This is a genomic window from Chryseobacterium gwangjuense (assembly GCF_021311115.1).
Classification (GTDB): Bacteria; Bacteroidota; Bacteroidia; order Flavobacteriales; family Weeksellaceae; genus Chryseobacterium; species Chryseobacterium gwangjuense.
Map to the genome: position 1 here is coordinate 403700 of NZ_JAJTNP010000001.1, position 57671 is coordinate 461370.

At 33.9% G+C, this 57671-nt stretch carries 53 protein-coding genes and 1 other RNA gene (2 of these 54 running past the window's edge); 10 read left to right on the forward strand and 44 right to left on the reverse strand.

Translation table 11 applies throughout. The features are described from left to right. From LV842_RS01815 to LV842_RS01830, 4 genes are all read left to right on the forward strand, one after another. Positions 1-18, forward strand: partial view of a PLP-dependent cysteine synthase family protein gene (locus LV842_RS01815; RefSeq protein ID WP_233109752.1) — the end only. Its footprint begins 1020 nt before the window's first position; only the last 18 of its 1038 coding nucleotides appear in the window; the start codon falls outside the window, past its left edge; the stop codon is at positions 16-18. Between the two features lie 82 nt (positions 19-100). Then, positions 101-1372 carry an aminotransferase class I/II-fold pyridoxal phosphate-dependent enzyme gene (locus LV842_RS01820; RefSeq protein WP_233110056.1) on the forward strand — a complete coding sequence of 424 codons (1272 nt, stop codon included), beginning with the start codon at positions 101-103 and terminating at the stop codon, positions 1370-1372. An 87-nt stretch (positions 1373-1459) separates the two neighbouring features. Next, a complete protein-coding gene (locus LV842_RS01825; protein WP_233109753.1) occupies positions 1460-2344 on the forward strand; it encodes a DMT family transporter in 885 nt (294 codons plus the stop codon). Positions 2345-2414: 70 nt separating this feature from the next. Then, positions 2415-4610 carry a B12-binding domain-containing radical SAM protein gene (locus tag LV842_RS01830; protein WP_233109754.1) on the forward strand — a complete coding sequence of 732 codons (2196 nt, stop codon included), beginning with the start codon at positions 2415-2417 and terminating at the stop codon, positions 4608-4610. Positions 4611-4699: 89 nt separating this feature from the next. On the opposite strand, the gene LV842_RS01835 is transcribed toward LV842_RS01830, so the two are convergent. The 3 genes from LV842_RS01835 to atpD form a co-directional block, all read right to left on the reverse strand. Then, positions 4700-5521 (reverse strand): hypothetical protein, encoded by an 822-nt coding sequence (locus LV842_RS01835; RefSeq protein ID WP_233109755.1) that lies wholly within the window; start codon positions 5519-5521, stop codon positions 4700-4702. A gap of 80 nt (positions 5522-5601) precedes the next feature. After that, positions 5602-5883, reverse strand: coding sequence for a FoF1 ATP synthase subunit delta/epsilon (locus LV842_RS01840; protein WP_233109756.1), 282 nt, complete (start codon positions 5881-5883; stop codon positions 5602-5604). A gap of 89 nt (positions 5884-5972) precedes the next feature. Continuing rightward, entirely contained in the window at positions 5973-7481 is a 1509-nt protein-coding gene (gene atpD / locus LV842_RS01845) for a F0F1 ATP synthase subunit beta (RefSeq protein ID WP_233109757.1), read from the reverse strand. 289 nt (positions 7482-7770) lie between these two features. On the opposite strand from atpD, the gene LV842_RS01850 reads away from it, so the two are divergent. After that, the gene (locus LV842_RS01850) at positions 7771-8691 is read left to right on the forward strand and encodes a bifunctional riboflavin kinase/FAD synthetase (RefSeq protein ID WP_233109758.1); all 921 of its coding nucleotides are present in this window, start codon (positions 7771-7773) and stop codon (positions 8689-8691) included. Here the strand turns inward: LV842_RS01850 and LV842_RS01855 are convergent. Beyond that, complete coding sequence (locus LV842_RS01855; RefSeq protein WP_233109759.1) at positions 8688-9041, reverse strand: MmcQ/YjbR family DNA-binding protein; 354 nt, start codon at positions 9039-9041, stop codon at positions 8688-8690. The two genes, LV842_RS01850 and LV842_RS01855, sit on opposite strands and share 4 nt — an antisense overlap. 217 nt (positions 9042-9258) lie before the next feature. Here LV842_RS01855 and LV842_RS01860 point away from each other — a divergent pair, with 217 nt between their 5' ends. Then, a complete protein-coding gene (locus tag LV842_RS01860) occupies positions 9259-9915 on the forward strand; it encodes an NAD(P)H-binding protein (protein WP_233109760.1) in 657 nt (218 codons plus the stop codon). A gap of 86 nt (positions 9916-10001) precedes the next feature. Here LV842_RS01860 and LV842_RS01865 read toward each other — a convergent pair whose 3' ends face one another. The 18 genes from LV842_RS01865 to LV842_RS01950 all read right to left on the reverse strand — a co-directional run bounded on the left by LV842_RS01865 (position 10002) and on the right by LV842_RS01950 (position 30586). Next, entirely contained in the window at positions 10002-10580 is a 579-nt protein-coding gene (locus LV842_RS01865) for a glutathione peroxidase (RefSeq protein ID WP_233109761.1), read from the reverse strand. 13 nt (positions 10581-10593) lie between these two features. Continuing rightward, positions 10594-11256, reverse strand: a complete 663-nt coding sequence (locus tag LV842_RS01870; RefSeq protein ID WP_233109762.1) for a histidine kinase — start codon at positions 11254-11256, stop codon at positions 10594-10596. 109 nt (positions 11257-11365) lie between these two features. After that, a complete protein-coding gene (kdsB, locus tag LV842_RS01875; RefSeq protein ID WP_233109763.1) occupies positions 11366-12091 on the reverse strand; it encodes a 3-deoxy-manno-octulosonate cytidylyltransferase in 726 nt (241 codons plus the stop codon). A 105-nt stretch (positions 12092-12196) separates the two neighbouring features. Continuing rightward, positions 12197-15049, reverse strand: coding sequence for a VIT domain-containing protein (locus tag LV842_RS01880; protein WP_233109764.1), 2853 nt, complete (start codon positions 15047-15049; stop codon positions 12197-12199). A 40-nt stretch (positions 15050-15089) separates the two neighbouring features. Beyond that, complete coding sequence (locus tag LV842_RS01885) at positions 15090-16385, reverse strand: S1 family peptidase (protein WP_233109765.1); 1296 nt, start codon at positions 16383-16385, stop codon at positions 15090-15092. Positions 16386-16456: 71 nt separating this feature from the next. Continuing rightward, positions 16457-17710, reverse strand: coding sequence for a pyridoxal phosphate-dependent aminotransferase (locus tag LV842_RS01890; protein ID WP_233109766.1), 1254 nt, complete (start codon positions 17708-17710; stop codon positions 16457-16459). 30 nt (positions 17711-17740) lie between these two features. Beyond that, positions 17741-18643 carry a tetratricopeptide repeat protein gene (locus LV842_RS01895; protein ID WP_233109767.1) on the reverse strand — a complete coding sequence of 301 codons (903 nt, stop codon included), beginning with the start codon at positions 18641-18643 and terminating at the stop codon, positions 17741-17743. A gap of 14 nt (positions 18644-18657) precedes the next feature. Next, positions 18658-20373 (reverse strand): phospho-sugar mutase, encoded by a 1716-nt coding sequence (locus LV842_RS01900; RefSeq protein WP_233109768.1) that lies wholly within the window; start codon positions 20371-20373, stop codon positions 18658-18660. Positions 20374-20451: 78 nt separating this feature from the next. Further along, on the reverse strand, positions 20452-20808 hold the full coding sequence (locus LV842_RS01905; RefSeq protein WP_233109769.1) for a four helix bundle protein: 357 nt from the start codon (positions 20806-20808) through the stop codon (positions 20452-20454). 60 nt (positions 20809-20868) lie between these two features. Then, complete coding sequence (locus tag LV842_RS01910) at positions 20869-21570, reverse strand: GIN domain-containing protein (RefSeq protein WP_233109770.1); 702 nt, start codon at positions 21568-21570, stop codon at positions 20869-20871. A 6-nt stretch (positions 21571-21576) separates the two neighbouring features. Next, positions 21577-22290 carry a DUF3667 domain-containing protein gene (locus tag LV842_RS01915; RefSeq protein ID WP_233109771.1) on the reverse strand — a complete coding sequence of 238 codons (714 nt, stop codon included), beginning with the start codon at positions 22288-22290 and terminating at the stop codon, positions 21577-21579. Between the two features lie 123 nt (positions 22291-22413). After that, a complete protein-coding gene (locus tag LV842_RS01920) occupies positions 22414-23466 on the reverse strand; it encodes a DUF2931 family protein (protein WP_233109772.1) in 1053 nt (350 codons plus the stop codon). Beyond that, entirely contained in the window at positions 23466-25778 is a 2313-nt protein-coding gene (locus tag LV842_RS01925; RefSeq protein ID WP_233109773.1) for a T6SS phospholipase effector Tle1-like catalytic domain-containing protein, read from the reverse strand. The genes LV842_RS01920 and LV842_RS01925 overlap by 1 nt, the downstream gene beginning before the upstream one ends. A 71-nt stretch (positions 25779-25849) precedes the next feature. After that, positions 25850-26539 (reverse strand): hypothetical protein, encoded by a 690-nt coding sequence (locus LV842_RS01930; RefSeq protein ID WP_233109774.1) that lies wholly within the window; start codon positions 26537-26539, stop codon positions 25850-25852. Further along, positions 26523-27713: a DUF4280 domain-containing protein gene (locus LV842_RS01935; protein WP_233109775.1), complete on the reverse strand. Its 1191-nt coding sequence runs from the start codon at positions 27711-27713 to the stop codon at positions 26523-26525. The genes LV842_RS01930 and LV842_RS01935 overlap by 17 nt, the downstream gene beginning before the upstream one ends. 228 nt (positions 27714-27941) lie before the next feature. Then, complete coding sequence (locus tag LV842_RS01940) at positions 27942-28913, reverse strand: hypothetical protein (protein ID WP_233109776.1); 972 nt, start codon at positions 28911-28913, stop codon at positions 27942-27944. Between the two features lie 106 nt (positions 28914-29019). Further along, positions 29020-29970 (reverse strand): glycosyltransferase family 2 protein, encoded by a 951-nt coding sequence (locus tag LV842_RS01945; protein WP_233109777.1) that lies wholly within the window; start codon positions 29968-29970, stop codon positions 29020-29022. 19 nt (positions 29971-29989) lie between these two features. After that, entirely contained in the window at positions 29990-30586 is a 597-nt protein-coding gene (locus LV842_RS01950) for a DUF4199 domain-containing protein (protein ID WP_233109778.1), read from the reverse strand. 131 nt (positions 30587-30717) lie between these two features. Here LV842_RS01950 and ffs point away from each other — a divergent pair. Beyond that, positions 30718-30815, forward strand: an RNA gene (gene ffs, locus LV842_RS01955) — signal recognition particle sRNA small type. A gap of 105 nt (positions 30816-30920) precedes the next feature. Here the strand turns inward: ffs and LV842_RS01960 are convergent. The 6 genes from LV842_RS01960 to gyrA form a co-directional block, all read right to left on the reverse strand. Next, the gene (locus LV842_RS01960) at positions 30921-31607 is read right to left on the reverse strand and encodes a metal-dependent hydrolase (protein WP_233109779.1); all 687 of its coding nucleotides are present in this window, start codon (positions 31605-31607) and stop codon (positions 30921-30923) included. A 330-nt stretch (positions 31608-31937) separates the two neighbouring features. After that, positions 31938-32384, reverse strand: coding sequence for an SRPBCC family protein (locus tag LV842_RS01965; protein WP_233109780.1), 447 nt, complete (start codon positions 32382-32384; stop codon positions 31938-31940). Between the two features lie 11 nt (positions 32385-32395). After that, positions 32396-33325: a 1,4-dihydroxy-2-naphthoate octaprenyltransferase gene (gene menA, locus LV842_RS01970; protein ID WP_233109781.1), complete on the reverse strand. Its 930-nt coding sequence runs from the start codon at positions 33323-33325 to the stop codon at positions 32396-32398. Positions 33326-33397: 72 nt separating this feature from the next. Beyond that, positions 33398-34234: a 1,4-dihydroxy-2-naphthoyl-CoA synthase gene (locus tag LV842_RS01975; RefSeq protein ID WP_039372493.1), complete on the reverse strand. Its 837-nt coding sequence runs from the start codon at positions 34232-34234 to the stop codon at positions 33398-33400. A 291-nt stretch (positions 34235-34525) separates the two neighbouring features. Further along, a complete protein-coding gene (locus tag LV842_RS01980; protein WP_233109782.1) occupies positions 34526-35572 on the reverse strand; it encodes a tetratricopeptide repeat protein in 1047 nt (348 codons plus the stop codon). Between the two features lie 29 nt (positions 35573-35601). Continuing rightward, positions 35602-38190 carry a DNA gyrase subunit A gene (gene gyrA, locus LV842_RS01985; protein WP_233109783.1) on the reverse strand — a complete coding sequence of 863 codons (2589 nt, stop codon included), beginning with the start codon at positions 38188-38190 and terminating at the stop codon, positions 35602-35604. A 148-nt stretch (positions 38191-38338) separates the two neighbouring features. Between gyrA and LV842_RS01990 the strand changes: the two genes are divergently transcribed. Further along, complete coding sequence (locus tag LV842_RS01990) at positions 38339-38653, forward strand: DUF4286 family protein (RefSeq protein ID WP_233109784.1); 315 nt, start codon at positions 38339-38341, stop codon at positions 38651-38653. A 52-nt stretch (positions 38654-38705) separates the two neighbouring features. On the opposite strand, the gene LV842_RS01995 is transcribed toward LV842_RS01990, so the two are convergent. From LV842_RS01995 to LV842_RS02040, 10 genes are all read right to left on the reverse strand, one after another. After that, on the reverse strand, positions 38706-38891 hold the full coding sequence (locus LV842_RS01995) for a hypothetical protein (RefSeq protein WP_233109785.1): 186 nt from the start codon (positions 38889-38891) through the stop codon (positions 38706-38708). A gap of 172 nt (positions 38892-39063) precedes the next feature. After that, positions 39064-39342 (reverse strand): hypothetical protein, encoded by a 279-nt coding sequence (locus LV842_RS02000; RefSeq protein ID WP_233109786.1) that lies wholly within the window; start codon positions 39340-39342, stop codon positions 39064-39066. A gap of 106 nt (positions 39343-39448) precedes the next feature. After that, a complete protein-coding gene (locus LV842_RS02005; protein WP_233109787.1) occupies positions 39449-39943 on the reverse strand; it encodes a GNAT family N-acetyltransferase in 495 nt (164 codons plus the stop codon). Beyond that, a complete protein-coding gene (locus tag LV842_RS02010) occupies positions 39944-40459 on the reverse strand; it encodes a DUF421 domain-containing protein (protein WP_233109788.1) in 516 nt (171 codons plus the stop codon). 138 nt (positions 40460-40597) lie between these two features. After that, on the reverse strand, positions 40598-40732 hold the full coding sequence (locus LV842_RS02015; RefSeq protein WP_233109789.1) for a bacteriocin-like protein: 135 nt from the start codon (positions 40730-40732) through the stop codon (positions 40598-40600). A gap of 142 nt (positions 40733-40874) precedes the next feature. Beyond that, positions 40875-41279: a hypothetical protein gene (locus tag LV842_RS02020; protein ID WP_233109790.1), complete on the reverse strand. Its 405-nt coding sequence runs from the start codon at positions 41277-41279 to the stop codon at positions 40875-40877. A 258-nt stretch (positions 41280-41537) separates the two neighbouring features. Further along, positions 41538-44369 (reverse strand): excinuclease ABC subunit UvrA, encoded by a 2832-nt coding sequence (gene uvrA / locus LV842_RS02025; protein WP_233109791.1) that lies wholly within the window; start codon positions 44367-44369, stop codon positions 41538-41540. Positions 44370-44546: 177 nt separating this feature from the next. Continuing rightward, the gene (locus tag LV842_RS02030; protein ID WP_233109792.1) at positions 44547-46430 is read right to left on the reverse strand and encodes a type VI secretion system baseplate subunit TssF; all 1884 of its coding nucleotides are present in this window, start codon (positions 46428-46430) and stop codon (positions 44547-44549) included. Positions 46431-46452: 22 nt separating this feature from the next. Further along, complete coding sequence (locus LV842_RS02035; protein ID WP_233109793.1) at positions 46453-46893, reverse strand: GPW/gp25 family protein; 441 nt, start codon at positions 46891-46893, stop codon at positions 46453-46455. A gap of 145 nt (positions 46894-47038) precedes the next feature. Next, the gene (locus LV842_RS02040) at positions 47039-48454 is read right to left on the reverse strand and encodes an APC family permease (protein ID WP_233109794.1); all 1416 of its coding nucleotides are present in this window, start codon (positions 48452-48454) and stop codon (positions 47039-47041) included. Positions 48455-48597: 143 nt separating this feature from the next. Here LV842_RS02040 and LV842_RS02045 point away from each other — a divergent pair, with 143 nt between their 5' ends. Further along, positions 48598-49104: a DUF4920 domain-containing protein gene (locus LV842_RS02045; RefSeq protein ID WP_233109795.1), complete on the forward strand. Its 507-nt coding sequence runs from the start codon at positions 48598-48600 to the stop codon at positions 49102-49104. A gap of 105 nt (positions 49105-49209) precedes the next feature. Here the strand turns inward: LV842_RS02045 and LV842_RS02050 are convergent, their stop codons facing one another. Further along, a complete protein-coding gene (locus LV842_RS02050) occupies positions 49210-50319 on the reverse strand; it encodes a M14 family zinc carboxypeptidase (RefSeq protein WP_233109796.1) in 1110 nt (369 codons plus the stop codon). An 844-nt stretch (positions 50320-51163) separates the two neighbouring features. Here LV842_RS02050 and LV842_RS02055 point away from each other — a divergent pair. Then, positions 51164-51703, forward strand: coding sequence for a helix-turn-helix transcriptional regulator (locus LV842_RS02055; RefSeq protein ID WP_233109797.1), 540 nt, complete (start codon positions 51164-51166; stop codon positions 51701-51703). 56 nt (positions 51704-51759) lie between these two features. Here the strand turns inward: LV842_RS02055 and LV842_RS02060 are convergent, their stop codons facing one another. The 5 genes from LV842_RS02060 to LV842_RS02080 all read right to left on the reverse strand — a co-directional run. Then, positions 51760-52929, reverse strand: a complete 1170-nt coding sequence (locus tag LV842_RS02060; RefSeq protein ID WP_233109798.1) for a proline dehydrogenase family protein — start codon at positions 52927-52929, stop codon at positions 51760-51762. Between the two features lie 65 nt (positions 52930-52994). Next, positions 52995-53924, reverse strand: a complete 930-nt coding sequence (locus tag LV842_RS02065) for a UbiA family prenyltransferase (RefSeq protein WP_233109799.1) — start codon at positions 53922-53924, stop codon at positions 52995-52997. Between the two features lie 10 nt (positions 53925-53934). Continuing rightward, the gene (locus tag LV842_RS02070) at positions 53935-54861 is read right to left on the reverse strand and encodes a mevalonate kinase family protein (RefSeq protein WP_233109800.1); all 927 of its coding nucleotides are present in this window, start codon (positions 54859-54861) and stop codon (positions 53935-53937) included. A gap of 82 nt (positions 54862-54943) precedes the next feature. Further along, complete coding sequence (locus LV842_RS02075; protein ID WP_233109801.1) at positions 54944-56422, reverse strand: MFS transporter; 1479 nt, start codon at positions 56420-56422, stop codon at positions 54944-54946. A gap of 195 nt (positions 56423-56617) precedes the next feature. Next, positions 56618-57671: the 3' portion of an acetyl-CoA C-acyltransferase gene (locus LV842_RS02080; protein WP_233109802.1), read on the reverse strand. Its footprint extends 125 nt past the window's final position; only the last 1054 of its 1179 coding nucleotides appear in the window; its start codon lies beyond the right edge, outside the window; its stop codon occupies positions 56618-56620.

Consider the following 57671-nt stretch of genomic DNA (forward strand, 5'->3'; position numbering starts at 1 on the left):
ACGGAATTCATTAAATAAGAAGAAATAAATTTATTATACAAATCAAGCCTTTTTTGTAGATCATAAAAGGCTTTTTTACTTAAAAATTACTAATAAAATGTTGGATATTTTTGAAAGAATAAAAGAAAATCCAGGACCTCTTGGACAATTTGCAGACTACGGAGAAGGTTATTTTATTTTCCCTAGATTAGAAGGTCCTATTGGTCCTAGAATGCAGTTCCAAGGAAGAGAAGTAATTTTCTGGAGTGCAAATGATTACCTGGGAATGTGTAATCATCCGGAAGTTTTAGAAGCAGATGCAAAAGCTGCTGCAGAATTCGGAATGTTCTATCCTATGGGAGCAAGAGCAATGTCCGGAGAAACTGAACAACACTTACAATTGGAAAGAGAATTGGCCGATTTCGTTCAAAAGGAATCTGCTTATCTGTTAAATTTCGGTTACCAAGGAATGGTTTCTACTATCGATGCATTGGTAGGAAGAAATGATGTCATTGTTTATGATGTTGATTCTCACGCTTGTATCGTAGACGGTGTAAGGCTTCACGCTGGTAAGAGATTTACTTACAAGCACAATAATATTGAAAGTTTAGAAAAAAACCTTCAGAGAGCAACCAAAGTAGCTCAAGAAACAGGAGGTGGAATTCTTGTGATCACGGAAGGAGTTTTCGGGATGAGAGGACAACAAGGTAAACTGAAAGAAATCTGTGAGCTAAAATCTAAATATCAATTCAGACTTTTAGTGGATGATGCTCATGGTTTCGGAACGCTTGGTAAAACAGGAGCCGGAGCTGGAGAAGAACAAGAATGCCAAGATCAGATTGATGTTTATTTCTCAACTTTTGCTAAATCTATGGCTGGTTTTGGAGCTTTCCTTGCAGGAGACAAAGAAATCATCAGATACCTAAAATTTAATTTGAGATCTCAAATTTTTGCTAAATCTTTAACAATGCCAATGGTAATCGGAGGATTGAAAAGATTGGAGCTATTGAGAACAAGACCTGAAATTAAAGCTAAGCTTTGGGAAAATGTAAATAAACTACAAAGCGGTCTTAAAGAAAGAGGCTTCAACATTGGAGATACCAATACTTGCGTAACTCCGGTTATGATGCAGGGAAGTCCAGTAGAAGCTACTCTGTTGGTAAAAGACTTGAGAGAGAAGTACGGAATCTTCACATCTGTAGTGGTTTACCCTGTAATACCTAAAGGAATGATTTTACTAAGATTAATTCCTACAGCATCCCATACCGATGCAGAAATCAACGAAACTCTTGCAGCATTTGAAGCAATTCACGATAAATTAGTAAGTGGTTACTATAAAGAGCAGGAACAAAAATTATTAGAAGAACAAGGTTTAAGTTTCAAACCGATTTAATAATAAAATTAAAAAACCACTGAAATTCACTCAGTGGTTTTTTATAAATAATATTCTATAAAAACGAATTTATACAATAAATAATTAATGAAGCTGAGAGGTTATGTTTTGGGTATTATTTCTGCAATTTCTTACGGGTTGCTCCCTATTTTTATTTTACCCATCAAACATGGTCACTTTTCTTTAGACATTACTTTATTCTATAGATTTCTGTTTTCAGCTTTAATGATTGGAGGCTATTTACTCTATTCCAAAGAAAGCTTTTTACTCAGCAAAAAGGAACTGCTGATATTTACAATCCTCGGAATCTGTTATGCACTTTCCTCAGAATTTTTATTCTTAGGATATGATTATCTTACTGCAGGAATAGCATCAACCGTTTTATTTATCTATCCGGTTATTGTAGCGCTCATTATGTTTTTCTTTTATAAAGAGAAATTGACAAACCTTTCCGTAGGATCGTTGTTTTTAGCATTTGCCGGAGTTATTGTGCTTTGCTTAAAAGGAAATAGTCTGGAAATCAATTATGCCGGTTTAGGAATTGTGATGCTTAGTTCAATATTCTACGCCTTGTATATTGTTATAGTAAACAAATCCAACATACAGGCTTCAGGATTTAAACTTTCATTTTATTCCATGTTGTTTACTTCCGGATTTTTTATGGTAAAAGCAATGATGGGTAATGAATCTTTTATGATTCCGTCACTCAATACTTTTTTCAATTTTTTAATTTTTGCTTTCCTGACGACAGTTATCTCAAGTCTATGTTTAGTCTATGCTATTAAAGACATTGGCTCCACTCCCGCTGCAATTTTAGGAGCTTTGGAACCAGTAGTTGCTGTCCTGATTAGTGTTTCAATGTTTCATGAAAAATTTACTTTCAATCTTTTTTTAGGAATCATTTTAATTTTAATCGGGGTTATTTTAAACGTTATTTCAGACAGTAAAAAATCAATTGAAATTGAAAAATAAAAGAATATTATTCAAAATAAACCATTCATAAAAATTCAATTATTTAAAATAAATTTGTAAAAATTTTCTCTTGAAAGATCTGCTTCTCATTACTCCGCCTTTTACCCAACTCAATACTCCTTATCCGGCAACGGCTTATATCAAAGGATTTTTGAACACCAAAAATATTTCCAGCTATCAGGTAGATTTGGGAATAGAAGTTATTATAGAATTATTTTCAAAAGACGGAATTCAGAAAATTTTCAATAAAGAAATTGATTTACAACATGTTTCAGAAAACTCTCAGCGAATTTTCGCATTAAGAGAAGAATATATAAAAACGATTGAGCAAGTAATTTCTTTTTTACAAGGTAAGACTCCAACATTGGCGAGACAAATCTGCTCTATGAATTTTCTTCCTGAAGCTTCCAGATTTAATCAGCTTGATGATATGGAATTTGCTTTCGGAAATATGGGTCTTCAGGATAAAGCCAAACATTTGGCTACCTTATACTTAGAAGATCTATCCGATTATATTGTGGAAAATATCGATCCTGATTTCGGGTTCAGTAGATATGCGGAAAGATTAGGAAAAAGTGCCAATTCTTTTGATGAATTGTATTCAAAACTATCAGATAATCAAACGTTTATTGATGGGTTTACCTTAAAAATTCTTCAGGAAAAACTGGAATTGACTCAACCTAAATTAATTTGTTTTTCCATTCCTTTCCCTGGAAATTTATATTCAGCTTTTCGATGTGCACAATTTATTAAAGCCAATTATCCCAACATAAAAATTGCAATGGGGGGAGGTTTTCCAAATACGGAACTAAGAGAAGTAAAAGATAAGCGGGTATTTGAATTTTTTGATTTCATTACTTTAGATGATGGTGAAGTTCCTCTTGAATTACTCTACGAAAATATTTGTCATTCTGAGCAAAACGAAGAATCTCAATTTAAAAGAACTTTTTTAATTGAAAATCAAGAAGTTACATATAAAAACAATTCTAAAAGACACGATTATAAACAATCTGAAATCGGAACTCCCGATTATACTGATTTACAATTAGATAAATACATTTCCGTTATAGAAATTGCCAATCCGATGCACAGTTTATGGAGCGACGGAAGATGGAATAAATTAACGATGGCTCATGGTTGTTATTGGGGAAAATGTACTTTCTGTGATATTTCTTTAGATTATATAAAAATTTACGAACCCATTTCTGCAAAAATTCTAGTTGACAGAATGGAAGAATTGATTCGAACCACTGGTGAAACAGGATTCCATTTTGTAGATGAAGCAGCTCCACCCGCTTTGATGAGAGAAGTTGCTTTAGAAATTTTGAGAAGAAATCTTGTGGTAACCTGGTGGACCAATATTCGTTTCGAAAAAAGTTTTACCCGAGACTTATGTTTTCTATTAAAACTTTCCGGATGCGTTGCAGTTTCAGGAGGACTTGAAGTTGCGAGCGACAGATTGTTAAAATTAATTGACAAAGGAATCTCCGTAGAACAAGTTGCCCAAGTCACACGAAATTTTACAGAAGCAGGAATTATGATTCATGCTTATCTGATGTATGGCTACCCGACTCAGACCATTCAGGAAACTGTTGACTCTTTGGAAATGGTTCGCCAATTATTTGAAATGGGAATTCTGCAAAGTGGATTTTGGCATCAGTTTGCCATGACTGCTCACTCACCTGTCGGATTGAATCCTGAAGAATTTGGAGTGACTCCGATCAAGCAGGAAATTTTGTTTGCTAACAACGATATTGATTTTACAGATAAAACCGGAATCGATCATGGGAAATTTAGTTTTGGTTTAAAAAAATCTTTGTTCAATTATATGCATGGAATTAATTTCGAACTTTCTCTTCAGGAATGGTTTGATTTTAAAATTCCCAAAACAACTGTTCATCCGGATCATATTCATGATTGCTTGCTTGAAAATAATGATTTTAAATTTAAAGGAAATTCAAAAGTTATATTTTTGACAAAAAACGTAATCGCTGAGAATCGCGTAAAAACAAAAAAAAAATATACTTACCCGTATACACAACTTACATTCCATTTAAAAACGAACATTGCAACTATTGATTTGGATCAAGAACAGGCGGAATGGTTGGTAAAAATTATTGAAGAAAACTTTATAGGAAATTCTAAAACCATTACCCTTCAGCAACTTAAGGCAAATTTTGAAGAAAATCTTGATGATTTTGAATTATTTTGGTTCTCAAAGCCAATGCAACACTTGAAAGAAAACGGAGTGATTTTGAGTTTATAGTTTAAAAATTTTTCTCTTATTACACTTTCTGAAAATAAAAAAATCCCGAAAAATTTTCAGGATTTTTTATTATTTATAGCAATAACATGTTATTTCTCAACACCATCTTTTTTTACTTCACCTACAATTATCTTATCCTGGATTTTAATAAAATTCGGATCCAAAATTGCCATTCGTTCAGCAATTGCTTTATACGTCGGAAATTTTAAAATTGAAGCACGACCAGACATTTCTCTATACAAAGTAAAAATTTTCCCACCTGCCGTTTTGATCTGTTTGGTTGTCGTAATATATCTTCCAATATACTTACTATTAGCATCATAGATTTCAATATCTACAAAAGTTTTTTCAGAAATTGTATCTTCAGAACCAAAACTAACTGGCAAATTTGTAAAGTAACCTACTGGTTTACCGTTACTTAAAATTTCTCCCACACTGTTTACCGTAATATTCAGTCTGTCAATTTTACTTCTTGTTGTATAGGCATCCTTAGTTTTTGTATCAAGTTTTCTTTTAGGAGAGTTTTTAAAAAGTTCATCAATATTTTTAACATTAATTCCCTTATTATCAATAAGTTTCAATCCTTTGATGGATGTATACACTGCTGATTTTTCTTCCCCAGAAAATGCTGATGGAGAAATATAATCGAGTTCTAACGTTTTATCCCGGTTATAAACTCTGTTTAATTTTATGTAACTATCTCTTACAGAATCTACTACACTTTTATCTATAAATTCTATGGTGTAAATTGGGGTCTCTTTTAAATCCAAAAAAGTATATTCATTGGATTTATTGGAAACCTTAGCAACATGAACTCCATCAATACTTACGATTCCTCTTTTTGTCCTAATTTCCTGAGCTTTAAAAAATAATCCCAGAATTGTAAATAAAATGATTAAACTTTTCTTCATAAAATCACATTTTTACATGAAATAAAAAAAGTGTAACCAAAGTTACACTTTCTTGAAAATATATTTAGCTTTTCATTTAATTATTCACAAAGGATGATTCCTTTATCATGATTAAATTCTACAACACCGCTTTTGATTGGGTAAGAAAAAACAGAATCTTTATCATTTTCTTTAGTAAAGTTTTTGGCATATGCTTCATCAACAGAATTAGCATATAATTTTACTTTACCACCAACTAAAGAAGAAACAATTCCTGCGTGGTTTTTCATGATGTGGAATTCACCATTTTTTCCAGGCAATAATACTGAGTCTACTTCTCCTTCAAAAACTACGTATTCTGGTGTTAAAATTTTTATATTCATTTTAATTTAGATTTGAAGATTTCAGATTTCAGATTTCAGACAACTTAAAAGTCTCATGTCTAGTATCTGCTATCTTTATGTCTAATTTATTAAGCGTTTTCAGCTAACATTTTTTGTCCAGCTTCAATAGCTTCTTCAATAGTTCCTTTCAAGTTGAAAGCTGCTTCTGGTAAGTGATCCAATTCACCATCCATAATCATGTTGAACCCTTTGATTGTATCTTTGATATCTACCAATGATCCTGGAATACCTGTAAACTGTTCAGCTACGTGGAAAGGCTGAGATAAGAATCTCTGAACTTTTCTCGCACGGTAAACTACTGATTTATCTTCTTCAGAAAGTTCTTCCATACCAAGGATAGCGATGATATCTTGAAGAGCTTTGTATCTTTGAAGAATTTCTTTTACTCTTTGAGCACAGTTATAGTGATCATCTCCTAAAATTTCAGGGTTTAGGATTCTAGAAGTAGAAGAAAGTGGATCTACTGCTGGATAAATACCTAATGAAGCAATTTTTCTATCTAGTACCGTAGTTGCATCCAAGTGAGCAAACGTAGTTGCAGGAGCCGGGTCAGTTAAGTCATCCGCAGGTACGTAAACCGCCTGTACTGAAGTAATTGAACCATTTTTAGTTGAAGTAATTCTTTCCTGCATTGCACCCATTTCAGAAGCAAGTGTCGGTTGGTAACCTACCGCAGATGGCATACGACCAAGAAGTGCAGATACCTCAGAACCAGCCTGTGTAAAACGGAAGATGTTGTCTACGAAGAAAAGTACATCTCTACCTTGTCCGCTTTCTCCACCGTCTCTGTAGTACTCAGCTAATGTAAGACCAGAAAGTGCTACTCTAGCTCTTGCACCAGGTGGCTCGTTCATCTGTCCGAAAACGAATGCAGCTTTTGAATCTTTCATCGCTTCTAAATCTACTTTAGAAAGATCCCAACCTCCGTTTTCCATAGAGTGCATGAAATCTTCACCATACTTGATGATTCCAGATTCTAGCATCTCTCTCAAAAGGTCATTTCCTTCTCTCGTTCTTTCACCTACTCCGGCAAAAACTGAAAGACCTCCGTGTCCTTTTGCAATATTGTTAATCAACTCCTGGATCAATACTGTTTTACCTACACCAGCACCTCCGAACAAACCAATTTTACCTCCTTTTGCGTAAGGCTCAACTAAGTCGATTACTTTAATACCTGTAAATAAAACTTCTGCAGAAGTTGAAAGTTGATCAAATTTTGGAGCTGGTCTGTGAATTGGCAGACCACCTTCATTAGAAATATTTTGAAGTCCGTCGATAGCATCACCAACAACGTTGAATAGTCTTCCGTTTACAGCCTCTCCGATTGGCATCATAATAGGATTTCCGTATCCAATTACGTCTTGCCCTCTTTTAAGACCGTCAGTAGCGTCCATTGCGATACATCTTACTGTATCTTCGCCAATATGTTGTTCTACCTCTAAAACTACTTTTTCACCGTTTTCTTTTGTAATTTCTAACGCGTCATAGATTGCTGGAACAGCTTCCACATCACTGAAGACAACGTCGATTACCGGACCAATAATTTGAGAAATTTTACCTTTAATTTGGTTTGCCATTGCTAAATTTTTTCTTGGTGCAAATATAATGATTCTTCATAAACCCACAATTGGTAAAAACGAGATTTTTATCATGCTTTTGGGAGAATCTAAAATTTGGATTTTAATATTTAAATATTTTTGCTAATCATGCAATTTACCTAGATTTTATGAAACAGGAAAATTTATAGCCGAATTATAAGCAGGATAAAAATAGATAGTATCAAAATCATAACTTGAAAATAACTCTTACGATATAATAATAGATAATTTTAAAGGCTTTATATTTGCAGTCAAATTTTTTTCCGTTTTGAAAGTTTTCAAGAATTTCACAGATTATACTTCTCAGACCCCTCTAGCATTGTCTTTAGGGATGTTTGACGGGGTACATCTTGGGCACAAAAGTATTATTGATGAATTATTAAAAATAGGCTCAGAAAACAATCTTGAGACTGCTGTTCTTACTTTTTGGCCACATCCGAGGTTTGTTTTTAATCCTAATGAAGATTTAAAACTTCTGAATACATTGGAAGAAAAGAAATCACTGATGGAAAAATACGGCATTGATCATCTTTTTTTAAAAGAATTCGATGACGAATTTAGAAATTTAACCGGGGAAGAATTTGTTCGTCAAATTTTAATTGATAAGTTAAATGTAAAATATTTAATTATTGGTTATGATCATTCCTTCGGAAAAAACAAAAGCGGAAATTTTGAATTGCTTCAAAAACTGTCAAAAGAACTTGATTTTGAGGTTGAACAAATGGAAGCCATTAATATTCATGAAAATAATATCAGCTCTACCAAGGTTCGAAATGCTCTTCTAGCAGGAAACATCAAGGATGCCAATGAAATGTTGGGCTACTCCTACTCTGTTTCCGGAACGGTTGTTCATGGGAAAAAGATTGGAAGAACGATCGGCTATCCGACTGCCAATATCGACACAGATTCCATTAAACTTTTACCTAAGAAAGGTGCTTATATTGTTGAAGTCTTTGTAAAAGGTCAGCAATATAAAGGAATGTTGAGTGTCGGAACCAATCCTACCGTCAATGGAGAAAAATTAACTGTTGAAGTTTATATCCTTAATTTTGAAGGAGATATCTATGATGAAAAAATTACTGTAAAATTCAGAGATTTTCTTCATGACGAAATCAAATTCGAAGGACTTGAAAAATTAATTGAAAGACTGGACGAAGACAAAATATTAACGGAAGTATTTGAATTCTAAGTATTTAAAATTTCTTCTTTTGCTTTTTTTGTTAAAGATTTAAATACCAGATCATACGATTGGTCAATCATTTTCAAAATTAAGTCTCTTTTCAAACCATCTACCATCACCGAATTCCAATGCGTTTTATTCATATGAAATGCTCCGGTTATTTGTGGATGTTGCTCACGAAGTTCTGCACTCCATTCCGGATCGGTTTTTACATTAATGCCTAAAGGTTGTTTTTCTAAGGCTATCAGTAAAAACATTTTCGTTCCTACCTTCATCACAAGGGTTTCATTATCAAAAGGAAAACTTTCTGTAACTCCTTTTTTCGCAAGACAATAGTCTAAAATTTCGTTTGCATCCATGTTTTTATATGAGTAATAAGTAATTGGTAATGAGTAATTTTATTATTTAATACGTTTTGACAAACTTAGTAGATATTTTCTAATTCACTGTTTTTTAGTGAAATATTTATAATGTTTTCATACTCAACATCTCATTTTTCATATTTAAATATAAAACTTTACTTCAAATTTAGTAAATTTAAGAAGGAAAACATCATTACTAACAAACCACATTATTATGAAAGCTCTCGTAATCGGTGCTACAGGTGCCACAGGAAAAGATTTGGTCAATCAGTTACTCAATGATAAAGATTTTGAAGAGGTCGATGTTTTTGTTAGAAAACCAATTGATATTCAAAACAATAAGCTCAACGTTCATATTGTTAATTTTGAAAAACCCGAGGAATGGAAAAGTATGGTAAAAGGAGATGTTGTTTTTTCCTGTCTCGGAACCACTTTAAAAACTGCCGGAAGTAAAGATGCACAGCGAAAAGTAGATTATGATTATCAATATGAATTTGCAAAGGCAGCCAAAGAGAATAATGTAGAAGATTATATTTTAGTTTCTGCTTATGGAGCCAATCCCAATTCAAAAATTTTTTATTCTAAAATGAAAGGAGAGCTTGAAGAAGCTGTAAAACAACTCCATTTTACTAAAATCACTATTTTCAACCCCGGAATGCTTGAAAGAAAAGATTCTGACAGAGCCGGAGAAGTTTTAGGAAGCAGAATTATAAAATTTGCCAATAAATTGGGCCTTTTGGAAAGTCAGAAACCCTTACCTACCGATATTTTAGCTAAAGCAATGATCAAATCTTCAAAAATAAAAAGCAATGGTTATTCAAGTATCAAACTTGGGAATATCTCTTGTTTTGCGGAGAAAAGTAATGAGTAAACACTGTAACAATCTAATAATATAGCAGTGTAACAATCACCAAATTCAATATTGGTCCATTTATTACACTGCTATATTTCAAATTATTATTTCAAATATTTTATAATCGCTTCATCCGTAGGTTTTGTAGAACTTACAAACGAGTCAATTAATTTTCCGTTTTCGTCAATTAAGAATTTTGTGAAATTCCAGGCAATCGTTGAATTCTTTACTCCGTTTAATTCTTTTTCCGTTAAATATTTAAAGATCGGTGCCGTATCATCACCTTTCACAGAAACTTTAGCAGCCATAGGGAAAGTTACCCCGTAATTTTTTTGGCAAAACGCTCCGATTTCATGATTGGTTCCGGGTTCTTGTCCACCGAAATTATTGGCAGGGAAACCTACAACCACTACTTTATCCTTATATTCTTCATATACTTTTTCCAGATCAGCATATTGTGGAGTAAATCCACATTCTGAAGCTGTATTTACGATAAGGATTTTTTTACCTTTAAAATCTGCAAAATTGATCTGTTTTCCTTCTTCCAAGGCATCAACTTTAAAATCGTATATTGATTTTCCCATAAGTTCTTTGGTTTTAGCTTTAGACACTTCACTCTTTTTCTGAGCACAACTATTGAAAAATGCTACAAAGGAAAGTAGCAGTATTAAGATCTTTCTCATTTTTACTATGTATTTAGAATTTAAAAATATTTGCCGGAAACACTTTATTGATCTCTATTTTATTCAATAACATGACATAATCTCCGTCCTTTTTCGTACTCGAAGATTCTATTCTGAAAGGCATTGAAAGATTTCCAACTCTTTTATAATCAGAATAATCTAAGGTTTCCTCTTTTTTTATTTCTCTCAACAACATGTAAGTTCTTGTATCAAAATAATAGATGTTTTTATTTACATTTTTAGTTAGTTCAACTTTATGGCAATAGATATTTCCTATTTTTTCCTTTCCTAGATATTTTGCTTCAAAACCTTTATTTTCCCAATCAATAAAATCATTGTCAAAACTTTCGGGTTTATAATCTGCATATTCCTGAAGCTTATTGGTTGCGTAGTTCATCGCGTACCCTTTTGTTCCGTCATACCCTTCAATAGCCGTTTCTTTATTATTGATCGTAAGAACCGTTTTAGTAAGATTGGGACGTTGCTGATAAATTTTCACAGGATATTCATCTTTAATTCCCAGCACCACTTTCCCTTGAAGGAATACTGAATTTAAAAGCTTCCAATTCGTTAATCCTCCGGACAATTCGATGTTTTTATCTATAATCTCCTTTGCTGTCTGTGCAAAAGACAATTGCGAACATATCAGGACGAAAACTAAAAGTAACTTCTTCATTAATTTTATTTATAAATTCAAATATAAGGCTTTTATGGTGAATTTGTAAAGATGCAAAATCGTAAAAACCGTTAATTTTAAACAATTTTCCAACTCTCGGTTTTACAGTTTAGCTAATTAATTTTCTCGCTTTCTCCAAATCTTCCGGCGTGTCGATCCCCACTCCGATAAAGTTGGTTTCTATGAGCTTGATTTTCATACCATATTCAAGGTAACGGATACATTCAATTTTTTCAGAAATTTCCAGAGGCTTCATTTCCAATTTTGAAAACTGAATTAGAGCATGTTTTCTGAAAGCGTAAACACCAATATGTTTAAAATAATCTACATGGTAAGAAATTTCTCTGTGAAAAGGAATTACAGAACGACTGAAATAGAGAGCAAACCCGTTATTATCTGTAATCACTTTTACATTATTGGGATTTTCAATTTCTTCTTTTTCAGTCAGTTTTATTTTTAATGAAGCCAAAGAAATTTCCTGATTTTCATCGTGATGGAACACTTCAATAAGCTGTTTTAAAGGTTCTAATTTCAAAAACGGTTCATCCCCCTGAACATTGATAACAATATCACAGTCAATATGTTGTACAGCTTCTGCAATCCGGTCACTTCCTGTTTCATGTTGACCGGTCATCACTGCTTTCCCACCATTTTTTATAATTTCATCAAAAATAATTTCTGAATCTGTTGCGACAAAAACTTCATCAAATAACCCCGTTTCCACAACATTCTGATACGTTGTTGTGATAACCGTTTTTTCTCCCAATAACTGCATTAATTTAGCCGGAAAACGGCTTGCTTCGTAACGTGCGGGAATAACTGCGATGATTTTCATTTTGAATAATTCTTTGAATTTGAGTTGTAAATTAAGCTTCTGTTCGCTGTACCTGAACAAAAAAATTGCCGAAGCTTAAATCTTCGGCAATTTATATGATTTTTTCTAAAACTCAAATTCTCCAATCAGAATTTTACTGTCATTTTCCTGTTTATTTTCTTTCTGACTCTGGAAAACGGCAATTTTTCTTTCTTGTCTTCCATCCGAATAATAAAGATAAACTTCAGCCATAATGGTCGTTGGTCCGGAAAGTACATTTTGTCGTTCCCCAAAAAAGTTGGTTTGAATTTTATATTTTCCTTTCACTGCTTTTTTTAGCAAAAACTGTTCGGGACCGAAACCTTGTGTAAAATCATTACTTAATCTTCCACCAATATCAGTTGATTTATGAGAATAAGAGCAATCTTCACCTTTAGGATCGGTTACCCAAAGATCAATATCCGTATTATCCTTGTTCCAATTGATAACCACGCGAATATCAACAGGCAGAGTTGCTTTCAAGCGATCATCTATTTTACTTCCGTCTACATTTTTATACTGGCTTAGAATATTATTGATTTCCATGATAAGGATTTCCTCAATTCCGTTGTCACGTACAGAAATTTCATCAGTAAATTCCTGATACAACAATGCTTTATAAACATTTAAAGCTTCCTGAGGTTTTTTATTATCAACCAATGCTAATGCGTAATCTCTGTGACTTTGAGCATCAAATGGTCTCCATTCCAGAATTTTCTGAGTAATCCAAAGCTCTTTTTCATAATGACCTCTTTGTTTTAGCAGATAATAAATTGTTTTATACAATTCTTCGTTTTCCAGATCCAGTTCTGCTAAAGTACTTAAAACCCTTAATGAAAGTACTTTATCTCCCTTTTTAAAAAGCAGTTTAGAAATATCAAAATAATAAGAAACCTGCTTTTCATATTTTGAACGGTTTTCCAAATATTTTTGATAAATAACATCCGCAGACTGCAGGTTTTGGAAATCTTTCATGTATTCTTCCGTACTTTCTACATCTACTAAAGTAACTTTGCCGCTAGATTTTGCTTTAGATTCCATTTTAACAGAACTTGAAACTTCTCTCGCAACAGCATTATTTGCAGTACTGCTATACCCCACAGCTACTACTTCTTCTATACTTCTTTCAGCATTAGCTGAATCTCTTATCGATTGATTAGAAATTGTCGTAGGATATTTTTTTGTTTCCGAAGGTTTAAATTCGGTATTCCACCAAATTTTAAGTTCCCGGGTTTTATCAAAAGCTTTGGAAAGAAGGTTTTTTCTTTGTTCTAAAACATTTCGTTTATTTTGTGAAACAATGGTTTGATATTCATCCAACAATTCCTTCGGTGGAGTAATATGATAGCGAACATAATCATTTACATTTTCCAACACAATAAGACTTGTATTTTTACTTACCACACCAAATTGTTCACTTATAGTTTTAATCTCGTTACGGTTTTTTGTAGAGTTCAGCTCCAGTTCATTTATTTTTCTTTGTGCCCAAAACTGTGCAATCTGCCAATTGTCTGCCTGAGAAGCCGTACTAAAATCTACTGGAATTTCATATTTTTCATCTCCTACAGAAAAAACAGCTGTAAGTTTTCCTGTATCCGCCGGAGAAATTCCGAAAAGATTAATGGGTTCACTCACAACCGATCCCTCATTAGGAAACAACTCCTGAATATTTGTATTTTCTTTAAATCCTAAAAATCGTATTGGAAGTTTTTTATACGCTTTAAATGCAGATTCTGTATCTAGTTCATTTAAATTAATAAAATTACCTCCCGATTGCTGTGCTAATAATCTCAGGGTATTAAAATCCGAAGTCGGTGTACTTGAAATACTGTACAAAGGCTTTTTAAACTTCATCGTAAGATCTCCAAAATTGGAAATTCCATCCGAAAAAAGAAGATATTCTTCGGTATCATTTATTTCTTTTAAAGCACTAAAATCTGTTCCTCCATCATATCTCAGATTGAGTATTTTATTTTTTAATGCACTCCAGTTGCCCTGAAAAATTTTAAATTCTTCCGCTTTTTCCAGTGTATTATTAAGAACAGCGAAAGAAACAGTTACCTCTTTATTATCAGCAAAATAAGCATCTAGAAAATTAAGTTCTTTATCTCGGTTCCTTTTTGATCCACTGAAAGAATTATCCCAAATAATGGCTATTGTTTGTGATTTTGATTTCTCTTTTTGAGAAAATTCGTTATTGATGTTAGCTACAAAATAAGATTGATCTCCAGAAGCTTTTTGTAACAAAATATTTGCAGACTTACCTATTTTCGGAATGGTTACTTTCAAACTCTCGTGAGGAGTGAAATTCACTTTATTGATTTCCGCAATCCATTGCTTTCCTTCTTTCTGAAAAGCGAAACTTCCATCCGGATTTTCAAGAATTTTAGGAGTTGCAGCACTTTCATTAATCCAGACTTTCAGAGAAAACTTAGGAATTGTAGTTGCATTGGCAAAACTTAAAAAGTACTGATAATCAGCCACCGCATTCCTTAATTCCTGATGATAGGTAATCTGAACGGTTCTTTTTCCCTTTTCAGGAATCGGATAAATTCTCGTTCTGAAATTGTTTCCGCTAACTTTTTCGATAATTCCCGGATCTATATTTCTTTTTTCAACACTTTCAAAAACTTCTTTTGCCCGTTCTTTCGGAACGGGAACTGCATTTCGAAGCTTCCCGTTAATATCCAATGCATATCCGCTCACACTCACACCATCCGGAAGCGGAAAAGTGAGTTTACCTTCTAAAATTCTATTGCTTGGATTGTAAAATGTATACGTTGCAGTAGTGGTTGCAAGATTTCCTAAGATCTTTGTCTCAATCTTAGCTTCCTGTAAGATAACGGGATTCTTTTTTTGATTTTCGACTTCTAAGGTAGGAATCTGCGAAAAAGCAGCATTAAAAATTATAAGTGCAAACAGGTTTAAAACTTTATTCATAGTTATGTGTGTTTTTAGAGATTTAAAATTAGGTTTAGCTTTAAACAGCAGGAGCTGAGTATTTCCCAAATAAAATTTTAACATGTTTGGCAACAATTCCAAAATTGAAACCCTGAACCTGATCTACTCCACTGAAGTTAACAGCAATCAGCTGACCGCATTCGTTAAAAACCGGAGCCCCGCTTGCTCCATGTGTTGATGTGATATTGTATTGCACTTTATTACCATCTGATTCCTTACTAATCTGCCCATTATACAACTGCACTTTAATTCCGGAATTGGTTTGTGCTAAATCTATTCCTAAAGGATAGCCTACCATAATGGCTTTCTGACCGGGCTTCAATGTTTTATCATCTTCAATCAGATTATCCAGATTAATGATATTGGTAATATTCTTCGGAGTTTCTTGGGTGGTAAGCTGTAAAGCCCCTAAATCGACTTGCGGATCGTCTGAAATCTTTCCAAAGGTACAGCTCAGCCATTCTCCGTCAGAATCATGTAAAGCAATTGAAATATCAATGGTTTTCACATAAACTTCAATTTCGTTTTCAGAAACATATTGTTGATGAGGAATTGAAGCTGCAATATCTCCTGATTCAGCCGCAGAATCTACACGTACATCATTTGAACTTATAAATTCCTCTCCGGAAGAAACACTTTCTTCACCTTCATTATATTCATGTTCACCATCATCATAATTAACAGAAGCATTTCCCCAATTGCCGAGAATAAAGGTTTCGTAACCATCTTCAGAAACATCAATCGTAAGAATTGACGCTATTTTCATCCTGAAATTTCTGATATTGGTATTTACTTTTTCACTTTCTCCATCAGAAGAATTCCAAGGTTGCAAAACATGACTATTGGTAAGCAAATTCCCTTTTCGGTCTATAAAAAAACCTGTTCCATACACTGTTTGCTCCGTAGCTTCCGGTACTGTCAGCTGAAATTCTTTTCCTTTAATTCTTACAAAATATCCATATTGATGCTTTACAAGAGCTACCGCATCTTTATAAGCATCATAAATTTTGGTATCCGTATTTAAGCAGGAATTTTCTACAACAGGAACTTCTGTTTTCTTCAAATATTTGGAACCGAAAAATGAAGCCGTTCCCAAAATAACAACTCCTCCCAAAGCAAAAAATGCAATTTTGTAAGGATTTCTTTTTTTCTTTTCCGTAGATGGTGGAATTACTGTAGATTCTTCTGTAATAGAAGTTATAGTCTCTGTTTCAGATAATAATTGATCTGAAACTTCATGTTGTTGTGGCGAAATATTTTCAAGCGGCGGATTTTGATCCAATTCCTGATTGGATCCATTATTTTCATTGTTCATTTGTGAGTGTGTTATGGTGAAAAAAAGTTGGTCCTTTTCAAAAGAACCAACTTTTTATAAAATCAAAAAAATTATTTTAGATTATTCAAAGCATTTTCCAGCTTCGGCATCATGACAGAAATTTCATCGATTGCCAAACCTCCTACAGAAGCTCTGAACCAAGGTTCAGATTTTTCTTCACCGAAAGCTGAGAAAGGAACCAAAGCTACTCCAGCTTCGTTGATTAAATAGAATACCAAGTCAGAAGAATTTTCAATAATTGTTCCGTCTGGTTTTGTTTTCCCGATATAATCTAATTTGATGGTCAGGTAAAGCGCTCCCATTGGTTCGATACTGTCAACACTAAGACCTTTTCCTTTTAGATCCTGGATTCCACCGTGAAGAACTTTTAAGCTGGCTTCCAATTTATCTTTAAAATCTTCTACGAAAGCATTTAGATCTTCCGGATTTTCATAATATTTTGCAGTTGCTTCCTGTTCAGGTTTTGGTGCCCAAGCTCCAACGTGTGTAAGAAGAGCCTTCATTTTATCTAAAATGTGAGCCGGACCGAATCCCCAACCTACACGAACTCCAGTTGCAGCAAGGCATTTTGAAATACCGTCGATATACACAGTATATTCTTTCATTTCAGGGAAAAGAGATACAGGATCTACGTGTTCTGCGCCAAAAGTAAGGTTAGAATAAATTTGATCGTACATTAAGTACAACGGTTTTTCATTTTCACCTCTTTTTTTGTTTTCCGCTAAAACCAATTCGCAGATTTCTAAAAGCTGCTCTCTTGTAAACATTGTTCCTGTCGGGTTCAACGGTGAACAAAGTGCCAATAGAACCGCTCCGTCCAAATGAGGTCTTAAATCGTCCGCAGTCGGAAGGAAATTGTTTTCTGGCGTTGTTTTCACTTCTACAGCATTAGCTGAAGTAAGGTAAGCGTAATGGTTGTTGTTCCAAGATGGTGTCGGATACACTACTTTATCACCTTCGTCAACGATAGTTTTGTAAACCGCATAGATCAAAGGTCTTGAACCTGCCGTAATTAAAATATCGTTCGGTGAATAATCAAGATTCCATCTCGTTTTTAAGTCTTGGGAAACTGATTTTCTTAAAGATAAAAGTCCGTTTGCAGGCGGATAATTTGTCAGATTGTTCTGATACGCTTTCTGAATTTCCTCCTTCAATTTTGCAGGAATCGGATAAATATTAGAATTCAAATCACCAATCGTAAGATTAGCAATCTCCGCTCCTTTCGCCTTTAAATCATTTACTTCATTACCAATTTTTACAATTTCAGAACCAATCAGGTTCGCCGCTAATTTTGAAACTTTCACTTTATTTTAATTTAAATTTATTTACTATTCTCAATTAATATTTATTCTCTTATGAATCTCTTCTTCAGGAACTTTTGCATCAAAAAGGCTTATTAATTCCTTTGATTTTTTAGCTACATTCGAATTCGGATATTTTTTTATTATCCTATTAAATTCTTCTCTGTTTTCATCATATAACGTTCCGTCAGAATGTTCATGTGTAGGTGTATTATCCATCCCGAACAAATAATCGTGCAAATGATTATTGTACATCTCCTTTACTCTGGAAATTAAAGGACTTTTAGGATATTTTTTAATGAAATTTTCCCAAAAAACCGTTCTTTCGCCCAATTCTTTCCAAGAAATTACCAATCCTGCATCTGCCGAATAAAGACCTTCACTTTCTTTCGATAATTGTTCAATAAAGGTATTATAATCCGGTGTTACTTTATTTTTAAATACAGAAAAATAATGATCAGGCACAGACCAAATTTCAGTATATCCTTCTCCTACTTCTGTAAATTCAAGATCTCCTTTCTTCAGTTCAGCACTCAGTTTCTTTATATTTTCCGGGAATTTGTAGCTGTTACTTCCGGAATCATAATAATTTACATATTCTTCTAAGACTTTGCCCAAATTTTCACTTAAACAAGCTGTATATTTCTCACGAATCTTGATGTAATCTTCGTATAATTGAGCATTTTGTTCCGGCGAATTCTGAGTAATTTCTTTCTCAGTTTTATGTTGATACCATTGAAGAGCTGCAATATAATCTTCCGTTTTATTTTTAGAAGAACACGTAGTATCAATGGGTTGGTAATTATCCACTTTCGATTCTGTTTTAGCAATTGTATCACTAACATTCTTTTTATCTGAAACGTTAGTAGCAGTCTCCTTTCTACAAGAAAAAAGAGAAATCAATACAATAAAAGCAGCTAAACTATTTCTTATCATGAATCTAGTGACAATTAATCCAACTTTAAGTCTCTTTTTACCTCTCCTATTTTTGCTTCTAAAGCTTTCAATTTATCTTTAAAATCAGCTTCTGAAGTAACAGAATCCTTCACTGAAACATAAAACTTAATTTTCGGCTCTGTTCCTGAAGGTCTTACGCAAACTTTTGTTCCGTCCTGAGTGTAATAAATCAAAACATTCGATTTTGGAATGTCGTTCATTACCTGTTTTTCTCCTTTTGAAACGATAAAATTGGTTTGTTCTTTAAAATCCTTCACTTCTTCAACCAATGACCCTGCCAATTCTTTTGGAGGATTTTCGCGGAAGTTTTTCATCATATTCTGAATTTCTTCTGCTCCATCTCTACCTTTTCTAACAATATTGATCAATCCTTCGTAATACATTCCCAATTCCTTATAAATTTCGATCATGTATTGGTACATTGTTTTCCCATTAGCTTTACACCAAGCTGCAATTTCGCAAGCTAAAATGATACTTCCGCAAGAATCTTTATCACGAACGAAATCTCCGGTCATAAATCCGAAACTTTCTTCACCACCACAAATGAATTTTTCCTGACCTTCGAAATCACGGATCATTTTCCCTATCCATTTGAATCCGGTTAATCCAACTTTACAGTCAACACCGAATTTCTGAGCAATATCAAAGAAAATATCCGAAGTTACAATCGTAGAACCAATGAATTCTTTTCCTGTGATTTTCCCTTGTTTTTTCCATTGGTCTAAAATATAATACGTTAAAATCGTATTACACTGATTCCCATTCAATAACTGAATTTCTCCCTCAAGATTTCGAACAGCAATTCCTAATCTGTCACCATCCGGATCGGTTCCGATCACGATATCTGCATTCGTAATTTTTGCCAAATCCATAGCCATTTCCAATGCTGCAGGTTCTTCAGGGTTTGGAGAATCTACCGTCGGAAAATTTCCGCTAGGAATCATTTGTTCTTTAACTAAATCGATTTTCTTGAAACCAGCTTTTTCCAACGCTTTTGGAACTGTTGTATACGTTGTTCCATGGATAGATGTGAAAACAATATTCAAATTACCTTTTCCAACATCCTGGTAGGTTGAATTTTCAATACAAGTATCGATATAAACATCATCCTGCTCTTCTCCGATCCATTCGATCAAATCATCATTTCCGTTAAATTTAATTTCTTCAAATTTCACAGAATATACTTCATTGATAATGGCTTCATCATGTGGTGGAACGATTTGTGCACCGTCATTCCAATATACTTTGTAACCGTTGTATTCCGGCGGATTGTGAGAAGCCGTCAATACAATTCCTCCGTTACATTTTTTATCACGAACCGTAAAAGACAATTCAGGAGTCGGTCTGTGATTTTTAAAAAGCAATACTTTAATTCCGTTTGCCGTTAAAACATCTGCTACTAATTTTCCAAATTCTTTTGAATTATTTCTTACATCATAAGCAATCGCAACACTAATTTCCTCACCTTGAAATTGCTGTAACATATAATTCGCAAGTCCCTGTGTTGCTTGACCTAATGTATATTTATTTAAACGATTGGTTCCAACACCCATAATTCCTCTCATTCCTCCTGTTCCGAACTCCAATTCTCTGTAAAATGAGTCCTCCAAATCAGGCGAATTGCTATCAATTAATGACTGAACAGCATCTCTTGTTTCTTTATCAAATGTATCGGTTAACCAAAGTTTCGCTTTTTCTAATGTTGACATATTTGTATATTTTTTTGGTTGGAAGCTTAGAAGCGGGGAGCTGGAAGTCTTCCATCATCCTTCTTCAGGCTTCCGCTTTTATTTTTTTATTTGATTTCTGAACGCTATAATCTGATTCATTAGGCTATAGCTTTCATTATATAATTTATTAAAATTTTCTTCCGAAATATATTTTCTGTTTTTTGATTTATATAAACAGGTTACAACTTCAGCTAAAGAACGAATTGAATACCCTAAAAATTTCTTAAATTCTAATTTTGACTGTAAAATATTTCCTTCAGAAATATTTAATGCAACAGAATCAGAAGCCCTTCTAATTTGTGAAGTTAAATTAAACGCTTCATCTTTTGGAAAATTTTGAGATAAATTAAAAATACTTTCTCCAAAATCCATCGATTTCTGCCAAATAATCAGTTTCTCAAATTTAAAACTCATTGATAATTATTTTGTATTTTCAATTCTTCTAGCCTCTAACCTCCATCTTCTCTCCTTTTCTTATTCCAATTTTTTATTTTCTACTTTCGTTTCTTTATCTATTTTAAATGCACGAATCGGGTCATTATAATATAAGAATTTTGCCGTATTCTGAATGTGACCTTTTAACGAATCTTTTACATTTACTTCTGCATAATTCCCATTTTTAGAATCAATTTTCAGATTCTCTATTTTCCAATATGGCGCAATCAAACTTGCTGTATCAGAAATCTTTATCACTGCGTTTTTAGTTTGCCCGAGGAAATTAGCTCTACTACGGTTCTGCATTTCAACTTCTGCTCTTCTTGTATTTACCGAACCCATAAATGTAGCGTAATTTTTTAAGTTCAATCGAAAATTATCCGTCTTTATTTCGCTCGAAATGTTCATTTCGACAGAATCAGAAATGGCAACTTTTTCCAGATTATATTTTGAATAAATTGTCACATTATAAAAATCTACCCCTTTTGTTCCTCGTTTTTCTTTGATAGAAAGTGTTTTATTTTCTACATCAACATCAAGATTATCCGCAACATTCGGATAAGTTTCGATTTCAACAAAATTTTTAGCTCCTCTTGCATAAAAAACACGAAACTTTCCTTCCAGATCCAGATTTACAAATTCTGAAACATCCACATTTTTCCTTTCAATATTTCCTTTTGGTGAAACTTTTCCACAGGAAACGACAGCAACCAAAGCTAATGTGTACACTATATTTTTCATATCCAATTAAAATATTTCATATAAAACAGCAATTATTATCAGAGTTTCTATTCCCATCAAAACATAAAGAACCGATACTCTCCACAGTAATCCTGGTTTTGAGTATGAATTTTTAAAAGCAGTCCAATAAGTAATTGCCGGAAAAAGAATAGAAAGACCGAATATAATTTTATCAATGATATTGAAAATCTTTTCAACAGGTTTCCATAAACCTATCAAACTCACGATATCACTTAGCAAAAATAGGATTAAAATTCCTAACAGACTTACTGTTCCTATCATAAAATGTTCGGCAATATTCAATTTTATTCTTCTAAAAAGAGAATAGGCATTTATGGCTAACATCGGAATAATGACAAACAATATTACTTTAGAATATTTTGAGAAAAAATCCTTTACATAGACCACATCATCTGTAAGGGTTTGCGCAGGAGCAAATTTTTCATAATAATGGTAACTCAGGACGTTAAAACCAAAAAGAATCAGTAACAACGATATAAAATTGTTGTATCTGATTCTTTTTCCTGCAATATAATCCATCCCCGTTTTTCCGGATCTGAATAAAATATTTTTTAAAGTATGAAGAAATTTAGCTTCTACATGCCAAATTGATCCGAGAATATCATTTTTGATGAGCGAATGTATCGTTATTCTTGCTGTGTCGGATTTCTGTCCGCAATGAGCACAAAACTCATCGGAGATTGAATGACCACAGTTCAAACAACTTTTTTTATTCATAGTCATTTCAAAACACTCTGCTAATTCTTCATTTTTTACAAATATAAGAAAAAACACTATTTTTTTGCTGTTTTTTGTGTCCTTCGGAATTGATTAACCTGCTTTTTATCCTCCCCAGATTTCAATCACCTTCACTTTTTTCAACTCTACTTTTTCACTGTCACATTCAGCATATACTTTAATATCTTTATACATAAATGAAGGAACTAATACAATCTCAATGGGTTTATCAGAATGTTTTTCTTTAAATTTTTCGAATATTACCATCAGCTCCTCATCGTTAAATCCTATTTCTGCACTATATTTCTGCATCATAAAGACAACGTTGTAAGGAATTGCATCTTTTTTATAAATTTCCGTAGCCTTTGTGTCTATTAAATATTCTGATTCGCCATTATAATTCAATCGATAAATCTGATCAAAAGTATCTTTTTCATCGTAAGGATGAAGTCTGAAACGATAATTATACTTTTCTCTGTATTTATCCCACAACCCATACGGAATTCCGTTTTTTTCAATTACAGTTTTAATGCTGTCGGAAATGGAAATCTTGTATAATTCATCAAAAAAGCCTTGCTGGGTTCTATTATGTGGATTGTCATAGAAATCATTAACATCTACAGTGGTTTCTTTAGCCTGCAAACGACAAATTTCTGTTCTGTGGTGGTTACCGGAAAGCCATACTACGATTATACCTCCCGGAGCAGCGCCAATTGTTACTTCATCATAGGTTCCATTCTCCCATATTGATTTTCCGTTTTCAATTTCATTTCCTTTAACTTTAAATCCTTTTTGAAAAGCGGCTAAAATTTTATCTTTAGGCAAAGCTCCTTCTATTCTGTAAAATTTTTTCTCAGCATAAGCAACGTATGTAAGATCAATATAAGATGGAATAATATTTCCTCCCTGACCGGCTTTTGCACCGTCATATTGCCACGGTCCTTCTTCCATTCCTGCCTTTGGAACTCCACATATCATTTTTTTATTTTCATCGGCCAGATAGCCTTCATGCACTTCTGCAGTAAAGCCTGTAGCCGCAGAAAATGTTACCGCATAGGAAAAGTTTTTTTTATTTTCGATGTTCATTTGTTTGTTTCCTTTGTTACAGCTTTGTAATAAAAGTATACTGCACAGCAGATTGATTAATAATATTTTCATTAGTATACAATTCTTTTCCGTTTTCCGTTTTCTATATTAGGATGATCTTTCTGAACAGGGATTTCCGATAATTTTTGTCCATACCTTGAATTCCAATGCAGATAATTATTACGAAGGAATTTAATCCATTCATTCTTTTTGTCAGCTTCCGCATTCAGTTTTGCCTGTCCCTCATATTCCCGCATCTTTCTTTCTCTCTGATACCGGGCTGCATCCGGACTATTCGTTGCATATACAATTGGAGGTTCAACATGAACACCTGGCTCAACAAATACAAAAGGTTCTCCTCCTTTGAAGGAATAATTTTCTAATTTAGTCTTAATTGCCTCTAAAAACTGAACGTTACCACTAATCCAGTTTGCTTTAAAGTTTTTAAATTCTAATAAAGCGGATTTGTTAATTGGAAGTTCTTTCATCGTACAGAAATCAGCCATGATATGCAGAGGAATGTAGCTATACTGATTACTGATTTTCTTCCTATCCCCTTCCAGACGGAAATTATTAATAGTAGGCCTGTAAAAAGGATCCTGAATAATTGTAAGTTCACCTTCTTTAAACCACCCCTGTCTTATCAGCTCAGAGCGTAAAGGTTCCAGACTGCTTGCCAATATAGTAGCATCTATTCTTTTAGGATTATCCGGACGACCTTCTTCATAAGCTCCTCCTACATCGCAGTGAACTCCCGGATAAGATAATTCTATCCCTCCTTTTTTGCCACTGTCGGGAGATGTTTTGGTAACTGTCGAAATATTAACTAAACTAAAATTAGCACGATGCTCATCTGCAGCCACCATGTGCACCACATAATTAGCCTTATTTACATCATCCAGTCCAAGTTGTTTGTTATCATTTGACTGAGCTAAGCCATAATGTGGAACGGTATCATAAATTCCGACAAAACGAATGACAACTTTCATCTGCTCATCCATAAGCTTCATTTCATCAAGCAGCTGACCCAGATATCCGTATGACGGCATTATTTTATAAGCATATGATTGATCTAGAGAATAACCAAACATATCCCTTGCGTAAATAGTTTCTTTAGCATAAGTCACTTTAGGTTTATACGCTCCTTGTGTAACAACATGTACAAAATGACGAGCTGCTGCTGCTCCACGGCTAAATCCAAATACGTCAAAAGTTAAGACTCCAACGACTTCACGATCTTTATTGATATTAGAGGAAATGTATTGTTTTACGTCCTCAATAGCCTTTCGTACCCTATCTTTTATTCCGGCTGTTCCCATTCCAAAACCTGGTCCCTGCATAACATCGTCATCTTTATAATCTTCAGCCATAAGATCTGCTTCCTGTGTTTTTGGGGCAGAATTTGTTCCTATTCCTTCCGTATATACTTTAAATAGTTTCTTGGCTTTATCTTCTTTATATTTTTTAAATAAGATGGCAGGGTTTGAAAGATCATTTTCATAACTACTTTCCTGATCGTCAGCATCCCCATGTTTTTTATAGATGCTACCTGCCAGAATATTCCGGTTAAGTCCTGTTGTTTCTGTCTGATCTTTTCCTTCTGCTTTTTTCCTAAGTTCTGTATTATACATATTATTCAGCGTTCCGTCTATAAAAACCCCAAATGTAAAATGAACAGCTCTTTTTTTAGGTTTAACAGCAGGTTCTGTTTTTCCCACAACTATAGGATTACTCGTTGGTTTTGGCTGATCGACATGTTTTTTCAACTCATTTTCAACTACCAACTGAGTTTTTTCTTCAGCCTGGTCAATATGATTTTTGTATACTATTTTTACAAAATATTCATGCTCACTTTCATTAACCCAATCAGAATCATTTAGTTTTGTCTGGTATAAATTCAGATGATTGAAATATAAAAATGCATATCCTCTTTCATTGACAGCACTGCTCGTATAAGTTCCCATAGCACGGTCTCCGGTCGTATCATCTTCATACACCGATATTGTGAGACTGTCACCTTTCGGAATATTGGCGGTTTTTATGCTGAGTTTTATTTTATCCAGATATCCTACTTTACGCTTTCCGATAGCTTTTCCATTAGAATCTTGCCATTCCACAGATACTATTTCAGGACGGCTTGCAAGAATAGTCAGATTGACGGAATATATGTTCTGTTTACCATTTTGCACGGCAACAGCAACAAGCTTAACAGTTTTTCCCGCTAAGCTAACATTAAATTTAAAAGAACCATTGGTATTGGTTCTCAATACTTTGCCTCCATATTCTATTCTCCATTCTTTCGGAGTTATTTTCTTTCCTCCTGACGATAATGTATATGTACAGCTTGCGCCTGCGAGCGGACGTGTATCTCCTATAATTACCATAAATAATTCAGTATTAAGTGGTTTTCATCTGTTCTTTAGCTCATCTTATTGTTAGAAAATACCCTCAACTTTCAATTCTTCACAGTATAAGTGTCTTCATAAGAGTTAACAGAAATATTATCTTTCACAGTAGTAATTATTTTTTTTATCCTTTTATTCTCGTAATAATAGTTTCTTTTATAATTAAAAGTTTTATCATCATATTTACCTTGTATTTCAAGTTCTTCTAATCCGTTTTTACCTTTCTTTATTTTGGCAGATGTTATTGTTGAACTTTCAGGTAAATAAGGAGGAACATTGCCTTTTGGAAAAATAAAATCACAATTGCTGTATCCTTCTTTTGCTGATTGACAGTTTTCTTTGATTATATCTTCTATTTCCAGATCCTTCTTTATAAAATTGAGATTGTTCACAGGAACTTCATCCACTGATATGGGATTTCCGGACACAATAATATCTGAAAGGCTCGTATAGTAATCAACATACTTAATGCTTCCGTTAGCTGTTCTTTTTTTCTGTTTTTCATCATAATTAAACTCATTGACAATCAAATCGCTTTTATTACGGTTAAATGACAGAGAATCATTTTTCACAGAGTTACCATAAGCTCTTGCATATTCTGAATGATCAGGATGAAAATAATACTTTGCCTGAAGTTCATTATTCCCTGAATGAACTACTACATAATCATGTTTTTGAGATTTACAGCCTAGGTAAAAAAAGAACACGATAAAAAAATACAGATTATTTCTTTTTCTCATTGGGTTTCTTTTTTCTGGTTTTTAATTCTTTCCAAAAAATAGTTCCTAAATATACCGCTCTAGATTCCAGAGCAATAGTATCTTCAGTTGCATATTTATTGTTAGGGTTTTTGCCCGGAGTATATTTTTCTTTAGGGGCATTAAAAGTCGCTCCGAGTCTCTCAACTCCTGTCTGCCATTTGGAATGATGCTCATCTGAGATAGTCCATCCCATTGTATTCATATGAATCTCAAATTTCCCTGTTGAATACCTGTCATCATCGGATGAAAAAGCAGCCTGTTCTGCACCATCCCACATTGTTGCTCCATTACTTGGATCTTCATCTGTTGTTAATGAACGGATAATTGCAGCCAATGCCAATTGTTTTTTGGTTTCATTTCTTTTTTCAATTTTCGTATTTCTGAATAAAACAGCCTGAGTACTATTTATTCCATAAGCAACTTTATTGATTTTATGAACGGAAGCTATAGCCCGCATTTCTAACTCCAACTCTTCTTCCATCTCAACATTCCCCCTATACGCTGAACTTTCGCCATATATTGTAGATGCTTTCTCTACGAATTTTTCATTTGAAATAGCTGCTCCTTTTTCTTTAAGTAAATTAGTTTCAATATTAATTCCCGACCATTTCTTATCTCCTTTAACTTTATCATATTCCTCCTGAGTCGCTAAGTATATTTTGGTACTTTTCTCTATCCCACCCAAATAAAGTCCTTCTTTTGTATAATAAATATATTCAGTATTATCTTCTTCTACAGGCAACAACTGCGCTACCACTTCCGGCCGCGCATTCTCCACGTTCTGCTGATTCGGTTCGGCAGTCTGTCCATGAAAAATGATTTCTATACTTGGAGATCCGCTTATGGCACAGGTTGCTTTACTGTCTTCAAGAAGTGCTTTTCCATTATTATCTTCTACTGTAATATTTTCGTAGTAACCATCCCATTTCGTAACAGTGGGTGTGCAAGGACTATTATTCATTTTTGCACAGCTTCCAAAAGTATTTTTCTCGAAAGTAGTTCCAATATCCACATGAGTAGCCATTAGTTTCTGGCTCCCATCTTTATCGTTGATATAACGTTTGCTCTGGGTTTTTACCATAAGTTTATCCGGAGCTGTTCCAAATTGACACTTACAGATTGCACCCTGACAAACCAAATGTTTTTCACTCATTCCTTATTGTATTTGATGTACAGGAAAAATATTTGCATCAAGAAAATCTATACTAAAAATTTCTTCACAATATTTGCAAAGAATACATTCAAAAAACGGATTATTCCTGTAGAGGTAAATACTGACCAGCTATTTGGTACAGAATTATTCTAGAACGATTTGAGTTTGTGATAAACTTCAGGGACTAAAAAGTGCTTTCATATTATTATTTTTTATGATTTTGGTATATCAAAGATAAGATTCTTGTCGATATATTTCAATAAAAATCTTAATTTCTTGATGATCATAAAAAGTTGATAATGTTCCGGTAACTGAAGATATGTTTCTTGTTTTTTTGTCTAACTGATAAACGAGGTCAATTTTTCCCTTTTTCTCATCAAGGCTTATTTCTTCATACCCTTGGTCACCAGTTATATGAACAAGAATTCTTCCTCTATCCGTATACATTTTTTGAAGAGAAAAAACAGCATCATAAAAAACCGTTTCACCTAAATCAGGAAAATAAAATTCTATTTGCTCTCTTTTTTGATAACCAGGATATCTGTCATAAAGAGGTAAAAAAAAGACCGGATAGAAGATATTCTGTTGTAGGCTTACTATATTTTTTTCAATATGTTCATAAAAACGGTTGAATTTTGCAATCATCTCATCTGTAATCTCTCCTACGTAACGTTCGCGGATTGTTGGAAGATAAATTTCCTTCCATCTTATTTGAATGTCTTTCCCGTTTTTTATCTCACTCAAATTTCCTTTCTGATGCAATGAAAAATGTAATGGATATAATGCTTCTCCGGCGGTTTCTATCAATTTTTCAACCATCAGATTTACTTCTTCATCATTCACATAGAGTTTTTGCCTTGAAACTGATACTCTATTTTCAGACAATCTTTGAATATCAACGAGATAATGCATTCTCAAATCCTGGGGTTGTTGTACTATTGAAACACCATACATAAATTCTCCTGAAAATTCAGGAATTTCAATATGGGAGGATAAAAGCTGTTTTTCTTTCCATTGATTGTACTTATCTACAGGAACATAGAGATACTTAATATATTTAGGAAGCTGTTCCGGCAACAGCTCATGCAACGTACAGTTTTGATTATGGAACGAAATCAGTTCTTCCTTTGAAATATCATATTCTTCGGATAAAAAATTAATATCTACCAAATTTTCTATTTCTATTTTAACACTTTCCATGCTTTCTTTTTTCATCATTACGAATATCGGAAAAAGTATGTATTTAAATCAAAAAAACTCCAAAAAGTAGTACTTTTTGGAGTTTTTATAGCTTATTTTATGCTTTTTAAATTACCTCGTCAATATTGTAATTCTTATGTTCTCTATTGGTTCTGATGATCATTTCTCCTAAGAATCCTGCTACAAAAAGCAAACTTCCCATAATCATCATTGTTAAAGCGATAAAAAACCAAGGATTATTGGTAATTAAATGTCCATAAATTCCTCTTGCAACATCAATTAGTTTTGAAATTCCTAACCAAAGCGCAGAAAGGAAACCAACGATAAACATTAGCGTTCCTACTGCTCCGAAGAAATGCATTGGTCTCCCACCGAAACGACTTACAAACCAAAGGGTTACCAAATCCAGAAAACCTCTGATAAATCTTTCAGTTCCGAATTTTGAAGTTCCGTAAGGTCTCGCCTGATGCTGAACTTCTTTTTCCGTAATTCTTCTAAAACCTGCATTCGCAGCCAAAACCGGAATGTATCGGTGCATATCTCCATACACATCGATTGTTTTTACCACTTGTTTTTTATAAGCTTTCAATCCGCAATTGAAATCGTGAAGGTAAACTCCCGAAACTTTTCTTGCCGCCGCATTGAATAATTTTGAAGGTACGTTTTTCGTCATCACATTGTCAAAACGCTTCTTTTTCCAACCGGAAACAATATCGTAATTCTCATTAACAACCATTGAATACAATTCTGGAATTTCTTCCGGGAAATCCTGTAAATCAGCATCCATTGTGATAATTACATCTCCGTTCGTTCTTTCAAAAGCAGCGTGTAACGCCTGAGATTTTCCGTAATTTTTGGAGAATTTTATAGCATGAACCTGAGGATGCTGAACCCTTAGATTTTCGATAATACTCCAAGATAAATCTGTACTTCCATCATCTACAAACCAGATTTCATAGGATAAACTGTTTGAATTACAAACATTATCGATCCTGGAAAAAAGCTCTTCCAGAGAAGCTTCTTCGTTCAACAACGGAATAACTATAGATAAATTCATTTAATTTTTAATAAAATTATTATTCGTTTTCTGTTTCGGGGTGAATGGTTTTCGTTCTGAAAAACGCTCCGAAAAATACTGACAAAACTACGTAAAATATCAGAATTGCTGCAAAATATCCTGAAAAATGACTTGCCGTAAGCATATCTTTTCCTTTTATAGTCTCAGGATTGAATCTCTGAAGACCTTCTTTATACTTCTGCTCCAATTCATCAATGTCTTTTTGATGCTTTAAAATCTTTTTTGCAGAAGTATATTCTGCATCAAGTTCTGATTTTTGTCTTGTTACATATTGATAATTCAGAAGTTTTTTAGCATCTGTATCTACAAAATTCAAAAATGCATAAATGCTGAACACAGAAAGAATTCCTCCGATAAACATTGGAATAAATGCTCTCTTGAATGCATCTCTGAAACTCACCTCTCTATGAGTGTTCCAGTACGATTTCACAGACCAAAAAGCGGTAGCAGCATATAAAATAGGTAAAACGAAAGCATTGGCTTTCAATGAAATATCAAAATAATTGATACCTGAGAAAAAATAATACACTACAAAAAAAACAACCATTGTAGCGATAAAAAGTATAATTCCTAATGTTGATGGACTTTTCGTCATATTTAATTTTTTTGAAAAAAGTTGAAAAATTATTGTTCTAAATCTCAATTATTTAGCGCTATCATTAGACTTTTCAACTATTTTTTTTTTAATAATGTTTTGAAGTTTATAAAATATTCCTACCTTTGCAACGGCAAGTCCTAAACAACCAGCTCCTGAGAATCCTCCAGGGTGGGAACGCAGCAAAGGTAATTGGTCGTAGCGGTGTGATTTAGGTAGCTTGCCATTTTTTATTGGTTTTAGTTGAAGAGAGGTAATTTGAAAATTATCTTTTTTTGTTTCTAAACACTTCAACATTTCGATTCTGATTTTCAAACTACCTTTCAACATTTATTTAAAATTCGAACTCCTCTCCTAATTTTGGTAAAACAAGTTCTACATTTTTATCAGCGAAATGCTTCAATGTACTTTCATGATTAATTTCAATCGCAGGGAAAGTATCAAAATGACATCCGATAACTTTTGGGGTTTTCAACAATTCTGCTGCTGCAAAAGCTGCTTTTCTCGGACACATGGTATAGTGGCTACCAATCGGAAGGATAGAAAGGTCTAAATTCCCATATAATCTTGGAAATAGTTCCATATCTGCCATTACCCCTGTATCGCCTGCCAAATACACATTTTTACCTTCAGGAAGTCTGAAAATATATCCTACAGGAACACCTCCGTAGCTTCCATCCGGGAAAGAACTTGTATGGTGAGCCGGAACCATAGAAATTTTAAGATCATCGATTTTTACCGATCCTCCTAAGTTCACATCATCCGTATTTTTTGCATTTTTAAAATATCCACAGATTTCCGGAACAGCAATAATGGTAGCTTCAGGATGAAACTGCAATACTTCTTCTACATCTGCAATATGATCTCCGTGCGCATGAGTCAACAAAATATAATCAATTTTCTGAGCCGAAATATCAAACCCTGATTCTGCTTTCTTGTAATTATAGAAAGGATCGCACAAAATTGTTTTGTTTTTATACGTGAACAAAAAGCAGTTTTGTCCCAAGTATTTTATTTTCATTTTTAATTTATTTTAAAATTTATGGAGTTATGAATTGATCTACTTTTACTGACATACCGCTATTGTAATAGTAAATCAAGTACAAACAATATATAATTATCACAATTTGAAATATTTGAAGAAAAATATTCGGTTTTATCTTTTGCTTTAAAACCTGTAAAGAAATAAAAAAATCAATCAACAGAATTATTCCTAAGATGATAGGAGTTACTGCAATTTCTGATAAAGATAATTCTCCAAATATCAATTCTTTAATCAACAATAAAAAGAAACCAATGGATATAATGATTGATAACCAAGAAGTAATTCTATAATTATTGTTCATTTAAATTATTTCTGTGGAAATTTATCTTCAATTAATCTCAAATTAATTCCGTGTTCCAGATAAGCTTTGCAGCCATCAAGAACCGTTGTAAAACCACCTGTATTGTCATTAATTACTTTTAAAAGATCTTCTCCGGTCTGAGAGAATCCATAGCTTTTAACCACAACCAAAGTTCCTTTTTCCATTTCTTTGAATTCATAATCTACATTCGTTGAAGGTTCTCCCCAAACCGTTTTTATCAGTTGATTTCTAACAATTTGAATACACTTAACCTCTGTTTTCACTCCATACATTTCCCATTCCCAAGTCACCGTTTTACCTTCTTCTAGTTTTCCGGTTGATTTTGTAAACCAAAATTGAGTCGTTACTTCCGGATTGATAAATGCTTCAAAAACATCTTCAATCGGCTTTCTGATCAGCATTTGAGCTTCAACGTAGACATTTGAATTCATAGTTTTGTATTTTAATGGAAAAAATTAAGTCCAAAAGCGGTAAGAACAGCCATTACAAAAGTCATAATTCCCACCTGTTTTAAAAACGGATCCAACTCTCTCGGACTTTTTACAGCCATAATCTGTCTTCTTAATTTCATTAATGGAAGCATTAAAATCATTACGACAAAAACGTAATAATTTTGTGTCTGGAAGAATCCATTTACTGCCAAAAACACTAAAATTAAGATTAGCGGCAATTGCAACAGGATCATTTCGTAAATCATCGCATTTTTGAATCCGATTCTTAGTGCAAAGCTATTTTTTCCTGATAATTTATCGCTTTCGATATCTCTCATATTGTTAAGATTAAGAACCGCCATGCTCATCATTCCAATCGCTGCTCCAGGTAATAACATATCCCAGCTAAACGATTTTGTAAATAAGAAATAACTTCCGCACACCGAAACCAAACCGAAAAATATAAATACAAAAAGGTCTCCCAATCCCATATATCCGTAAGGCTTCTTCCCTACTGTATAACCAATTGCTGCTAAAATACAAGCGACCCCTAATCCGATGAAAATATAAAATTCGTTCATATAATTCGGAATAAAGGCAGTGTATAAAAGTGCAATAGTTGCTACAAAAGATAACACTGAGAAAAGAATGACTGCATTTTTCATTTGTTTTGCCGTAATTTTTCCTGACGCAACTGCTCTTGCTTCTGCTTCAGAAGCTCTTTTTGTATCCGTTCCTTTTACCCCGTCTCCATAATCATTTGCATAGTTAGAAAGAACCTGATACAATAAAGTCACGACAAGTGCCAAAGCAAAAATTTTCCAGTCCCAAAATCCGCCTTCACCATAAAGCCTCCATTTTGCAATGAAAGCTCCCATTATAATCCCACTTAAAGAAAGTGGCAATGTTCTAAGCCTTGCGGCTTGTATCCAATCATTCATAGTTTATAAGTAATTGGCAATGAGCAATAGGTAATGGCGACATTGCTCATTACCTATTACTCACTACTTATGTTAAGATATCCATTGATCTTTTCCGAAGTCCGGCTTTCTTTTTTCTAAGAATGCATTTCTTCCTTCTTTTGCCTCTTCTGTCATATAAGCCAAACGTGTTGCTTCTCCCGCGAAAACCTGCTGACCAACCATTCCGTCATCGGTAAGGTTCATTGCAAATTTCAGCATTCTGATTGAAGTCGGAGACTTTGCTAAAATTTCCTGAGCCCATTCGTAAGCTGTATCTTCTAATTCATCGTGAGGAATTACAGCATTTACCATTCCCATTTCGAAAGCTTCCTGAGCAGAGTAATTTCTACCTAAAAAGAAAATTTCACGAGCTTTTTTCTGCCCCACCATTTTTGCCAAATATGCTGAACCGTAACCACCATCAAAGCTTGTAACATCTGCATCAGTCTGCTTGAAAATAGCATGCTCCTTACTTGCCAAAGTTAAATCACAAACAACATGAAGAGAATGTCCTCCACCAACAGCCCATCCCGGAACAACCGCAATGACAGCTTTTGGCATGAAACGAATCAAACGCTGAACTTCTAAAATATTTAAACGATGTCTTCCGTCTTCTCCCACATACCCTTGATGTCCTCTCGCTTTTTGATCACCTCCGCTACAGAAAGCCCATCCTCCGTCTTTTGGACTTGGTCCTTCTCCTGAAAGTAATACAACCCCGATTGACGGATCTTCTGAAGCATCATAAAAAGCATCATATAATTCTGAAGTAGTCTTTGGTCTGAAAGCGTTGCGAATTTCCGGTCTGTTGAAAGCAATTCTTGCTACACCATTACATTTTTTGTACGTAATATCATCGTATTCTTTGACGGTTTTCCACTCGATCATTTTTGTAAAAATTTTTCTCAAAGATACGGAATTACACAGAATTTTAACATTGATTTTTGATGATAATCATTGGAACTTTTAAGTAAAATTTATTACCTATTCTAAACTTTTTGCAAGCTTTTATATTGTCATTCTGGCTAAGGAAAAATCCCAAATAGTAAAGATCCTTTCCGAAACATCTCATCGTTCAAAATAGCAGAAAATCTACTATTTAAGTTGCTTTTTATTGAATAAAAAAACCGAAACAAAATTAATTGTCCCGGTTTTATATTTTATTTCAGGTTTCTGAAATTATTTAGGCTGTTTAGCTTGAATTTCAGCTTCTTTAGCCTTCATCTCACTAAATTTTGCTTGATTCTTAGTGATGCTGTAAATTTCTTTTAATGTAGAAATAGCATCTAAATTTTCAGGCTGAGCTTTATACCAACTTTCAGCATGAGGCAACGATTGATTAAATCTTGCTTTTCTTGCTTCAATAAGTTCAGTTGCTTTATCCGGATTGGTTTTTCTTATTGCGTTGATTTCTTTTACCGCTGCATCATCATCACCAATAGTTGTATACACCAAATTTTGGTATGCATTCCCTATAAGTTTTGGATCATTACCACCTAATTCAATTGCTTTTTTAAATGATGCTGTCGCATCAGAAACCATTGTAGGATTTTTAGACTGTAAAACTCCTAAATTATACCAGTTTGTAGCATCATTAGGATTTTTAGACAATTGCTCCTTTAGGTTCTGCATAAATTTATCTGTATTTCCAGATGCGTATAATGCATTTCCCTGATATTCTTTTAATTTAGCATTATTAGGGTATTTTGCCAATCCTTTTTCAATAATTGCTAAAGCCTCATCGTTTTTCTTAGCATTTAACAATAATGTTGATAACGTTTCATACAAATCAGGTTCTACACTTTTAGTTTGCTCAGTTTTGAAATCTGAATAATCTTTTGAAGAAGCTTTCTTTAATAGTTCCCAAGTATTTTTATCATAATTAACAACTTGCCCCGTTTTATTATCTTTCGCTGTATAAGTTGTTTGAACACCAGTATATCCTGAATTAATTAAATCAGTATAGATTTTTGTAGCAGAGTCTATATTGTTTGCTAGTGCGTAGCTTAATCCGGCATAATACATATACGTCTTATCATCCTGTCCGCTAGTTTTTAGCAACTCATATATTTCCATAAACTTTGGAGCTGCAACAGTATAATTTTTAGCACCATAAGCATCCATAGCTGTTTTATTAGCAGCCTGCAGCTTTGCATTTACATCTTCTTTTTGCCCAAAAACAAAAGCCGATGCAACAATAGCTATACCTAAAATTAGTTTCTTCATAATAACTATTTTATATTAATTGTACAATTTTATTCTTCTGAATCAGAATTCTCCGTTTCCTCACCAGAATTTTCATTTTCTACCTGAGGTGTTTCTATATTGTTTTCTTCGTTATCGATTACAGTTTCTCCTTCTTCATCAATTTCTTCAGAATCTTCTTCTACATCTTTATCCATTGCTACTTTTGCGATGGCTGCGATTTCGTCATTTTTCTTAAGATTGATCAATCTTACTCCCTGAGTATTTCTACCCATTACTCTCATTTCATCCATTCCCATTCTGATCGCAACACCGGATTTGTTGATAATCATTAATCCGTCTTCGTCCGTTACGTTTTGAATAGCAATCAGATTTCCTGTTTTTTCAGTAATATTCAGGGTGATAACTCCTTTTCCTCCTCTGTTAGTTTCTCTATAGTCTAAAACAGCCGTTCTTTTACCGTATCCTTTTTCAGATACCACAAGAACCGTATCATTTTCGAGATCATTGACAACAATCATACCAATTGCCTCGTCATTATCTTCCATCATGATACCACGAACACCAATAGATCCTCTACCTACTTCTCTTACTTTTTCTTCAGGGAAACGGATACATTTACCATTTTTCGTAGCAATCATAATTTGAGAAGTTCCGTTCGTTAAGTATGCACCTAACAATTGGTCATTATCTCTAATTTCAATCGCATTTACTCCATTAATTCTCGGTCTTGAATAAGCTTCCAAAGATGTTTTCTTAATAGTACCGTTTTTCGTTACCATTACAACACTCATTTGATTAACGTATTCAGCATCCTTCAAGTTATTGGTTCTAATATATGCTTTAATCTTATCGTCTGGTTCAATGTTAATTAAGTTTTGTACCGCTCTTCCTTTAGCTGTTTTAGAACCTTCAGGGATTTCAAATACTCTTAACCAATAACATCTTCCTTTTTCTGTAAAGAATAACATATACTGGTGGTTGGTTGCAGAAACGATATACTCTAAGAAATCGGAATCTCTTGTTGTTGCCGCTTTATTTCCTACACCACCTCTACTTTGAACTTTATATTCTGAAAGTGAAGTTCTCTTAATATAACCTGCGTGAGAAATCGTAAGAACCACCGCTTCATTTGGAATAATATCTTCGATAGACATTTCACCTCCTGAATAATCGATCTCTGTTCTTCTTTCGTCACCGTATTTTTCTCTTACTTCAACTAATTCATCCTTGATAATTTGGAATCTTCTTGGTTCGTTAGCCAAAATATCTTCCAAGTCAGCAATTTCTTTCATGATTGCATCGTACTCATCACGGATCTTATCAAGCTCCATTCCTGTCAAACGAGCAAGACGTAAGTCTAGAATCGCCTGAGCCTGAATTTCAGAAAGCTCAAATGCTTCAATTAATCCTTCCTTTGCAGCCTGTGGATTTGCAGAGTGACGGATAATGGAAATTGCTCTATCTAAAGAATCCTGCGTTCCGATCACTTTCATGAAACCTTCTAAGATATGAGCCCTTTCTTTCGCTTTTTTAAGCTCGAACTGAGTTCTTCTTACAATAACTTCATGTCTGTGTTCCACGAAATGGTGGATGATATCTTTTAGGTTTAATTGTTCCGGTCTACCATGTACCAAAGCAATATTATTAACACTGAAAGAGGTCTGAAGCGAAGTATATTTGTATAATAAGTTTAAAACAACATTTGGAATCGCATCGTTTTTCAATTCATAAACAATACGAAGACCTCTTCTGTCCGACTCATCTCTTATTTCATAAATTCCTGGAATTTTTTCATCTTTAACAAGTTCGGCAGTTCTTGCGATCATTTCCGCCTTGTTTACCTGATAAGGAATTTCGTTGACGATAATTGCATTTCTGTTTCCGATTTCTTCGAAAGCAACTTTAGCTCTAAGAACTACTCTTCCTCTTCCTGTATGGAAAGCATCTCTTACCCCATCATACCCGTAAATAATCCCACCAGTAGGGAAATCCGGAGCAATGATGTGCTGCATTAATTCATCAATCGTAATTTCTTTGTTATCAATATAAGCACAGATTGCATTTACAGCTTCCGTCAAGTTATGAGGAGCCATGTTTGTTGCCATCCCTACTGCAATACCCGAAGTTCCGTTTACCAAAAGGTTTGGAATTTTTGAAGGCATTACGGTCGGTTCCTGCAAACTGTCGTCGAAGTTATTCTGGAAATCAACTGTTTCTTTATCCAAATCCGAAAGAACTTCATCAGAGATTTTTTTCAATCTTGCTTCGGTGTAACGCATTGCTGCAGGTGGGTCACCGTCCATTGAACCGAAGTTACCCTGACCGTCAACCTGAGGATAACGCAAACTCCAGTCCTGAGCCATTCTTACCATTGCATCATATACGGAGGAGTCTCCATGCGGGTGATATTTACCTAAAACATCCCCAACAATTCTCGCAGATTTTAAATATTTTCTATTAGAAAAAACCCCTAATCCATACATACCATAAAGCACTCTTCTATGAACGGGTTTCAAGCCATCTCTTACGTCAGGTAGCGCTCTTGAAACGATAACCGACATCGAATAATCGATATAAGACGACTTCATTTCATCAACAATGTTGATAGGAATTAATCTTTCTCCTTCTTTTTGCATAAACAAATTTTATTATAATGATAGTCAGACGCTTAGCTGTGAGTCTGAAAATTATTCTTTTCGAATTTTTATTAACGGGCTAATTTACGAAAAATTTGCCGATTTTTGCAGTAAAATTTATCCACAGAATCTTAAAAATTCATAAAATATGAGCGTATTAAGTATAACTTTCCACTGCACAAAAACTCATCTTGAAAAATGGGAAAATTATATTGATGAAACACTGGTTTTAATGACTGAAAATTTAATGGATGTCAATAAATATATTCTTTCCGAGGTTCACAGTGATTATATTGAAGACGGGAAAAACTACAACCTTCTTTTAATTTTTGATAATGATGATCTGAGAGAAGATTTTGTGAAAAGCGAACTGGAAAATATTGCCGAAAGAATCGAAACGAAATTCGGACAGGAGGTAATGATTTTTAATACCTTCCTCAATCCTAAGAAATCTAGACTTTAATTTAAATACAACAAAAGCACTGAAAATTTCAGTGCTTTTTATTTTCTTCATCTTAATGATGTTTGTGACCTTTACCTTTGTGTTTGTAATGTCCATTACCATGACCTCCTTTTTCATAGATGTATATTTTTTTTGTATGACCAGGAGGCACTCTTCTTCCATGATGTTCATGAATCACACATGAAGTCAACATAAGCATTACGGTTGCCACCCCTACAATTTTAATCAATCCTTTCATTTTTTCCACTTTTTCAAATTTCTAAATCGAAAATAATCAATCATAATGCCAAAGTTTTAAACATAAAATAATTTCAGTAAGAGATCAAAAAGAAATCATTGATTACTAAACACTTTACTATCCAAAAAATAGCAAATAAAAAATGACTGTAAAAACAGTCATTTATATTTTTTTATAATTTCACTATAATTACCGGTCTGCTATGATAAACCCTAGGTGCTCTATGAGAATAATATCTAGGTCTTACAGGCTCATAATAATATCTTTTGTAATGATGTCTTGGAGGTCTGTGATAAACTACAGGTCCATAATAAGATCTATGTGAACCGTGGTAATAATGTTTTTTCGACCCATGACCATGTCCATGACCTCTCTGCATAGGAGAAGCCTGATAAAAAGCAAAAGAAAAGATGATTAAGAAAAATCCTAATACTTTAGTTAAAAAATTCATAACAAGTTATTTTCAAATTTACCTTTTGAAACTTACAAGACTGGTGCCAATAAAGCATTATTATTAAATTCTATGAATATTTTAAGAAACTTTATTATTTTTTTTGTTAAAAAATCACTTCACTTCTCCTTTCAAGCATGATTACATCTTTCCATTCACCGTTAAGCTTTCCTATTTTCTTTCTTGTTCCAACAATTCGGAAGCCGTTTTTCTGATGAGCTTTTAAAGCCCCTTCATTTTCAGGGAATATATTCGTTTGCAAAGTCCAGAATTTGTGGTTTTCACTATCCAAAATCATCTTTTTAAGCAAAACCGAACCCAATCCTCTACCCTGATAATCATTATCGAAATAAATGCTTACTTCAGCCACTCCTTTGAAACTCTCTCTTTTACTCTCCGGTTTTAGAGCACACCACCCTACTACTTCGTTGGTTTCGTTTTCCAAAACCCAACGACAATCGTTGAAATAATCCATATTCCAGGCTTCTGCAGTGGGAACTGTTGTTTCAAATGTGGCAATTCCCCCATCAATACCCTGTTTGAAAATTTCCAACACTCTGGCTTCATCACGAGGAAGCATTTCCCTAAGTTCGTAGTTCATTTATCTAAGATATTTTCTTTTGTTTTTTCTTTTAATTCTGGAATAGTGCGTCTGTTTACTATTTTCATCTTCAGAAATCACACTGATATTTCCGTCCACTTCAAGAACAGAAAGCTTAACCTTTTTAATTCCGTTCACCCCATGTTCCCTTATTGCCTCTTCCAGCTCATCTTCGGTTATTTTCACTTTATCTAAAGCTTCCTGGATCACCACACCATCCTTTACCAGAATTACAGGATCTTCTTCCATAAATGTTTTAAATGAAGGACTCTTAAACATTAATCTTTTTACAATAAAATTGGCCACAAAGAGCACCAAGGCAGCAATTAAACCTCCTTGTAAAGATGTATCGGGACCCACCATTGCATTCTGAACGGCATTAGAAATAAGCAAGAGCAAAACTACATCTCCTGCATTAAGCTGGGAAAGCTGATTTTTACCAAACAAACGAATGGCGATCACCATGAAAAGGTAAACGCAAAGCGAACGAATAACTACATCTAAAATGGGATTCACGATTGTTTTTTATCCTATCAAATGTATTAATTTTTTGTTTTGATGTGAGAAAAAAAATTTCAAACAATACATTCTATACCCTCAATATTTTTAATAATACAAATAAAAAAACCGCCTGATAAAAAGCGGTTTGGATTGTTAAGGACATTGTCCGATCGGAACTGTACTGCAAACGGTTTTGTTTAACCTTTCACAGTAAACACAGTATTGTTTTGGTGCTCCGCCATACACTGACTTTAGTTCTGTTTTTGTTAGTTTCTTTAAATTTTTCATATTGTTTTAATTTTGTGGATTTAAATATAAAACGAAATTCATTTTCAGTTATTATAAAATTTCTATTTAAAATTTTCACAATTTACATTTAAAAAAGCCACACAGAAATCTGTATGGCTTTATATAAAAGATTTTATGAACATTATCTGTTGTTGATATCTACTCTTACAGGCATTACATAAGTAGAGGCAATCATGTTATCATTTAGTTTATTACTGTCTACTCTGTATAAAAGTTTACTTAAGACGTTTTCAATCTCTTTGCTTACGTTTTTGCAGTCCCCTTTAGAATGAACATTTACGATTTTTCCGTTTTCCGCGATATCAAATTTCACTTCCGAGTTTACAACACCTTGTTTATAATCAGAATTTGTGAAGTCGAAGTTAGCCATCAATAAGTTTCTGATCTCACTGAAAGCATCGTTCTTATTCAACTGAACTTCCTGAATGGTATTGTTATTTGTAGTTTGTGCTTTTGCAGTGTTCATTACAGCCATGAATCCACAAACGAAAAATGAAGCGATTAATATTTGAATTTTATTTTTCATAACTCTCTGGTTTTAAATGTTGTTTTAAACTTATTTACTATTTCTTTACCAAAGATATATAAAATAATTCATATTAATTTTACATTGAGTTAACATTGAGTTAACATTGAAATATAATTTATTGATTTTCAGTAGTATAAAATTTAAAAATAATTAAAAATTTAACATTGGAAGTTAATATTGAGTATAAAAAAGGCTAAATCTCGTTTGATCTAGCCCTTTTTTATTTATAATTCTTATTTATCAAAAGAATTTAATTTACTCCAGTTCCCTCTTCAAAAACTTCCCTGTCAAACTCTTCTTCGACTTCACAATTTCCTCCGGAGTTCCTTGAGCAACGATTTGTCCTCCGTGCTTTCCTCCTTCAGGACCCACATCAATAATATGATCGGCAAGCTTTATCACATCCATATTATGTTCAATAATGATGAAAGAGTTTCCTAATTCTACCAACTGATTAATGGCATCCATCAGGATTTTCACATCCTCAAAATGAAGTCCTGTTGTTGGTTCATCAAGAATATACAATGTATTTCCGGTTTGTCTTTTTGCCAATTCCGTTGCTAATTTGATACGCTGAGCTTCTCCTCCCGAAAGTGTTGTCGACTGTTGCCCCAAAGTAATATATCCTAAACCAACATCCTGTAACGTCTTTACTTTTGCAAAAATCTTAGGAATTGGCTGGAAAAACTCTACCGCTTCATCAATCGTCATATCCAATACATCGGAAATCGATTTTCCTTTGTAACGAACTTCCAAAGTTTCTCTGTTGAAACGCTTTCCGTTACAAGTCTCACAGTGAACATAGACATCCGGTAAGAAATTCATTTCAATTACTTTCAAACCGCCTCCCTGACAAGTTTCACATCTTCCGCCTTTCACATTGAAAGAGAATCTTCCCGGTTTGTAGCCACGGATTTTAGACTCAGGCAATTCGGCAAAAAGGTTTCTGATGTCCGTAAACATTCCTGTATACGTTGCAGGATTAGAGCGTGGCGTTCTACCAATCGGTGTTTGATCTACATCTACAATTTTGTCAATGTTTTCAAGACCTTCGATTTTCTTGTAAGGTAAAGGCTCCTGAACTGCTCTGTAAAAATGTTTATTCAAGATTGGATACAATGTTCCGTTGATCAAAGAAGATTTTCCGCTTCCTGAAATTCCTGAAACCACCACCAATTTTCCCAAAGGAATATCCAAGGTTACATTTTTAAGGTTGTTTCCTGTAGCTCCTTTTAATACTATATTCTTACCATTTCCTTCTCTTCTTTTTTCAGGAATGGCAATTTTTCTTTTTCCGTTAATATACTGAGCAGTAATCGTATCGGCTTTCAACAAATCTTTCGGTTTCCCCTGCCAAAGAATTTCTCCACCGAATTTTCCGGCTCTCGGACCAATATCCAACACCTCATCAGCTTCGAGAATCATATCTTTATCGTGTTCAACAACCAAAACAGAGTTTCCGATGTCACGAAGGTTTTTTAATGAATTAATCAGTCTTTCGTTGTCTCTTTGGTGTAATCCGATACTTGGCTCATCCAAAATATACAAAACATTCACCAACTGGGAACCAATCTGAGTAGCTAATCGAATTCTTTGAGATTCTCCTCCTGAAAGTGTTTTTGAACTTCTGCTCAAACTTAAATAATCCAAACCGACATCCAATAAAAACTGTAGTCTGGTTTCAATTTCCTTTAATATTTCGTGAGCAATGATTTTATTTTTTTCAGAGAATTTATCTTTAACATCAGCTAACCAATCTTTTAGATCAATCAAACTTAATGCATTCACCTCAGCAATATTTTTTCCGTCGATTTTAAAGCTTAAACTTCCAGGTTGAAGGCGGGTTCCTTTACATTCAGGACAGGTTTCTTCCGTCGTAAAGTGTCTTTCCAGCAAAATCGCTTCGTAAGATTCTCTTTCTTCGATAATCTCCTCCATAAAAGGAATCAACCCATCAAAACTGATTTTGATCTTCTTGGTAATTCCTGCATATTTTAAATCTTTATTAAATTCTTTATGACAACCGTTGTACATATAATCCAACGCTTCTTCCGGAATATCCTGAAAAGGAGTAGCCATTCCCAATCCGAAAATTTCAAGAATATTTTTAATTTGGGATAAGATCCATTTGTTAGACTTAATATCTTCCAGCGGTAATAAGCCCCCCTGATTGATTGATAATTTAGGATTTTCAACAAAATAATCCGTATTGATTTTTTTGATCGTTCCTAATCCTTTACAGCTCGGGCAGCTTCCTTTCGGAGAGTTGAATGAAAATGTATTAGGTTCCGGAAGTGCTAATGAATGACCTGTTTCGGCATCCATTAAGTTTTTAGAGAAATATTCAATCTCAGTACTTCCCAGTTTTTGAATTCCGATTAACCCTTCTCCCATTTCCATCGCTGTTCGCAATGATTTTTCCATTCTCGCTTCGGAAGCAGATTCACCGATAATCCAACGATCGATAACGATATCGATGTCGTGGGTTTTGTAACGATCAAGCTTTAAATCATATTCAATATCCTGTAATTCGCCGTCAATTCTTGCCTGTCCATACCCTTTCTTTGCCATTTGAACAAAAAGTTCGTGGTAATGTCCTTTTCTTGAACGAACAACAGGCGTCATCAACATGATCTTTTCACCTTTATAGTTTTCCTTAATGGTTTCAAGAATCTGATCTTCCGTATAGCTTACCAACTTTTGCCCGGTCGTTTGGGAATACGCGTCTGAAACTCTTGCATACAAAAGACGCAAGAAATCGTACAGTTCCGTAACAGTTCCTACAGTTGAACGAGGGTTTTTATTTGTAGTTTTCTGTTCGATGGCAATTACAGGGGATAATCCTTCGATTTTATCAACATCCGGGCGTTCCAAACCTCCTAAAAACTGTCTTGCATAGGCAGAAAACGTTTCGATATAACGACGCTGACCTTCCGCAAAGATCGTATCAAAAGCCAATGATGATTTTCCGCTTCCCGAAAGACCGGTAATTACTACCAATTCGTTGCGCGGAATTTTTACATTGATATTTTTAAGGTTATGCTCTCTTGCGCCGTAAACTTCTATATATTCTGTTGATTTACTCATAATTTGGGGTGACTTTACCTGAAAATCACGATGGGCAAAATTACGGAATTTTATGGAATTTTTGATGTTAAAAAGTATTAGTTCACTAACAACAAATTGTATTTTTTTTGAAGAATCTGCTAAAACAAAAACCGATGAAAAACTCACCGGTTGATTTGTATTTTAATTCTTTAACTTTTAATTATCTCCAAAGTCTGAATCTTCATTGCTGACTTTTACCAGATATTCTATTCCGTCTATTGCTTTTGAAATAATTCGGTTTCTAAGCATATTGGCCATATTCTCCCAATACATTCTTCCGTAAAAAGAATAATTCTGAGGAATAATCTCTACTTCTACTGTACGTACGAAACCTTCTTTAGGTTTATTACTGATCATTGTTCCTCTCGTTACCCTCACTTCTTTAAGTTCATCTTTCAGTACCATTCTGCAATAGTTTTTGACATCTTCTAAAGAAATAATCTTATCTCTGGTCGTTAAAGCATATTTATACGCCTGAATGCTATCTGTTCCTTTTTGTTCTTCTGCACCACCAATAGTTTCGGTAAGAAGAACCAACATCTGAGATTTTAACTGATTGGAAAGCTCTGTTCCGGGACGCATATGATTAGCCAGCATGGAATGGGTTACCCAAAACGAAGCATAGGTGTGATCTGTTTTATCTACGGGTTCCATAATCACATAATTCAATTCCTGTTTAATGCTTCTTTTGGCATTATTTACTTTTTGAATCATAGACTTCATCTTGTCGGACATTTCACTCAAAATGCCTTTTACATTATCTCTGTTCAAAAGTGAAAATGCAGCGATCTCATCTCTAGTAAGCTCCAATACACTGGCAATCATATCTACTGCATTTCTATTGGAAAAACGTTCCATTCCTCCCTTTCTAACGGTATACAATCCTTTTTTCAGATCGTCACTTGGTGTAAACGGAATTTCTGTATATCTTCTTCCGTCACCGTCCTGAACTTCATCTACATACAAGAAATGCTCTCCATCATCAGTCACCAAAGGAATATTGTTTCCCATAATATCGAGACTGTATTCTGTTTTCTTCCAGCCTCTGTTATAAATTGGGAATGCATTGAGTACAAATGAGAAGTTGTCTAAGATCTCAGCAGAAAACTGTGGAGGGAATTCGAAAGTAAGCCATAAGAAGCTTTTCCCATCAATATATTTGGTAATTTCCTCTTTATAATCCAAGAAATTTAAGTTTTCAGGCAGCTTTCCCGCTTCGGTAAATAAAGTCTCCGAAATTCCTTTTACTTCTATAAATTTATGATGATAAATGCTCTTAACATCTTCTATCAATTTATTTTGGATAGACTGCTCTTTAAACATCTGTTCATAACCATCGGTCCGGTTATTTTTCAAATAGGTTAATCCTTCCCGAACGAACAACGGATTCCCATTACTGGTAACCGTAATATAAGGTAGCAGTTTATATACAAAATCTATGTGTTCAAACGCAGGATTTGAGCAATAAATGCCTAGATTTTTAGGGAAATTTTCGCTTTTATATTTGGAAATATTAATTCCTACTGTAATTTTTCTATAATCTTCAGGTCTTGCCTGAAATCTAGCAATCGGAATTTTATTAAGTCGATCATCAATGCCATAACATGTATTTCCGACAAACATTATGGAGGTCTGAGCTTTATTAATCCTTACATTTCCTACCGGAGTAAAAGGAATATTGATTTGCTTATCAGATTCCGACTTTACTGTAGAAATCATCTGTTTTCTGAAGAAAAACTCTGTATGCTCCAGCAAAACCTCGGTAGATTCTGTCGGGTTTGTAAAAGCAACCGCATGAGCAGGAACCGGATGGGTATAAATAGACGGGGTAAGAAGTTTGGCCAGTTTTTCTAAAATTCTGGCATTTACCGTCTGGATTTCGTTATTTGCTTTAAAGACTTCTGTACTGAATGCATCTATTAATAATTTTACAAAAGGATCCAAAGACTGCGGACTTTTCAATCCCCAAACTTTAGTCGCATTCTGAAGCATTCTTGCTTTTACTGATTCTTTGGAATATATATTCTGATCTAAATTCATAATTTGTGATTACCATTAAAAATTAATCAATAGACATTGGGCTCAAAAATAATTCAGTGGAAAAGCTGAAACGTTCTCCCGTCATCTCCATTTTTGCATTAATGCCTATTTTTACTTTTTTCTTAATTTCCGTGTGCTCTTTTGTGTCGTAACTATGCTCTACAAACTGAATATATGCTTCAATTTGCGGCTGAACGATTCTGGGTTCGTATTCCTGTATCTGTCTTTTCAGACTCTTAATGAAAACGCTTTCCCAAACTGCACTGGTAACTCCATTATCGAACTCCAGGTTCCAAACATCGTTTCCGTAATTTTCATCATATCTGTTTTCGCCTTTTTTAGTCGTTATCAGCAACATAATGTTATGAGCAATACTTTCACCCATATCGCAGGTGTCAATACTTCCCCCTTCCGTCATTAATGCTGATGGAACAAAAGGCATTCTGTAATTTGGTGTGTCCATGATTCAACTTCTGTGTTTTACTTCATATTCTGGTTTAATTGAAAGGAAATACCAAATTAAACATTTTTCACGAAATAGAGTATTACTAAATTTGAAAATGATTATTATAAAAAAAGCTGCCCGTTTACATCGAGCAGCTTGTTATTTATTCTTCAGCTTTCTTATTTCTATTAATAAAATAATAAACAGGAAGTCCGAGTAAAACCATCACAAATCCGGGCCAGGTGTATTGTTGTTTATACATTAAAAGCAAAATACAGAAACCTGTTCCTATAATCAGATAAATAATCGGAGTAATTGGGTATAACCATGTCTTGTAAGGTCTTTCCAGGTTTGGTTGCTTGTATCGTAAATAAATCACCCCAAAAACAGTGATCATATAAAACAATACAATCACGAAAGAGATCATATCCAAAAGGTTTCCGTACTGACCGCTCAAACAAAGCAAAGAAGCCCAAATTCCTTGCATCCATAGCGCATTTGCCGGAACTTCATTTTTATTGTTCTGTTCAGCTTGTTTAAAGAACATCCCATCTTTTGCCATCGTTTGGAAAACTCTTGCTCCTGCTAAGATTAATCCGTTATTACATCCAAATGTTGAAACCATTACCAACACAGCAATAATGACCGTTCCCGCACTTCCGAAAATAAAATGAGAAGCAGCAACCGCTACCCTGTCATTTTCTGCAAATGCAATGGCATCTCTATCCAAAGCATTTAAATACACATAATTAACAGCAATGTATAAAATCATGACAGCGGTTGTTCCATAGATCATTGATTTCACAACATTTTTCTTAGGATTTTCAATTTCTCCAGAAACGAAAGTCACACTTTCCCAAGCTACAGAGCTAAATACAGAACCTACCATTGCTGCAGCAATTCCCCCCATTAAAGTCATACCACTAATCGGTTCCCAACCTTCTTTCAAGAAATTTCCAAGCGTATCTTTTTTAAGGTTATTAAAAGAATCCATTCCCAAACTGAAATTTTCAGCCATATGCGAAATATCTACCAAAATAAATCCTGCTGCAATTAATCCTACTAAAGCAATAATTTTAGAGCCTGTAAAGATATTCTGCAGTAATTTCCCGCTTTCTACACCTCTTGTGTTGATATACGTAAGTAAAACAATAATGGCAATCGCTAAAATCTGAATCCAGGTAATTTTAAATTCTCCACTTTGAAAAATTGGAGCGGCATCATTTAAAGCCGGAACCAAATAAGCCGTAAACTTACCAAAAGCCATCGCAACTGCTGCAATCGTTCCTGTCTGAATCACCGTAAACAATCCCCATCCATACAAGAAACCCATCTTTTTTCCAAAAATTTCTTTAAGATAGGTGTATTGTCCACCCGCTTTAGGATACAGTGCAGAAAGCTCTCCATAGCTTATTGCTGCGGCAACCGTCATGATTCCTGTAATGACCCAAACAATTATCAACCAGAATCCTGAACCTAAATTCCGCATCATATCTGCGCTTACAATAAAGATTCCGCTTCCGATCATAGATCCCATTACGAGCATAATGGCATCCCAAAGTTTTAGTTTTTTCTGCATAGTGAAGTATAGGCCTCAAATATAAATAAATATGCAATTGGTTTTGAATTTTGTTTCAAATTTCAAAACAGACCTGCTTTTTATCAATTTTTTCTTCATTTATGATTCAGTTTTTATTAGTACTTTTGAAAAAAATATTAAAAATGAAATTCAAAGCGATATTATTTGCAGTAGCAGTAAGTGCTTCTACTTTAGCTTTTGCGCAGGAAACAAAAAAAGCAGGTCCACCAGCAGGAAACGCATTGGTAGGTGATACTTATGGAGGTGGTGTAGCTTCAACTATTGAATCAAAAGCAATCTCTGTAGAAAAATTAAGCAAAAAGCTTAAAAAAGAGAAAAAAGTAGAAAACGTTGCCATAAAAGGAAAAGTAACTGATGTTTGTGATAAAAAAGGATGCTGGTTAACAATCCAGACGGAAGATAACTCTCAATTTTTTGTGAAAATGAAAGATTATGCATTCTTTGTTCCTACTGCATTGAAAGGAAAAACAGTCGTAATGGATGGAACAGCTGAGAGAAAGGTAACTTCAATTGACGAACAAAAGCACTACGCAGAAGATGCTAAAAAGCCTCAATCTGAAATTGATGCTATTAAAGCTCCTAAAGAAGAAATCAGATTCGTTGCTAACGGAATTAAGGTGGTAAACTAATAAAAACAGCTTTGTCACTCCGAACGAAGTGAAGAATCTCAGATTACTCCTATCGTCGAAATGAAAATATATAAAACAAAAGCGGAACATATTGTTCCGCTTTTTTTAGTCTTCTATCGTAAAGTTTACTTCTTCATCCAGTTTCGGATATTTAGTCGCAGAAACAAATCTTTTTCCTGTACAGTCTATTTCCAGCCAGCCTTTTCGCTGCTTTACATCTCCTACTTCCATTACATAAGGAATAAAAGATATTTCATCATTCCCCTCTTCTTTTATTTCTCTGTATTGCACTGCCACATCCAGAATACATTCATGTTCTGTATTCAGTTTTATATTTCTGTAAACAATATCGTAATGAGTTTCTCTATTCTCCGGAATTGTAAGATAGTTTTCCCAGCCATCAATTCCAGAATTAAGTTCGCTTATCGCCTTTAAAGCATAGTAGAATGCAATCGTATAGTATTTTCTCGTTCCCTGTCTTGTATAGTCGTCTACAAAATGTCCCCCTTCAAATAAAATAGTAGGCATTCCGGCTTTAATAAAATTATCACCTGTAGAAGTCGGATAAAACTCGTCTGAATATCTACCGATCTGATTAGGGATCATTTCTTTTAAGTGATGATAAACATCAGCAATTACTGCCATACATTTCTTTCTGTTTTCTGTCACGGTTCTTTCCACATCTTCAGAAGGAGCTAAAAAGGACAATGTTGCAGGATGAATTCCGTCTGTAGTAAAAATTGTTCTCTGCTCATGAAGATTCAAGGCATAGTCGTATTTTTTAGAAGCTACTGCATTTTTAAGGAATTTAATCTCAGTACTTGCTTCGTTGTGGAAATCTCTGTTCAAATCAATTTCTGCTGCATTCAGCCTTGTCCATCTTTCCGAACCGTCAGGATTTAACATAAAAATAAAGTCCAGCTTTATCTTACTGAATAATTCTTCCTTCAATTGAGGAGCTTTATCCAAAGTCATTAACAAATCAAGCATTGCGTGTGTTGCATTCGATTCGTTTCCGTGCATTTGTGACCATGCAAGAACAGCAATGTTTCCGGTTCCAATGGTTAATTGATAAATAGGCTTTCCTAAATACGACTTTCCAATCTCTTGAATATAATCGCTGAGATTCTTCTGTAGGTAAGAAAATAATTTTTCAGGGGAAATATAACGGTTAGGAAAATCAGGATTCTGCTGATAAATCTGTTCAAAGTTCATTCTGTAATAATTTACAAGAGTCAAATTTAACCATTTTTAAGGAAAAAATAAAATTAACATTTGTAATTATATTAAACGATGTAAATTGACAGAATGTCTGTGGATAAAATTGTGGATTAATAATAATTCAATAAATACAATTTAATATATTTAAATTCAGTTAGTTACAAAATTTATTTAAATATCTTTTTTAACCTTACTTAAAGTGGAAAATTCCCTATTTATCAACATTTGGGTGTAATTCTATTAAACATGGAAAAGTGTGGAAAATACTGTTGATAACTGTTTTATACAAATGTAAATTGTTAATAATTTGCGATTAGATTTTGAAATTTTGGCTTTATTTTGATCTTAGTTCAATTCTGTAAGTATTTTTAAAAGTTTAATAGATCAGTAAAATATTTTGGCAATACTATTTATCAGGAAACTCTCTTGTATGGGTTGTTTGCGGTCATTTATCAGCCAAAATTAATGTTCTAAAATAGAGTTTTACCAATGTAATCAAGCATTTATACTGTCTCCCACTCTATAACCCATAATTTCCATGAAAAAGCATCGTTACCATCCATGAATAGGATATTTATCCAATCATATAGCATTCAGTTTTTCATTAAGTCATTTATCTAATCTTTTACTTTAAGTAGAATGTAAAAAAGTGAATTTTGGGGAAAATTTGTTTATTAAAAATTGGAATAAAATTTTACAAACAATATAAATAGCTGTTTATCAGTTAATTATTACTATTTACAAATGTATTGTCAATAAATTTAAAATTGTTTACATTTGTGTTTTGCATTTGTAAACTTTATTTTTACATTTGTAACACGATTAAAAATCAATTTTTATGAGTTTAAACGAGAGAATTTCCAAAGTTATAGAGTATTCTAATCTTACCTCTTCCGAGTTTGCTGACGAGATCGATGTTCAACGTTCTTCTATTTCGCACATCACTTCGGGAAGAAACAAACCGTCTTTGGAGTTCATCATAAAAATAAAATCACGCTTCCCTGAAATTCTTTGGGACTGGTTGGTAACAGGTGAAGGGCAAATGCTGAAATTCGATTTGCCTGAAGCCAAAGAAATTCCTGAATCAACAACAGAGGAAGAAGTTTCAAAACCGACTTCCCTTCCCGACCTTTTTACGATGATGAATAATGATGAAGATTTCGGGACTGAAGAAACTGAAATTATACCTCCAAAACAAAGTCCTGGAGAATCGTTTATACCGCCCCAAAGTACAGCACAGGAAAAAATATTCGATTCTCAGCGATTAGAAAACACCTATCAACAAAGGACAAATCAAGTATCTGGAAATCAACAAAATAAAATAAAACGTATTGTTTTGTTCTATGAAAACGGAAAATTTGAAAGTTTTGAGCCCTAAAAAAAGTCTGATCAAAAAATGATCAGACTTTTTATTTTTATCCTTAAAGAAAAAGATTATTTTCCCTTTCTTCTTTCGAGTTCTTTTTTGATAAGACCTAGTTCTCTTCCGGTTTGCCCGGCAACAGAAGTATTTTCCTGAGCTCTTCTGGTAAGATATGGAACTACATCTTTTACAGGTCCGTAAGGAAGGTATTTTGCCGCATTATAGCCTTTATCAGACAAATAAAATGTAATATTATCACTCATCCCGTAAAGTTGTCCAAAATACACATGATGATTCCCGTTTTCAAGGTTTTTAGCCTTCATTTTATCCATTACCAGCTCAGAAGAGATCTCGTTGTGTGTTCCGAAGAAAGCAGAAACTTTATCCAGATGATTCATTACAAAATCAATTCCTGCATTGTAGTTTTTATCTGAAGATTCTTTGTTAGGCTGAATCGGATCTGCATATCCTTTTTCCGCTGCTCTGGCTCTTTCTTTTTCCATATAAGCACCACGAACAATTTTATAGCCGATAAAATATCCTTTTTCTCTCGCTCTTTGAAGATGCTCTTCCATGTATTCCAATCTTCCGGTTCTATACATTTGAATGGTATTCCAAACAATAGGTTTTTCCTGATTGTACTTTTCCATCATCTCTTCACAAAGTTGATCAGCTGAATCCTGCATCCAGGTTTCTTCTGCATCTACCATTACTTTTTTATCATTTTCATGGCATAATTTACATACTTCATCAAACCTTTTTACGACTCTTTCCCACTCTTCTTTTTGGCTTGAAGTCAGTTCCGTATTCTTGCCTACCGCTTCATACAAATCGATTCTACCAAAAGCAGTCGGTTTAAAAACGATAAACGGAATCGCAGGATTTCCCACAGAAAATCGTACAATATCTTTGATTTCGTTACATACAGCATCAAAAGTTGCTTCATCTTCTTTACCTTCAATAGAATAGTCGAAGATACTTCCAACTCCTCTTTTGAACAATTGTTTCACTACTTTCATACTTTCTTCACGGGTTTCACCACCGCAAAACTGTTCAAATAAAGTATTTTTTACAATTCCGGTAACAAAAGGAAAATCATTGTGAACGGTGAAATTAAGAACAGAAGTTCCAATTTTAGTCAGTGAAGGCTGTTCGATCATTTTGAACATCCAGTACGCTTTCTTTAACTGTGCATCAGATTTATCTGCAAACGCAACTTGAGTATCGTTAAAAATGGGCATTATAATTATATAATTTAGGGTTTTGCAAAGGTAAGCATAACCTTAGTTTTTTTAAAGATTTTTTTCTACAATTTACTTTCAATTCCGTTCAAAAGCATTGAAATAATTCCGACAAAAACCCAAAATCTTAATATATTGAGGGTCAGAAAATTGCTTTTTTTAAATTGATTCATCAAGAGATAAATACAAAAAATCATTACAAATAAGCCCCCTGTAAAATAATAGGCCATAAAGCCCGAAATTCCGGTACGGGTAATTAGTTTCATTGAAACTGCCATGGTAATGATGAGCAAAGAAATGATAATTATTTTTGTGTTTTTGCTTTTAAAATAATTGGGAATTGTAATGTATCCAAATGCTTTATCGACACTTTTCGTTAATGTATCTTTCACGATATCAATACATAAAAGAATAAGAAACAGAAAGATTGCCATCAACAACACTTTCTTAGAAAATGTTCCATAATAAACCATCATTCCAAAAAAAGGATACAAAGTAAGACTTACAAAAGTGAGATTATTGATGATTAAAATGCGGCTCAGTTTATGACTGTAAAACCACATAAAAAATTGATATACAACAAAGAAGAAGAATACACGATGCGAAATCATCCAGGCAACTCCTAAGGACAAAACGCTCAAAACCAAATAAGCATATAAGAAATATTTTTGCTTGATAAAGCTCTGAATCCTTGTTCTGAAAGGTTTTACCAGATGATCTTTCTCAAAATCATAAAACTGATTGATAATTCCACCTGCTAGAATGGTAAGTACCGTACAGAAAATGATCCCATGAACCTTAAAATCAAAGACAAATTTTCTGAAGTTTTCGTCCTGATTAAAAAGAAAAAACGTGGAAACATAGAGTGCAAATGTAAGCAAAGCCGCTACAAAAAAGCGGGCTCCCAAAAGAAAGCCTACAAACTGTGAAAATCTGTAAAATAGAGATTTTGAGATATAATTTTTCTGTTGGAAAGTTTCTTTTTCAGAATTCATTCCAGGCTATTTAAAATCTGTAAATAACTTCTTTTTGGAAACCGTCAAGCATTTTTTCTGCTTTCTCATAGTCTTGAGTGAAGCCTAAAATGTATCCACCACCGCCACTTCCGCAAAGTTTCAGATAATAAGCATTAGAATCCAGACCTTTTTTCCAGATATTAAAGATACTTTCAGGAATCATTGGACGGAAATGTTCGTAAGCCCAATGAGAAAGCTTTTTAAGGTTTCTAAAGAATGGATTCATATCTTTTTTAAGGAAAGCCTCAATACAAGCATTATTGTAACGGATAAACTCTTCTTTCAGCGTTTTACGGAAACCTTCGGTCTTCATTTTTTCAAAGAAAATCTGAATCATTGGTCCGGTTTCGCCTGTAATCCCTGAATCGATTAAGAAGATTGCACCTTTTCCGGTCTGACCTTCCGGAATAGAAACTTTGTCTAAATTTTCTTTATTTTCGATAAGAATCGGAAGGTTCATATAACAGATCAAAGGATCCATCCCAGAACTTTTTCCATGGAAATAGCTTTCCATTTCTCCAAAAACGGCTTTCAGATTCTTTAAATTATCTTTAGAAATAGTTTCTGGATTAAGCTTTTCTAGCGAATATTTTTCAAAGATAGCGGCTACCAAAGCTCCTGAACTTCCCACTCCGTATCCTTGTGGAATATTAGAATCAAAGAAAAGTCCGTTTGAAATATCTTTTTTAAAACGGTCAATATCAAGTTTGAAGTCTCCTGAGAAACTCAAATCCGCTAAATAATCGGAATATTTGAGTAAATGAGCATTCGATTTTTGTTCAAATGCCGAGTTCAGATCAGAATATTTTAAAGTTCCTTTATAAAAACTGTAAGGTACTACCAAACCTTGGGAATCTTCAATCATTCCGTATTCACCAAACAAAATTATTTTTGCGTAGAATAAAGGGTTTGTCATTTCTTTAAAACAATTTTAAAAGCTTACTGCAAAGTTACTATAATTCTGCTGAATATTAACAAATTTTAAGCCATACTCTATGTTAGAGCTTAGATTTTAAGAATCTTATCAGAATGGCTCCCACTGCAAAAAATGCCGACATTGTAATAAAAGCATACTGCATATTGTGGAACTTCTGAATAAATACACTGAAAATAAGCATTCCGCAGATGATTGCTATTTTTTCCAGTACATCATAAAAGCTGAAAAATGTTGTATTTTCCATAGAATTTTCCGGCAATAATTTAGAATACGTAGATCTGGACATCGCCTGAAGACCTCCCATTACTAAACCGATCAAACCTGCTAAAGCATAGAACTGCATCTGAAGATTCGGGTTTTCTTTATTTAAAGAATAGGCTGATAAACAACAGATAATCCATATAATAACGGCAATTGTGATTACATTTTTGTTCCCGATCTTTTTAGATAGTTTTGAGAATAGGAATGCTCCGAAAATTGCAATAATCTGAATCACCAAAATAGTAATGATCAGTTTATATTTATCTGCTTCTTTCGGGAAAATTACCGTACTTCCGAAAGGTACCGCCATTAGGAAAATAGTCTGCATTCCTACACTGTAAAAGAAGAAACTCGACAAAAAGAATTTCAATCCTCTATCAGAAAAAAGCTTATTTCCAACACTGAAAAGTTCTTTAAAACTTTCTTTAGCAATATCTTTATAAAAGCTGATATTATCTTTTAACACTTCAAAAAAACCGCCTTGTTCTTCGTGTTTTTTAAAGATGTTTTTATAGTTTAATAGAACCAAATCTTTAGGAAGTTTTTCTTTCACATCTCCAAACTGAGGCAAATGTTTGAAGGTATATTGTGAGAAACCAAACCACCAAGCTCCTGTTAATAAGAAACTAACTCTTATGTATATTTTAGCCTGTTCAGGACCTTTAGCAACCATTTGAATCAATACCAAACAGATAATCAACAAAACAACAGAGCCGATATAACCATAAATATATCCTTTGGCAGAAAGTGCATCCTGTTTTTCAGGGGTTGCAATATCCGGTAAAAATGAATTATAAAACACCAAACTTCCCCAGAAACCGACACTTGCCGTAATACTGAAGAGTAGTCCTAAAAATACATTTTCCATGCCTGTAAACATCGCTAATCCCATACAAGAAGTTGCTCCGAGGTAGCAGAAAAACTGTAGAAATGATTTTTTATTTCCAATCGTATCCGCCAAAGAAGATAAAAACGGAGATAAAAGTACCACTAAAAAGAATGATATAGCATAGGAAAAACTTAAAACCGCTTCCGGTTCGTAACCTTCTCCGAAGATTTTAATCATATTTCTCACCGGAATTTCCTGAATTTCCTTTGCTTCCGGAACATATTCTTTTTTATTGTAAGCCGTTGTAAGAATGGTATAATAAATTGGGAATATTGCAGAGGTAATAACCAAAGAATATACTGAATTTGCCCAGTCATACACAGCCCAGGCTTTCATTATTTTTGGATTATTCTTTATGATTTGAGGTTGTTGATTCTCAATTTCAGACATTTCAAATAAGTATTAGTAGCACAAAAATAACAAAACCGTTGAATATTCGGAGGTTTTTATTTTCTTTCGGCTAAATTTTATCATTGGGTTAAAATTCAGGCACTTTTTTCTCAGAATATTTTTCATCATTAATCATAAAAACAAAAAATCCGAAAGCATATCACTTCCGGACTTTTATCTACTATTAAAAAAATATTACATATTCTCAATAACAATAGCAGAAGCACCACCACCACCATTACAGATAGCTGCAGCACCATATTTAGCATTGTTTTGTTTTAAAACATTGATCAAAGTAACAATAATTCTAGAACCTGAGCTTCCTAGTGGGTGACCAAGAGCTACTGCTCCACCGTTTACGTTTACTTTAGAAGCATCTAATCCTAAGATTTTATTGTTTGCCAATCCTACTACCGAGAAAGCTTCATTGAATTCGAAGAAATCAATATCTGAAATTTCTAATCCTGCTTTTTTAAGAGCAATTGGTAACGCTTTTGCCGGAGCTGTAGTAAAGTTTTCAGGTTCCTGAGCAGCATCAGCATAAGAAACGATTTTTGCTAAAGGCTTAAGACCTAATTCTTCCATTTTTTCTTTAGAAACAAGAATCAAAGCAGAAGCTCCATCATTAAGTGTTGAAGCATTTGCAGCAGTTACTGTTCCTGCTTCTTTTTTGAACACTGTTGGAAGCGTCGGAAGTCTGTCAAAGTTTACAGCTTTGTATTCTTCATCTTCTGCAAAAATAACAGGCTCTCCTTTTCTCTGAGGAATTGAAACTGGTACTACTTCTTCAGCAAATTTTCCTTCGCTCCAAGCTTTTGCTGATCTTTTGTAAGATTCAATCGCAAAATTATCCTGATCTTCTCTTGTAATGCTATAGTCTGTTGCGCATTTTTCTGCACAAACTCCCATATGAACTTTGTTGTAAACGTCTGTAAGTCCGTCAAGAACCATTCCGTCCAACATTTTTACATCTCCTAATTTTGTAGCGTTTCTTGCATTATAATAATGAGGAACTGAAGACATGTTTTCCATACCTCCTGCAACGATTACGTCTGCATCACCTGCTTTAATTGCCTGTGCTGCCATAGAAACCGCTTTCATTCCTGAAGCACAAACTTTGTTTACCGTAGTAGATGGTGTTTCAATAGAAAGTCCAGCTCCCAATGCAACCTGACGAGCCGGAGCTTGTCCTTCCCCTGCCTGTAGAACGTTCCCCATATAGATTTCCTGAACCAATTTCGGATCAAGA

Coding starts and splice junctions, on each gene's coding strand:
- LV842_RS01825 (WP_233109753.1), top strand. CDS start 1,460: ATGAAGCTGAGAGGTTATGTTTTGGGTATTATTTCTGCAATTTCTTAC.
- LV842_RS01835 (WP_233109755.1), bottom strand. CDS start 5,521: ATGAAGAAAAGTTTAATCATTTTATTTACAATTCTGGGATTATTTTTT.
- LV842_RS01840 (WP_233109756.1), bottom strand. CDS start 5,883: ATGAATATAAAAATTTTAACACCAGAATACGTAGTTTTTGAAGGAGAA.
- atpD (WP_233109757.1), bottom strand. CDS start 7,481: ATGGCAAACCAAATTAAAGGTAAAATTTCTCAAATTATTGGTCCGGTA.
- LV842_RS01855 (WP_233109759.1), bottom strand. CDS start 9,041: ATGGATGCAAACGAAATTTTAGACTATTGTCTTGCGAAAAAAGGAGTT.
- LV842_RS01860 (WP_233109760.1), top strand. CDS start 9,259: ATGAAAGCTCTCGTAATCGGTGCTACAGGTGCCACAGGAAAAGATTTG.
- LV842_RS01865 (WP_233109761.1), bottom strand. CDS start 10,580: ATGAGAAAGATCTTAATACTGCTACTTTCCTTTGTAGCATTTTTCAAT.
- LV842_RS01870 (WP_233109762.1), bottom strand. CDS start 11,256: ATGAAGAAGTTACTTTTAGTTTTCGTCCTGATATGTTCGCAATTGTCT.
- kdsB (WP_233109763.1), bottom strand. CDS start 12,091: ATGAAAATCATCGCAGTTATTCCCGCACGTTACGAAGCAAGCCGTTTT.
- LV842_RS01880 (WP_233109764.1), bottom strand. CDS start 15,049: ATGAATAAAGTTTTAAACCTGTTTGCACTTATAATTTTTAATGCTGCT.
- LV842_RS01885 (WP_233109765.1), bottom strand. CDS start 16,385: ATGAACAATGAAAATAATGGATCCAATCAGGAATTGGATCAAAATCCG.
- LV842_RS01895 (WP_233109767.1), bottom strand. CDS start 18,643: ATGATAAGAAATAGTTTAGCTGCTTTTATTGTATTGATTTCTCTTTTT.
- LV842_RS01900 (WP_233109768.1), bottom strand. CDS start 20,373: ATGTCAACATTAGAAAAAGCGAAACTTTGGTTAACCGATACATTTGAT.
- LV842_RS01905 (WP_233109769.1), bottom strand. CDS start 20,808: ATGAGTTTTAAATTTGAGAAACTGATTATTTGGCAGAAATCGATGGAT.
- LV842_RS01910 (WP_233109770.1), bottom strand. CDS start 21,570: ATGAAAAATATAGTGTACACATTAGCTTTGGTTGCTGTCGTTTCCTGT.
- LV842_RS01920 (WP_233109772.1), bottom strand. CDS start 23,466: ATGAAAATATTATTAATCAATCTGCTGTGCAGTATACTTTTATTACAA.
- LV842_RS01925 (WP_233109773.1), bottom strand. CDS start 25,778: ATGGTAATTATAGGAGATACACGTCCGCTCGCAGGCGCAAGCTGTACA.
- LV842_RS01930 (WP_233109774.1), bottom strand. CDS start 26,539: ATGAGAAAAAGAAATAATCTGTATTTTTTTATCGTGTTCTTTTTTTAC.
- LV842_RS01935 (WP_233109775.1), bottom strand. CDS start 27,713: ATGAGTGAAAAACATTTGGTTTGTCAGGGTGCAATCTGTAAGTGTCAA.
- LV842_RS01940 (WP_233109776.1), bottom strand. CDS start 28,913: ATGGAAAGTGTTAAAATAGAAATAGAAAATTTGGTAGATATTAATTTT.
- LV842_RS01945 (WP_233109777.1), bottom strand. CDS start 29,970: ATGAATTTATCTATAGTTATTCCGTTGTTGAACGAAGAAGCTTCTCTG.
- LV842_RS01950 (WP_233109778.1), bottom strand. CDS start 30,586: ATGACGAAAAGTCCATCAACATTAGGAATTATACTTTTTATCGCTACA.
- LV842_RS01960 (WP_233109779.1), bottom strand. CDS start 31,607: ATGAAAATAAAATACTTGGGACAAAACTGCTTTTTGTTCACGTATAAA.
- LV842_RS01965 (WP_233109780.1), bottom strand. CDS start 32,384: ATGAATTCAAATGTCTACGTTGAAGCTCAAATGCTGATCAGAAAGCCG.
- menA (WP_233109781.1), bottom strand. CDS start 33,325: ATGAATGATTGGATACAAGCCGCAAGGCTTAGAACATTGCCACTTTCT.
- LV842_RS01975 (WP_039372493.1), bottom strand. CDS start 34,234: ATGATCGAGTGGAAAACCGTCAAAGAATACGATGATATTACGTACAAA.
- LV842_RS01980 (WP_233109782.1), bottom strand. CDS start 35,572: ATGAAGAAACTAATTTTAGGTATAGCTATTGTTGCATCGGCTTTTGTT.
- gyrA (WP_233109783.1), bottom strand. CDS start 38,190: ATGCAAAAAGAAGGAGAAAGATTAATTCCTATCAACATTGTTGATGAA.
- LV842_RS01990 (WP_233109784.1), top strand. CDS start 38,339: ATGAGCGTATTAAGTATAACTTTCCACTGCACAAAAACTCATCTTGAA.
- LV842_RS01995 (WP_233109785.1), bottom strand. CDS start 38,891: ATGAAAGGATTGATTAAAATTGTAGGGGTGGCAACCGTAATGCTTATG.
- LV842_RS02000 (WP_233109786.1), bottom strand. CDS start 39,342: ATGAATTTTTTAACTAAAGTATTAGGATTTTTCTTAATCATCTTTTCT.
- LV842_RS02005 (WP_233109787.1), bottom strand. CDS start 39,943: ATGAACTACGAACTTAGGGAAATGCTTCCTCGTGATGAAGCCAGAGTG.
- LV842_RS02015 (WP_233109789.1), bottom strand. CDS start 40,732: ATGAAAAATTTAAAGAAACTAACAAAAACAGAACTAAAGTCAGTGTAT.
- LV842_RS02020 (WP_233109790.1), bottom strand. CDS start 41,279: ATGAAAAATAAAATTCAAATATTAATCGCTTCATTTTTCGTTTGTGGA.
- uvrA (WP_233109791.1), bottom strand. CDS start 44,369: ATGAGTAAATCAACAGAATATATAGAAGTTTACGGCGCAAGAGAGCAT.
- LV842_RS02030 (WP_233109792.1), bottom strand. CDS start 46,430: ATGAATTTAGATCAGAATATATATTCCAAAGAATCAGTAAAAGCAAGA.
- LV842_RS02035 (WP_233109793.1), bottom strand. CDS start 46,893: ATGGACACACCAAATTACAGAATGCCTTTTGTTCCATCAGCATTAATG.
- LV842_RS02040 (WP_233109794.1), bottom strand. CDS start 48,454: ATGCAGAAAAAACTAAAACTTTGGGATGCCATTATGCTCGTAATGGGA.
- LV842_RS02045 (WP_233109795.1), top strand. CDS start 48,598: ATGAAATTCAAAGCGATATTATTTGCAGTAGCAGTAAGTGCTTCTACT.
- LV842_RS02050 (WP_233109796.1), bottom strand. CDS start 50,319: ATGAACTTTGAACAGATTTATCAGCAGAATCCTGATTTTCCTAACCGT.
- LV842_RS02055 (WP_233109797.1), top strand. CDS start 51,164: ATGAGTTTAAACGAGAGAATTTCCAAAGTTATAGAGTATTCTAATCTT.
- LV842_RS02060 (WP_233109798.1), bottom strand. CDS start 52,929: ATGCCCATTTTTAACGATACTCAAGTTGCGTTTGCAGATAAATCTGAT.
- LV842_RS02065 (WP_233109799.1), bottom strand. CDS start 53,924: ATGAATTCTGAAAAAGAAACTTTCCAACAGAAAAATTATATCTCAAAA.
- LV842_RS02070 (WP_233109800.1), bottom strand. CDS start 54,861: ATGACAAACCCTTTATTCTACGCAAAAATAATTTTGTTTGGTGAATAC.
- LV842_RS02075 (WP_233109801.1), bottom strand. CDS start 56,422: ATGTCTGAAATTGAGAATCAACAACCTCAAATCATAAAGAATAATCCA.